The organism is Pseudomonas sp. 9.2(2024), from assembly GCF_039695385.1.
Lineage (GTDB): Bacteria > Pseudomonadota > Gammaproteobacteria > Pseudomonadales > Pseudomonadaceae > Aquipseudomonas > Aquipseudomonas paraglycinae.
This window is the reverse complement of sequence record NZ_CP155585.1, coordinates 5566428-5622872: the sequence shown is the minus strand read 5'-3', so window position 1 is coordinate 5622872 and position 56445 is coordinate 5566428. Positions and strand designations below refer to the sequence as shown.

Below are 56445 nucleotides of genomic sequence, written 5' to 3'. Positions count from 1 at the left end.
GCAGGCCATCGCCATTGACTGCCAGCGGAGGCAGCGCCCAATGTTCATGACCGGTGGGCGTGCGAGGGAACAAGGCTTTGCGCCGCTCGATGTCGTTGGCAAATCCGCCAGCGGCGAGCACCACGGCTTTGCGGGCATGGACATTGACCGGGCCTTTTGTGGTGTTCACGCGAGCGCCGGTGATGCGTGAATCGTCGCGCAACAGTTCCGTCACTGGCGCCGATTCCCACAGCAGTACGCCGAGGTCTTCGGCGGACTTCGCCAGCCGCGCCACCAGCGCCACGCCGTTGACCAGTTGCATCGCCCGGCCGTGCAGCGCCAGGTTCAACAGGTGGCGAGTGAAACGCCGGGTCACGTGCCAGGCCGCCGACAACGAGCGGGTCAGATTGAGAAACGCCGACAGGTCCGCACCGGCCATGATCGGCATGCCCATGAACGATGTTTCGCGCATGGTTGTGCGAAGACGCTTGAGCAGGCGCCCGACCTTTCGTCCGTCATAGGGGGCGGCAATCACCGAGCGTCCGCCGGTGCCGGCGCCCGGTGTTTCACCGTGGATGTCGGCGATGGCGTTGCCGTCGGCAAATTGCAGGGCGGTGTGTTGTTCGAAGAACGCCACCATGCGCGGGCCGGCTTCAAGGAAGGCGTCGATCATGGCCGGGTCGTAGTGCTCGCCGAGTTCGTGGCGCAGATAGGTGCGCGGCAGTTCCACGTCTTCCACGATCCCGGCGCGCCGGGCCAGCGGATTGCACGGCACCCACGCCCAGCCGCCGGACCACGCGGTGGCGCCGCCGAACACCTGATCCTTTTCCACCACGATGACCTTCAAGCCATGCCAGGCGGCGGTGACGGCGGCCGACAAACCAGCGGCGCCGGAGCCGACCACCAGAACGTCGCAGTCGATATCGGGAAGGGCAGACATCAGCAAGGGCTCCAGCAATCAGTTGTTTTTAGAATCATGTTCCAGAAAATAACCAGTGCGGGCGAAGCAGATCAACCGACTGACGCCGCAAAGTGGGCGGTTATCGGACGCCGGGTTCCAGATTTCGCATTCCTCGGGATGTCTTCTAGAATCGGCGAAATTTCACCGAGAGCGCATCATGGCCGGCAGTCAAATCGAACGGGTTTTCAGCGTGCTGGAAAGCCTCACCAGTGATCCGCGCGGGCTGCCGATGCAGACCCTGGCCGAGCAACTGGACATTCCGAAGAGCGCGACGCACCGCCTGCTCGCCGAGCTGATCCGCCTGGGTTACGTGCGGCAGAATCCGGAGACGTTGCGTTATCACCTGTCGACCAAACTGGTTGCGATGGGCTTTCAGTACCTGTCGAGCAGCGGGGCCGACATCGTGCAGCCGGTGCTGGATCGCCTGGCCCAGGAAACCGGTGAGCTGGTGCGCCTTGGGGTGATCGACGGCGAGCGCCAGACCTGGATCGCCAAGGCCCAGGGCGCCCGCACCGGTCTGCGTTACGACCCGGACATGGGCCGCGATGCGCCGCTGTTCTACACCGCATCGGGCCATGCGTGGCTGGCGTGCATGAGCGACGCCGAGGCGCTGTCGCTGGTCGAACGCCAAGGCGCGGAGGTGCCGGCGGATATCGGGCCCAACGCGCCGCGCTCCAATATTGAACTGCTCGAACGCCTGCGCGTGGCCCGTGAACAGGGTTATGCCTGTGTGGAAGAAAGCTCGGCGGTGGGCACTTCGGCGATTGCTGCCGTGGTGAAACATCCCGCCGATGGCCGGGTGATCGGCGTGCTCAGCATCGCCGGGCCGAGCGCACGAATGCCGGGGGCGCGATTGCATGAACTGGCGCCGCTGTTGCTGACGTTTACTGAGGAATTGTCGGCAGCCAGTCTGGCCTCGGAGTTATTCGTTTAAGCGAAGCTGTGCGCTGTTCGCCCACTTTTCAGTCGGACGGGTGTGAGAATATGGAACCGGGTTCTAAATTGTTGATGGAGTGAGTTTTCCCACAACAATCACAAGAGGATCGCACCTTGAACCCGCCCCTTCGAATCGCCCTGATCGGCGCCGGTAACATGGGCCAGCAACATTACCGGCACCTGAAAAATCTCACTGAGGCCACGTTATGCGCCGTGGCTGATCCCGGCCCTCAGGCACCGGCCCTGGCGGCGGAGTGGGGTGTGGCGTATTTCACCGATCACCGTCAGATGCTGGAGCAGAACCGGCCAGACGCCGTGATCGTCGCCAATCCGAATAATCAGCACGTCAGCACTGCGCTGGATTGCCTCGCCGCTGGTGTTCCGGTGTTGCTGGAAAAACCGGTGGGCGTAAACCTGGATGAGGCGCGGGAACTGGTGGCGGCGGTGAAACGCAGTGGCGTGCCGGTGCTGGTTGGCCATCATCGGCGGCACAATCCGTTGATCGTGCGGGCCCATGAACTGGTCAAGGGCGGAGCATTGGGGCGGCTGACTCTGGTGACTGCGTTGTTCCAACTGCGCAAGCCTGACCAGTATTTCGAAACCGCGTGGCGGCGCGAAGAGGGCGCGGGCATGCTGTTGACCAATCTGATTCACGACCTCGATCTGCTGCGTCATCTGTGCGGCGAAGTGCGTTCGGTGCAGGCGATCACCGACCGTGCGTTGCGTGGTTTTGCCAATGAAGACAGCGCGGCGATCCTGCTGCAGTTCGACGGCGGAGCGCTGGGTACGCTGACCGGTTCCGATGCGGTGGCGGCGCCGTGGAGCTGGGAGTTGAACTCCGGGGAAAACCCGGCCTATCCGCGCCAGGCCGATCAACCTTGCTACTTGCTGGCGGGAACGGCCGGAGCCTTGAGCATTCCGCAGCTCAAGCGCTGGCATTACCGCGCCGATCAGGTGGACGCCGGTTGGCACGAGCCGTTGCTGTCGGTCGATGAACCGTTCACGCCTGATGAAGCGCTGCGGTTGCAGTTGCAGCATTTCGTCCGCGTGGCGCGACGGGAGGTTGAACCGCTGGTGAGTGCCGCCGATGCCGCCCGCACTCTGGCGCTGGTCGAGGCCATCCGTGAAGCAGCGGCCAGCGGTCGCGCCACCGAACCTGCGCAGATCGAGGCCTGAACATGAATGAACGAATTCTGTCCCTCGCCAGCCTGACCGTGCTGGAGTTGTCGCCACCCGAGATGGTCGAGGTCGCGGCCCGTGCCGGTTACAGCCATGTCGGCCTGCGTCTGGAGCCGGCGACGCCCGAGGAATATCACTTTCCATTGGTAGCCGATGGCGATTTGCGGCGTCAGACACTGGCGCGTTTGCGTGACACCGGAATCGGCGTGCTCGACGTGGAAATCCTGCGTTTGAAACCGCAGACGGTGGTTGCGGATTTCGAACAACTGCTTAGCGTCGGCGCGGAGTTCGGTGCCAGTGAATTGCTGGTCGCCGGTAACGATCCTGACGAACAGCGGCTCACCGATAATTTCGCGGCACTCTGCGATCTGGCGGCGCCCTACGGTTTGCATCCGCATCTGGAGTTCATGCCATGGACCGATGCGCGCAATCTCGAACAGGCGTTGCGCATCGTCGACAAGGCCGGGCGCGAAAACGGGGCGGTACTGGTCGATGCGTTTCACTTCGACCGTTCCGGATCGCGGCTGGAGGATCTGGACGGTGTGCCGCCCTCGCGGCTGCGCTATGCACAGTTGTGCGATGTTGCCGGGCCGAGGCCGACGGACATGGCCGAGATCTTGCGTCAGGCCCGCAATGAACGACGGTTTCCCGGCGAGGGCGATTGTGACTTGATCGGTTTGTTGCGCAGTCTTCCGGCTAACCTTCCCCTGAGTCTGGAAATTCCCACGGTCAAATTGCTGGAGCAAGGCGTGAGTGGTTTACAGCGGGCGCAAATGGCGATCGACCGGACACGGGAATTGTTGGCCCGGCTATAAGTCTGCTTCAAGGGGCGAGGGCGCACGCGTCCTCGTCACCGTTTATTTTTCATTCAGAGAGAGCCCATGACCGTCAGCACTCCGCTTTCCGGCGTCAACCAACCCTTCAAGGGGATCTTGCTGATTGTCGTGGCAACCTTCCTGTTCTCCAGCCACGACGCGCTGTCGAAATACCTTTCGGGTTTTTATCCGATCGTGATGGTGGTGTGGGCGCGGTATCTGGTGCACACGCTGCTGATGGCGGGGATTTTCCTGCCGCAGTCCGGGCTGCGCGTGCTGCGCACCAAACGTCCGTTGTGGCAGTTGGCGCGGGCGTTGTGCCTGTTGGGCACCAGCCTGTTTTTCACCACAGCGTTGCTGTACATCCCGCTGGCCGAGGCCACGGCGGTCAACTTTCTTGCTCCGGTGCTGGTGACGGCGCTGTCGGTACCGCTGCTCAAGGAACGGGTGACGCGCGGTCAGTGGATCGCGGTGGTGTGCGGGTTCATCGGTGTGCTGATCATCGTCCATCCGGGCGGTGACTTGTTCACCCCGGCGATTCTGTTGCCGTTCTGCTCGGCGCTGTTTTTCTGCTTCTATCAGTTGCTCACCCGCAAGCTCGCGGAAATCGACAGCCCGACCACCAGCAACTTTTTCGCCGGGTTGTGCAACACGCTGGTGATGAGTGCGCTGGTGCCGTTCTTCTGGCAGGTGCCGAGTCTGGGGCATGCCTTGTTGATGCTGGCGCTGGGCAGTTGCGGAATGACCGCGCACCTGTTTCTGACCCAGGCGTTCCGCCATGCCGCGCCGGCGTTGCTGGCGCCGTTCGGTTATTGCCAGATTGTGTTTGCGGGGTTGTTGGGCTGGTTGCTGTTTGCTCACACGCCGACCCTGATGACGGTGATCGGGATTGCGGTGATCTGTTGCAGCGGGCTGGCGGCAGCGTGGCAGCAGAGCCGGCGCTGAAGACGTGACCGGCCTGAGATCAGGCCGGTCAGTGCAGGAAGGCTACTTAGTATTGAAGGGCTACTCGGTAACGGTAGGAATCTTGCGCGGTGCCATGAAGTACATCCAGGTCAGCGCGATGAAGTACATCGCCGGAATCAGGGTGAACAGCACGGTGTAGTTGTTATTGGTGACGGTCAGGATGTGGCCGACGATCTGGGTCATGAACATCCCGCCGATCGCCGCGCACATGCCGCCGAAACCGAACACCGTGCTCATCATGTGCTTGGGCGTGTAGTCCATCACCAGGCTCCAGATGTTGGCGGTCCAGGCCTGATGCGCGCCGATGGCCAGAGAGATGGCGGCAACCGCGATCCACAGGTTGGCGGAGCCGGCGGCCATCACCACGCCGATGATGCAGCAGGCGAACAGGAACATCGACAGCAGCCGCGCCTTGATCGAGTTCATGCCGCGACCGATCAGGAACGAAGACAGAATCCCGCCGCCCACGCTGCCGAAGTCGGCGGTGACGTAGATGATGATCAGCGGAATGCCCATCTGGGTAACGTTGATGCCCAGGTTGTATTGCTGATTGAGAAACGGCGGCAGCCAGTACAGGTAGAACCAGAACACCGGCGCGGTCAGCGAGTAGGCGAGGGCGAAGGCCCAGGTACCGCGCATGCGCAGGATCTTCGAGAACGGCACGCGGGCCTGTTCCGGTTCGACTTCTTTCTGGATGTATTCCAGCTCCGACTGCTTAACGTTTGGGTGATCTTCCGGGTTGAAATACTTCAGGCCCCAGAACAGCAGCCAGATCCCCCCCAGCGCCGACATGCACAGGAACGCAGCCTGCCAGCCCCACACGTGAAGGATCAGCGGCAGCAGCATCGGGGTGAACATCGCACCGACGTTGGTGCCGGCGTTGAAGATGCCGGTGGCCACGGCGCGCTCGCCGGCCGGGAACCACAGGCGTGTGGTCTTCACACAAGCCGGGTAGTTCGCCGCTTCAGTCAGGCCGAGGATGAACCGGCAGACCATGAAGCCCACCGCCGAGGTCGCCAGACCGTGGGCACCGGTGGCCAGGCTCCAGAGCAGCACCGCGCAGAAGAACACGCGCTTGACGCCGACCCGGTCGATCAGTCGTCCTTGCAGCACGAAGCCGATCGCGTAGCCGACCTGAAACCAGAAGTTGATGTTGGCGTAGTCCATCGCCGTCCAGCTCATTTCCTTGGCAAGGATCGGCTGCATGACGCCGAGGGCGGCACGGTCGATGTAATTGAGGGTGGTGGCGAAAAACACCAGCGCCAGCATGCCCCAACGGGTCTTGCCGACGGCCATGGCGCCGCGGATCTTGTCGCCGATGCCACCCGTGGCAGTGCTCATGGCCGGAGCCATGCGGGAAGTCTGTGAAGGAATCATGTGTTCCACCCGTTTTTGGATTTGTTATTTGGTGTGCTTTTCTTGTGCACGCTGCGACCGGTGGTTCAGTTCCGGACTCAAGGTGAGACGGATGTTGGGCAGTGGACGAAAAATCGTCAATTCGCCAAACCGGCATTCTGTTCGATAATCGCACGCAAAACTAACCGGGTAGTACAGTTTAAATTGCTCAATGAAAAACCGGGACCAATAATTCGCTCACCCTATAAAAGCGGCGCAATTTTCGTAGCCGACGTCTCCACCGGGAGTTGAAACATGCAGCGATCCATTGCCACCGTCTCCTTGAGCGGAACCCTGCCGGAAAAACTCGAAGCCATTGCCGCCGCCGGGTTCGACGGAGTGGAGATTTTCGAAAACGATCTTCTGTATTACGACGGCAGCCCCCGGGAAATCCGGCAGATGTGCGCCGACCTCGGAATCGCCATCACCCTGTTCCAGCCGTTCCGCGATTTCGAAGGCTGCCGCCGCGATCGTCTGGACCGCAACCTGGAGCGGGCCGAGCGCAAGTTCGACCTGATGCAGGAACTGGGCACCGACCTGGTGCTGGTCTGCAGCAACGCCTCCCCCGACAGTCTCGGCGATCAACAAATCCTCATCGACGACCTGCGCCTGCTGGCCGAGCGCGCCGGCGCCCGTGGCCTGCGTATCGGTTATGAAGCGCTGGCCTGGGGCCGTCACGTCAATACTTATCAACAGGTCTGGGACATCGTGCGTCAGGCCGATCACCCGGCCCTCGGCGTGTTGCTCGACAGCTTCCACACCTTGTCGCTCAAGGGCGATCCACGGGCGATTGCCGAGATTCCCGGCGACAAGATTTTCTTCGTGCAAATGGCCGACGCGCCGATCCTGGCGATGGACGTGCTGGAGTGGAGCCGGCATTTCCGCTGCTTCCCGGGGCAGGGCGAATTCGATCTGCCGGGTTTCCTCGCACCGATCATCCAGAGTGGTTACACCGGACCGCTGTCGCTGGAAATCTTCAACGACGGCTTCCGCGCCGCACCGCCTCGGGCCAATGCGGCCGACGGTCTGCGTTCGCTGCTGTACCTGGAGGAGAAAACCCGCCAGCGTCTGGAGCAGGACATCCGTCCTGTGGATAACCGCGAAATCCTCTTCGAAACGCCGAAGGCCAGCGAGTACAACGGCATCGAGTTTCTTGAGTTCGCCGTGGATGAAAGCCTCGGGGCCAAGCTGTCGAACTGGCTGGAGCGGCTGGGTTTTGTCAAGGCCGGTCAGCATCGTTCCAAGAGCGTCAGCCTGTTGCGTCAGGGCGATATCAACCTGATCCTCAACTCGGAACCCTATTCGTTCGGCCACAGCTTTTTCGAGGCCCACGGCCCGTCGCTGTGCGCCACCGCCGTGCGGGTCAAGGACAGCGCCAGCGCGCTGGCCCGGGCGGTCGCCTATAAAGGTCAGCCGTATCGCGGACTGGTCGGCCCCAACGAGCTGGAACTGGCGGCGGTGCGTGCGCCGGACGGCAGCCTGATTTATCTGGTGGATCAGGACGCGGATGTTTACGGCACCGACTTCAATCTGCTGCCGGATGCTGTTGCGCGGGGCGGCCTCAAGCGCATCGACCACATGGCCATGGCGCTGCCGGCAGACAGCCTCGACAGCTGGGTGCTGTTCTACAAGAGCCTGCTGGATTTCGAGGCCGATGACGAAGTGGTGCTGCCCGATCCGTATGGCTTGGTGAAGAGTCGCGCGCTGCGTAGCCGCGACAGTTCGATCCGTCTGCCGCTGAACATTTCCGAGAACCGCAACACCGCGATCTCACACGCGCTGTCGAGTTATCGCGGCTCCGGGGTGCATCACATCGCCTTCGATTGCGACGATATCTTCGCCGAAGTCAGCCGGGCGAAAGAGGCGGGCGTGCCGCTGCTGGATATCCCCCTCAACTATTACGACGACCTGGCGGCGCGCTTCGATTTCGATGACGAATTCCTCAGCGAACTGGCGTACTACAACGTGCTGTACGACCGCGATGCGCAGGGTGGCGAGTTGTTTCACGTCTATACCGAGCCGTTCGAAGGGCGTTTCTTCTTCGAGATCATCCAGCGCAAGAACGGTTACGCCGGTTATGGCGCGGCCAACGTCGCGGTGCGGCTGGCGGCGATGGCCAAATCACGCAGTGGCGCGATTCGCCAGGCGAAGTTGTAGGAAATTCGTAAACGCGGGATTAAACACGGGTCGCGCGGCTTCCTTCACTGGGGCGCGCGGCCCATAATCGCCAGCCTGTGCAGTGATGGCCGTGAGCCCGCAATGACGATGACTTCAGAACTTTCCGCAGCCTCCGATCTACCCGCGGTAGAGCCGCGCAAAAGTCGCAAGAACAACCCGGAAAAGACCCGCGAGAATATCCTGCAGGAGGCGATCGTCGAGTTCGTCCAGCAGGGTCTGTCCGGCGCTCGCGTCGACGCGATCGCCGAGCGCATCCACACCTCCAAGCGCATGATCTATTACTACTTCGGCAGCAAGGAGCAGTTGTACGTCGAGGTGCTGGAGAAGCTCTACGGCGATATCCGCAACACCGAGAACCGTCTGCACCTGGCCGAACTGCCGCCGGTGGAAGCGATCCGGCGTCTGGTGGAGTTCACTTTCGATCACCACGATCGCAACGTCGATTTCGTGCGGATCGTCAGCATCGAAAACATCCACAACGCCGAGTACGTGAAGCGTTCCGACGCGATCAAGGCGATGAACAACACCATCCTCGATTCCCTGGGCGAGATTCTGCGTCGCGGTGCTGAAGAGGGCGTGTTCCGCGCCGGGCTCGACGCGCTGGACGTGCATCTGCTGATCAGTTCGTTCTGCTTCTATCGCGTATCGAACCGCCACACGTTCGGTGAGATCTTTCAGATCGACCTGCCGGACGAAAGCATCAAGCAGCGTCATCGCGAGATGATTTGCGAGTCGGTGCTGCGCTACTTGCAGGCGTGACCGAAGTCGAGGGGGCGTCGCCCCCTCACGGTTTTATCCCTTCATGCTTTGAAAATGCGCGAGCATTCGCTGCGCATCCGGCACTCTGCCGCTGAACAGTTCAAACGCTTTCACCGCCTGAAACACCGCCATGTTGCCGCCGTCCAGGGTTCGGCAACCCAAGGCGCGGGCGTTGCGCAGCAGTTCGGTTTCCAGTGGGAAATACACGATCTCCGCTACCCACAACTCGGATCGCAGCAACGCCGCCGGCACGGGCATGCCCGGTAATTTGGCCATGCCCATCGGCGTGGTGTTTACCAGGCCATTCGCCTGACTCAGTGTGCTCGCCAGATCATGCCCGGCAACCGCCCGGCCAGCGCCGAAATGCTGGTTGAGGTTGTTGGCCAGGCTTTCGGCGCGCTCTACGTCCACATCAAAAATGCTCAGTTGCTGTACGCCTTCGCTCAATAAGGCGTGGGCCACCGCCGCGCCTGCACCACCGGCGCCCATCTGGACCACACGTTCGCGGGCAACGTCTGGCAGGCCGCGACGAAAACCCTCTGCGAAACCCAGGCAATCGGTGTTGTGGCCGACGCGTTTGCCGTCCTTCAGCACCACCGTGTTCACGGCACCGATGCCCCGGGCTTCCGGGGATAGTTCATCGAGCAGCGGAATGATTGCCTGCTTGCACGGGAAGGTGATGTTCAGCCCGGTGTAATTCATGCGTTCTGCGGCCAGCAGCAGATCGGGCAGGGCGTTGCTGTCCAGTTGCAGTTGATCGAGATCGATCAGCCGGTACAGATAGCGCAGGCCCTGTTCGTCACCTTCGTGTTCATGCAGCGCCGGGGTGCGGGAGGCCTGGATGCCGGCGCCGATCAGCCCGGCGAGTATCACGTTGTTGCGATTCATGCGGATCGCCCCTTCAGCCGCTGGCTGAAATGTTCCAGGGCCAGGCGATAACCGTGGCTGCCGAAGCCGCACATCACGGCCGTGGCGATGGCCGAGACGAACGAGTGATGACGGAACGGCTCGCGGGCATGGACGTTGGACAGGTGCACTTCGATCACCGGCAATTCGCTGGCGACCAGGGCGTCGCGGATCGCTACCGAAGTGTGAGTCCAGGCGGCCGGGTTGATGACGATGCCGGCGCAGCGCTGGCGGGCGCCGTGAATCCAGTCGAGCAATTCGCCTTCGTGGTTGGTCTGGCGAAACTCCACGGCCAGGCCGAACTCTTCGGCGGCGCGCCCGCACAGGGCTGAGATGTCGGCCAGGGTTTCGTGACCGTAGGTCGCCGGTTCACGGGTGCCGAGCAGGTTCAGGTTCGGGCCGTTGAGCACCAGAACGATAGGGGGCATGGGGGCAAACTCCACTTATTGTTTTTGGCTTGGGCCGAGGGTTTCGACCTGTGGAGTTAAATTGTACTAGATGGTTACTTTAATCAATTGCTCTGCATCGACAGCCCGGTTTTGTGTGCGGTGATCGCACACTGGTGCAATTCAGTGCGGCAACTGCTCGACCAGAAAATCGATGAAAGCCCTGACCCGCAGCGGCATGTGGCGATTCTGCGGGTACAGCAGCGTGAACGGCCGGGAGCGTCCGCTGTAGGGTTTGAGCACTTCTATCAGCGAGCCGTCGGCCAGTTCCTTTTCCACAATGAAGCGATAGGTCTGGAACAACCCGGCACCGTGCCTGGCCAGGGTCACGCCACCGAGCACATCGTCTGAACAGCAGAAATTGCCCTCGGCGAGGATTTCCCGTGGCGCGTCTTCGTCGTAAAACAGCCAGGTGATCCGCCGCCCACTGCTGGGTAATTCGTACTGAATGCACTCGTGCTGTTCGAGGTCTTCGAGTGTCTGCGGCGTGCCGGCGCGTTTGAGGTAATCGGGGCTGGCCACCATCACCAGCGCCGCATCTTCCAGATGGCGGGCGATCAGGCCGGAATCGGGAATCGCCCGCACGCGGATCGCCATGTCGTAGCCCTCGCCGACGAAGTCGATGTTGCGGTTGCTGATGTGCATGTCAACTTTCACCTGCGGGAAGCGCGCACGAAAGGCCGGCAGCAGCGGCAGGATCCGATGATGGGCGTAGGTCGTAGGAATACTGATACGCAAGGTGCCGGACGGTTCCTGCTGCTGGCCCATGACTTCCCGCTGCGCCTCGACCAGTTGCGCCAGCGCCTGACGGCATTCTTCGTAGTAGCGCCGGCCGCTGTCGGTCAGTTTCACGCTGCGGGTGGTGCGTGCAAACAGCCGCACGCCCAGGCGTTCTTCCATGCGTGATACCGAGCGGCTCACCGCTGCCGGCGTCACCGAAGCCGCCTGCGCCGCGCCGGTGAAACTGCCGCACTCGGCGGCCAGGCAAAACAACTCGATGCTGCCCAGCTGAAGATCGTCGAAGTGTCGCTGCATGATTGATTACACCGGGGAATGAGTCTTCGTATGTAGCAAATGCGCGGCGGCTGCGAAAGAACTGCTTACCATTTTGCCCGCGGCTTTTTCGGCTCCCGCACTAGGCTCGAAAGGTAACGGCCACAGCAGGCGTTGGCGCCGATGGTCGGATTTGCCAGGGAATGGCAAGTGTTGAAACGTTTAAACCTAACGGATGGGTTAGCATGAAGGTATGCAGTTACAAAGGACTGTCAGTGGTGATCATGTTGCGTGACGAACATTGTCCGCCCCACGCACATGTAGATGCAGGCGCCTGGAGCGCCCGCTTCAAATTCAGTTTCTGGCACAACGGCGTCGAACTGTGGGATGTGGTGCCGTTGTCGCATCGACCGCCGGTCAGTCTGCTTGAAGGGCTGCGCCAGTCGCTGCGCGAAACCGATCATCTGCGGCGGGCCCGCTGGATCTGGTGGACTCGATTGCGCACCGCTTGTCTCGACAATCAGTGGTGGGACGGACAGTCGAATCAGGTGGCGGTGCTGCGGGAGGTCACCAGCACGAGTTTCAGGATCGGATCTGCGTATTACGAGCCAGAGGTCAACAAAACCCTGTTGGCCCTGGTCGGCGCTCACGAAGGAGTGGAAATAGAACTATGAAAACAGTCAAAGCCGCCTTGCACGCGGATCGGCCCGTCACGGAAAAACGTCTGGACGAAGCCGTCGACCGTGGCGGCGTGCGCCGACGCAGCAGCCTGCAAGCCGTGTCGGTGGCCTTTCAGAAACCATGCCTGGTGATTCACTTCGAGGACAACAGCGGCGTGTTGCTGCCAGTGAATCTCTACCGGGAATTCGATGATTTCGAACCGAAAGACTTCAGCGGATTGAACGTCGGCTTTGCCGGCACCGCGCTGTGCCATGATGGCAAGGATCTGCAGGTTTCCATCGCCGGCATGATCTCGGCCAGTCAACCATTGATGGCCATGGCCGCCTCGGTGATCGCTTCGCGCAATGGCCGCCAGAGCAGCACCGCGAAAGCCGAAGCTGCCCGGGCCAACGGCAGGAAGGGCGGGCGCCCGCGCAAGATCGATCCCGTGCCATGAACAGGCACAAAAAAGCCGTCGGTGAGGACGGCTTTCTTGTTTCTGGCACTTGCGATCAACGTCGGGTCAGCAGCACGCCGGATTCCATGTGGTGAGTCCACGGGAACTGGTCGAACAGCGCACAGCGCGTGATGCGGTGCGTGTCGTGCAGCTGGGCGATGTTGGCCGCCAGGGTCTCGGGGTTGCAGGAGATGTACAGGATGTTGTCGAAGCGACGGGTCAGTTCGCAGGTGTCCGGGTCCATGCCGGCCCGTGGCGGGTCGACGAACACGCTGCCGAACTCGTAGCTTTTCAGGTCGATGCCGTGCAGGCGACGGAACGGGCGAACTTCGTTCAGGGCTTCGGTCAGCTCTTCGGCGGACAGGCGCACCAGAGTCACGTTATCCACAGCGTTTTCGGCCAGGTTGCTCAACGCGGCGTTGACCGAGGTCTTGCTGATTTCGGTGGCCAGCACTTTGCGCACGCGGGTCGCCAGCGGCAGGGTGAAGTTGCCATTGCCGCAGTACAGCTCCAGCAGATCGTCGCTGCGATCGCCCAGTGCTTCGTATGCCCAGTTGAGCATCTTCTGGTTCACGGTGCCGTTGGGTTGGGTGAACGCGCCTTCCGGTTGGCGATAGCTGAATGTGCGACCGCCAACGTCGAGTTTCTCGACCACGTAATCGAGGCCGAGCACTTCGCGCTTGCCCTTGGAGCGACCGATGATGCTGACGCCCAGATCCGCCGCCAGTTTGGTCGCCGCCGCATGCCAGTGCTCGTCCAGCGGACGGTGATAGCACAGGGTGATCATCGCGCCGCCGGCCAAGGTGGTCAGAAACTCCACCTGAAACAGCTTGTGGCTCAGCGCCGCGCTGGCCTGCCAGGCAGCCTTCAATTGCGGCATCAACTGGTTGATGCGCAGGCTGGCGATCGGGAATTCCTCGATCAGGATCGGCGTGCGCTTGTCGTCCTGAGAAAACATCGCGTAGTGCCGCTCACCGCCCTCGCGCCACAGGCGGAATTCGGCGCGCAGGCGGAAGTTCTGCAAAGGCGAGTCGAACACCGTTGGCTCCGGTGCATCGAACGGGGCCAGCAGGTCACGCAGGCGCGTGACTTTGTCTTCGAGTTGTGCGGCGTAGGCCTGGGAATCAAAAGTCATGCGTTGAACCAACCCAGCTTGATCACGAACAGAATCGACAGGATCACCAGCGCCGGGTTCAGCTCACGGGCGCGGCCGGACAGCAGTTTGATTGCAGTCCAGGCGATGAAGCCGAAGGCGATGCCGTTGGCGATGGAATAGGTGAAAGGCATCGCCAGGGCGGTGACCACGACCGGCGCGGCGACGGTGATGTCTTCCCAGTCTATTTCCGCCAGGCCCGAAGTCATCAGCACGGCGACGAACAGCAGCGCTGGTGCGGTGGCGAAGGCCGGTACGCTGGAGGCCAGTGGCGAGAAGAACAGCGCCAGCAGGAACAGGATTGCGACGACGATGGCGGTCAGGCCGGTGCGGCCGCCGGCACTCACGCCCGCAGCGGATTCGATGTAGCTGGTGGTGGTCGAGGTGCCCAGCAGCGAACCGGCCATCGCCGCCGTACTGTCGGCGATCAGTGCACGGCCCATTTTCGGCATGTGGCCGTCCTTGCCCATCAGGCCGGCGCGCTTGGCGACGCCGATCAGGGTGCCGGAGTTGTCGAACAGGTCAACGAACAGGAAGGCGAAGATCACGCTGACCAGGCCGATGTCCAGCGCGCCCTTGATGTCCAGTTGCAGGAAGGTCGGGGCCAGCGAAGGTGGCATCGAGGTCACGCCGCCGAACGGGGTGAAGCCCATCACGATGGAAACGATGGTCACCGCGAGAATGCCGATCAGCACTGCGCCACGCACTTTCAGGGCTTCAAGGGCAACGATCAGGGCGAAACCGAGAGTGGCGAGGATCGGGGCCGGTTGTTTCAGGTCGCCGAGGCCAACCATGGTCGCCGGGTTACTGACCACGATGCCGGCGTTGTGCAGGGCGATCAGCGCCAGGAACAGGCCGATACCGGCGGCAATTGCCGAGCGCAGCGGCAGCGGGATGCTGTTGATGATCCATTCACGGATGCGGAAGATCGACAGCAGGAAGAAGCACACGGCGGAAATGAACACCGCGCCCAGCGCCACTTGCCAGGTGTGGCCCATGTGCAGCACGACGGTGTAGGTAAAGAAGGCGTTCAGACCCATGCCCGGTGCGAGAGCGATCGGGTAGTTGGCGATCAGGCCCATGACCGTGGAGCCGATGGCGGCTGCCAGGCACGTGGCGACGAACACCGCGCCTTTGTCCATGCCGGTCTCGCCGAGGATGCTCGGGTTGACGAACAGAATGTAGGCCATGGCCAGGAAGGTCGTGACGCCCGCGAGAATCTCGGTCCGCACGTTGGTGTTGTGTGCCTTGAGTTGAAACAGCCTTTCCAGCATGTCTGCTCCCCGTGGCGCGCGTGGCGCCGTGAATGTATCGACCTCAACAGCAAAGCACAGACCGTCGCAAGCGCCTGGAAAATTGTGGTGGGCCGGAAAAAGCCGCGCATCATACCAGCAGCGTGAGGAAGATGGCGGATGTTGGTGTCGATCGTCGGCGAAGTTTTGCACCACGGCCAACTACGCCATACTGCGCGCTGTTTTTTCGGGGATGGATCGCATGAACAAGGGTTGGATGAAGACCGCTGGACTGATGGCCTTGTGGCTGGCCGGTACACCGATGGTACTCGCGGCGTCGGCACCGCCATTGAGCGAGGTGAAAGTCATCAAGGTTCAGTCGTCGTCCTGCGGGCTCGAAGACATTACCGATGGCCAGGTGCAGACCCGTTGCGATCACAGCGCGCCGGGCATCAAGGTCTATGTGCTGGAAATCGGCTACGGCCAGAGCCAGCCTCAGGCTGCACTGGACGGCTTTGAAGTGAACGGCACCCGGAGTCCGGTCTGTGCCTTCGATAACGGCAACCTGACCGAATGCACGCCGGGCGCGAAAACCGTCGGTTCGCTGTACACCTTCGATCTGGCGACTCGTCAGGAAGGCACCTTTACCTTCAGCAACACCTCGATCAACGCCCCGCGCAACACGATGTCGACCCAGCTTTACATCAAGTAACGGCTGTCGCCGAACAGGGCAGGGCAAAGCTGACTACGCTTTAAAGATCACCCAGCGGATGGCGCCCATGACCTTTAGAGCCCTGATTACCCTCGCCGAGGGCATCGATGATCTGCAATGCGTGACCCTGATCGACGTGCTGCGCCGCGCCGGCATCGAAGTGGTGGCGGCCAGCATCGAGGGCCGGCGCATGCTGACCTGCGCCCGAGGCACGCGACTGACCGCCGACGGCATGCTCATTGATGTGCTGGCCCAGACCTTCGACCTGATTGTCTTGCCCGGCGGTGCGGTCGGCGCACAACACCTTGCCGCGCACCAGCCTCTGCAACAACTGCTAAAGGATCAGGCCAGTGCCGGACGACTGTTCGCCGCCATCGCCGAAGCCCCGGCCGTCGCCCTGCAAAGCTTCGGTGTATTACGTCAACGCCGGATGACCTGCCTGCCCGTCAGCAGTCATAACCTTTCCGGTTGCACATTTGTTGATCAACCGGTGGTGGTCGACGGTAATTGCATCACCGCCCAGGGCTCCGGCGCCGCGCTTGCGTTTGCGCTGACACTGGTCGAGCAACTGGCGGGCAAGGCCGCCAGAGCAAAGGTGGCGGGGGAGTTGCTGGCCTGAGAAGGTCAGGCGTGAGCAGCGATTGGTCGAATGGCTGGCTGCTCACGGTGCTCGGCTTGCCAAAGGTCGTAATCGGTTTGAACGCCTAGCCACATGCGAGCCTTGCCAATCCCCGCGCGTTCCAGTCGCACGGCCAGATCCGGGCTGATCGGCGCATGTCCGTGCAAAACGCGAGATAGATGAGGACGAGCGAATCCCAGATGCCGAGCCAATTCGGTAACGCTGATGCCAAGTTCCGGCAATACGTCCATCAGCAGTGTTTCACCGGGGTGTGGCGGGTTGTGCATGGGCATGAGCCTGCCTCCTGTCAGTGGTAATCCAGATAGTCGATCAGTTCGATATCCGAACCTGCAAATCGAAAGATAACCCGCCAGTTCCCGGACACACTGAGTGACCAGTACTCGCAAAGCTCCCCTTTCAGTGGATGCAGACGCCAACCGGGAAGGTCCAGATCCCCGGGAGCCGCTGCGCGATCCATGAACTGCAGCATGCGCGACAGCCGTTTAGCGTGATCGGCACGAATCCCGCGAGTCGAACCGGTTTCATAGAAGCCGCGAAGGCCTTTGTGCTGAAAGGATTTGATCATGCGGCGAGTGTAAGGCGATACATTACACTCAATGCGGTATCTATGTACCGCATCTTTTCGAGCTATTTGTGCTTGGGGGATGGCCCCGCTGGTGGAGCCGGTGTAGCTAGGCCTTCACCTCTTCCACTGGCACATGCATCCGGTCGCGGTTGGCCAGGGTCGGGAACAGTTTGATCCAGGTCCCGGTCACCACCAGTGTGCCGATACCGCCCATCACCACCGCCGGCACGGTGCCGAACCAGTGCGCGGTCAGGCCGGATTCGAATTCGCCCAACTGGTTCGAGGCGCCGATGAACAGGCCGTTCACCGCGCTGACCCGCCCGCGCATTTCGTCCGGGGTTTCCAGTTGCACGAACGAGGCGCGGATCACCATGCTGATCATGTCCGCCGCGCCCAGCACGACAAGTACCGCCAGGGAGAACCAGAACGAGGTCGACAGACCGAAGGCGATTGTGGCCACGCCGAACACGCCGACGGCAGTAAACATCACCCGACCGACGTTTCGCTCAACGGCAAACCGCGCCAGGAACAGCGACATCATCAACGCCCCGACCGCCGGCGCCGAGCGCAGCAGCCCCAGCCCCCACGGCCCGGTCAGCAGGATGTCCTTGGCGAACACCGGCAACAGCGCCGTGGCGCCGCCGAGCAGCACGGCGAACAGATCCAGCGAAATCGCCCCGAGAATGTCCGGGCGGCTGCGAATGAAACGAATCCCCGCCAGCAACGAATCCAGCGTCGCCTTGCCTTTGTTCAGCGGAGTTTGTCGCGCGGGCAGGTTGAGCATCAGCGTGCAGGCGATGACATACAGAATGACCGTCGGCCCGTAGACCCACACGCTGCCGAAGGCATAGAGCAGACCGCCGAGCGCCGGTGCGACGATGGTGGCCGATTGCTGTGCAGATTGTGCGGCGGCGACGGCACGCGGGAACAGCGCACTGGGCACGATGCTCGGCAGCAGTGCCTGGGTGGTCGGCATTTCGAAGGAGCGCGCGGCGCCGAGCAGGAACGCCAGGATAAAGATCATTTCCCGGGTGACATGGTCGGTGGCGCTGCCGATGGCCAGTGCCAGGGCAATCAGGGCCTGCAACGACTGGCAGATCGCCGCGACCTTGCGCCGATCGTAGCGATCGGCAACGTGGCCGGTGTGCAGCATGAACAATACGCGTGGAGCGAATTCCACCAGTCCGACCAGACCCAGGTCGAGCACGTTGCCGGTCAGTTGATAGAGATTCCAGCCGATCGCCACGGTAAGCATCTGAAAACCGCTGGCGGTGAAGATCCGGGCCAACCAGAACGCAAGAAAGGGGCGGTGATGACGTAACAGCAAGGGCTCTTGGCTGGGCATTTGCGGGCCGGTCTTGATCGAGGTGAACCGCGAGATTATCACCAGTCTGTAACAGGAAGTTGCTATGACAGAAAATTTAGTTAGCCAGACATCGATTTTGCCGCGGCCGGACACCGAACTCGGCCAAGGATGTATTTCAGGGCGTTGCCAAGGCTGTGAGGCAACTTGTCACGCGGCAAAAGACCACGCGGTTCCCCGTCGGAAATGGGACTACTCTTTTAACGTTGATTGATCCAGATCAAGACCCATTGCGGAACTGATCCGTGACCCGTTGGCAGACTCCCTGCGTCGCGATGCCTGTAAAAAGAAGAACGAATCCGAGTTCGCCGCACTCCATACCCGTGGGGGCAGTGGTCCAAGGCCGCCAGTCTTGGAACCGTTATCTGATAGAGGAAAGCTTATGTTCGGTTTAGAGGCCCTGGATCTCGCCCGAATTCAGTTCGCGTTCACCATCTCGTTCCACATCCTGTTCCCGGCGATCACCATCGGTCTTGCGAGCTATCTCGCGGTGCTGGAAGGCCTGTGGCTGAAAACCGGCAACGACACCTACCGTGACCTCTACCATTTCTGGTCGAAGATCTTTGCCGTCAACTTCGGCATGGGCGTGGTCTCGGGACTGGTCATGGCCTACCAGTTCGGCACCAACTGGAGTCGCTTCTCGGACTTCGCCGGTTCCGTCACCGGCCCGTTGCTGACGTATGAAGTGCTTACGGCGTTCTTCCTCGAAGCCGGTTTCCTTGGCGTGATGCTGTTCGGCTGGAACAAGGTCGGGCGCAAGCTGCACTTTTTCTCCACGGTAATGGTGGCCATTGGCACGCTGATTTCGACCTTCTGGATTCTCGCCTCCAACAGCTGGATGCAGACGCCGCAGGGCTTTGAAATCGTCAACGGTCAGGTCATTCCAACCGACTGGCTGGCAATCATCTTCAACCCGTCGTTCCCGTATCGCCTGATGCACATGGCGACGGCGGCGTTCGTCGCGACGGCTTTCTTCGTCGGCTCGTCGGCGGCCTGGCACTTGCTGCGCGGCAAGGACAATCCGGCGATTCGCACCATGCTGTCGATGGCGATGTGGATGGCGCTGATCGTTGCGCCGATTCAGGCAGTCATCGGTGACTTCCACGGCCTCAACACCCTCAAGCATCAGCCGGCGAAAATCGCCGCGATCGAAGGCCACTGGGAAAACCATGGCAACGAAGCGACGCCGCTGATCCTGTTCGGCTGGCCGGACATGAAGGAAGAGAGAACCAAATATGCGGTCGAGATCCCGTACCTCGGCAGCCTGATCCTGACGCACTCGCTGGACAAGCAAGTCCCGGCACTCAAGGAATTTCCACCGGAAGACCGGCCGAATTCGACCATCGTGTTCTGGTCGTTCCGGATCATGGTCGGCCTCGGCTTTCTGATGATCTTCACCGGCCTCTGGAGCCTGTGGCTGCGCAAGCGCGACACGCTCTACACCTCGCGGCCGTTCCTGTACCTGGCGTTGTGGATGGGGCCATCCGGTCTGATCGCAATCCTGGCGGGCTGGTTCACCACTGAAATCGGTCGTCAGCCATGGGTGGTCTACGGGCTGATGCGCACGGCGGATGCGTCGTCCAACCACAGTTTCATGCAGATGAGCATCACGCTGATCATGTTCGTGGTGGTGTATTTCGCGCTGTTCGGTGCGGGTCTGGGCTACATGATGCGTCTGGTGCGCAAAGGGCCGAAGACCGACGAAGGCAAGGAAACCAACGACGGTGGTCCTGGCCAGAAACGCACGCCGGCCCGTCCGTTGTCCGCTGCCGACGACGATGGCGCCGAACACGACCGCAGCCTGACCAAGGAGATTTGAGTCATGGGTATTGATCTTCCGCTGATCTGGGCCGTGATCATCATCTTCGGGATCATGATGTACGTGGTCATGGACGGTTTCGACCTGGGGATCGGGATTCTCTTCCCGTTCATCCCAGGCAAAGTCGACCGTGACGTGATGATGAACACCGTCGCCCCGGTATGGGACGGCAATGAAACCTGGCTGGTACTGGGCGGCGCTGCGTTGTTCGGTGCGTTCCCGCTGGCCTATTCGGTGGTGCTGTCGGCGCTGTACCTGCCGTTGATCTTCATGCTGATCGGGCTGATTTTCCGCGGCGTGGCGTTCGAGTTCCGCTTCAAGGCCAAGGACGACAAGCGTCACCTGTGGGACAAGGCGTTCATTGGTGGTTCGGTGGCCGCGACGTTCTTCCAGGGTGTGGCACTTGGTGCGTTCATCGACGGCTTGCCCGTGGTCAACCGGCAATACGCCGGCGGCTCACTGGACTGGCTGACGCCGTTCACGCTGTTCTGCGGCGCCGCGCTGGTGGTGGCGTATGCCTTGCTCGGCTGTACCTGGCTGATCATGAAGACCGAAGGCAAGCTTCAGGAACAGATGCATGACCTGGCGCGTCCTCTGGCCTTCGTGCTGTTGGCGGTGATCGGTGTCGTCAGTCTGTGGACGCCGCTGGCCCATCCGGAAATTGCGACGCGCTGGTTCAGCATGCCGAATCTGTTCTGGTTCATGCCGGTGCCGATTCTGGTGCTGGTGACGATGTACGGTCTGATTCGCGCGGTGGCACGTAATGCCAACTACATGCCGTTCCTGCTGACCTTGGTGCTGATCTTCCTCGGCTACAGCGGTCTGGGCATCAGCCTGTGGCCGAACATCGTGCCGCCGTCGATCTCGATCTGGGACGCCGCCGCACCGCCGCAAAGCCAAGGCTTCATGCTGGTGGGCACGCTGTTCATCATCCCGTTCATCCTGGGTTACACCTTCTGGAGCTACTACGTGTTCCGCGGCAAGGTGACCCACGAAGACGGTTATCACTAAGCAAAAACCTGTGGGAGCGAGCTTGCTCGCGATGGCGTCGGGAGCGGCGCCATCCATCTTGAAGAGGTTTAAAGAAAATGACTGGCAAACATTCCCTGCACGACATTGAAGAAGCCGAAAAAAAGCCGCTGTGGCAGCGGCTCGGCTGGTTGGCCATGATCTGGGTCGGCAGCGTCGGTGCTTTGTTCATCGTCGCCAGCCTGATGCGCATGTTCATGAACGCCGCAGGTCTGACCACGCACTGAGACTTCCCATCCCGCTGCCTTGCGGCACGGATTTTTGACCCTCCGACCGGAGGGTTTTTTTTTGCCCGGATTATTTGCGCGCCTTGAGGATCACGAACTTCGGCGTAGCCGCGACTTGCTCGACACCGCGGAACAGTCGCGCCAGTTTGCTGTGATAGCCCAGGTGACGGTTGCCGACGATGTACAGCGCGCCACCTACCACCAGCGCTTCGCGGGCCTGCTGGAACATGCGCCAGGCAAGGAAATCGCCGACCACCTGTTGCTGGTGGAATGGCGGGTTGCACAAGACTACGTCCAGCGATTGCGCTTCCTGGCCGGCCAGACCGTCGCCGGCGCGCACGATCACTTCACGTTCACCCAGCGCCGCGCGCCAGTTTTCGGCCGCCGATTGCACGGCCATGAACGATTCATCCAACAGCGTGTAATGCGCGTCGGGGTTTTGCAGGGCGCTGGCGATGGCCAGTACGCCGTTGCCGCAGCCGAGGTCTGCGACTCGTGCCGAACCGAGGTTTTTCGGCAGGTGCGGAAGGAAGGCGCGGGTGCCGATGTCCAGCCCTTCACGGCAGAACACGTTCGCGTGGTTGAGCAGTTCGATGGCTGGCTCGTCGAGGCGATAGCGGGTCGGGTAGGGCGAGACGGCGGGTGTCTTGGCCTCGGGCGTGGCGATCAGCAATCGGGCCTTTTTCACAGCCAGCGAAGCCTGAACCGGGCCGATGTAGCGTTCCAGCAGGTCACCTGCGGCACGAGGCAAATGCTTGACCATCGCCGCTGCTACCACCTGAGCGCCGGGTGCCAATTGACCCTGCAAGCGAATCAGTTGTTCTTCCAGGAGTGCCAGGGTTTTCGGGATGCGGATCAGCACCCGGTCGAACGGCCCGGCCAAGGGCTCGCTGGCGGGAATACCGCGCAGCGCATCGAATGCCTGACCGTTACGCAGCAGGTTCTTTTCCAGCCCCTGAAACGCCAGGAACGAATCACCGCTGGTGCTGACCTGCACCTTGCCCGAGAGGCTGATGGCCAATGCGCCGAAACTGTCGTTGAGCACCAATACTCGGGTATTCGCCGGCAGATTCTGTTCGGCCAGATGATTGAGCAGGTATTCGTCGGCCGCATCGAAGGCTTGCAGCGGTTCGTTCTGCTGTTCGGGCTGGCGGATCAGATCAAGCTGGGCGAAGGGCGTATCGAGCAAAGGCATGGGGCGGGGACTCTGGGTAATCGACGGATGTCCCGCGGCCCAGGGTGTCGTGCGGCGGAACCGACCGAGTGGACAGCGGCGTGAATGCTCACGACATCACTCAGGAAGGCTGCAAATGGTACGTTTTTTTTGTTGGTAATACTCGTCTGATTTCAGTGCAGTGGAAGAGGGCGGCCTAGAGATATCCGGCCTTGGCGGCGGCGATGACGGCTGACATCTTGTTGCAGGCGTTGAATTTGGTGATCAGGTTCTTGGTGTGATAGTTCACGGTGCTTTCAGCGATACTCAGGATCCGGCCGATTTCCCAGGATGTTTTGCCAAGGGCGCACAGCCTTACGATTTCAAGCTCTCGAGTGGACAATCGCACAGGCGGAGGCTTGGCCAGCGTTGCCGGGCAGGCAATGAGGAACAACTCACACAAATGCTGCAAGACGTATTGCAATACGCCGTACTCGTTGTACAGCTCCAGGGCAAAAATTTCGCAGTGGGTTCGGGCCAGGCTGATTGTACAGCACAAGTCATTTTTCTCATCGTGATATGACTGCGACCAACCATGTTCCATCCCGTGATTTTGAAGCGCACTCCACATCAGCGGAGCCTTCGAGAAGGCTTTCCTGCTCCAGAGAAACGGCAGCATGGAGCGATCGCAATAGGCTGTTATCGGGTCGTCCTTTGCGTAAGTTTTTTCGTATTCGTCGTTCCACGCCGTTGTGAAGTTATTGATATGGAACGCGTTGAATGACGGGAAGCCAGGCCGGGAAACTTTAATGCCGCAAAACTGAAAGCCGAGGTTCCTGGCAAACGTGCTCAGAATCGGAAATGCATTCTCGATTTCCTTCGCGCGCGTGATCTGTTCTATCTGGTACTCCTTCCACCTTTCCATTTGAGTGTTCTCCAAAATAATAATCCGCGGGGGGCGCCGTATTGGATCCAATGTGGTGGCACGGATTCGAGTGTAGGACGCTTCCTACAAAAGTGTTTGGATTTTTTTGTTCTTGGTAAGTGCTCCTATTTGGAATATCTCTGAACAAGTCTTTATATGTGGGAGATCATTTAAATAATTCTGACTTCAGGTTGACTATTTTAGAGTTTTAAAACTAGTGGCACTTTGAGATTCCATCACAAACTATCGGTGTTTCATCGTGCAATTATGCGTAACAATCGAATTATTGTTGATGGAGTGAACCGATGACCGCCAGCAGCGAAAAATTCAGCCGCCAGACATTACTCGATGTGCAACCGCTGACCCCGAACCTGTTCACCCTGCGTACCACGCGGGATGCCGGTTTCCGCTTCCGCGCCGGGCAATTCGCGCGGATTGGCGTGACGCGCCCGGACGGCAGTACGGTGTGGCGCGCCTACTCGATGGTGTCTTCGCCGTTCGATGAGTTTCTCGAATTTTTTTCCATCGTAGTGCCGGGCGGTGAGTTCACCAGCGAACTGAGCCGGCTGAAAGCAGGGGATACCTTGCTGATCGAGCGTCAGGCCTTTGGTTATCTGACGCTGGACCGTTTTGTCGATGGTCGGGATCTCTGGCTGCTATCCACAGGTACGGGGGTGGCACCGTTTCTTTCGATCCTGCAGGACTTCGAGGTCTGGGAAAAGTTTGAGCGAATCATCCTGGTCTACAGCGTGCGGGAGGCTCGGGAACTGGCTTATCAACCGCTGATTGCCGAGCTGACTCAGCGTGACTACCTGGCTGAATATGCGCATAAATTCCAGTTCATTCCGGTGGTCACCCGCGAGCCTTATGCCGGCGCCCTCAACGGACGCATCACGACGCTGATCGAGAATGGCGAGCTGGAGAGGATGGCAGGCGTCGAGCTGACCCCGGAGCATTCGCGGGTCATGCTCTGCGGTAATCCGCAGATGATCGACGACACCCGGGCCTTGCTCAAGCAACGCGGCATGGCCTTGAGTCTGACCCGGCGCCCGGGACAGGTGGCGGTGGAAAACTACTGGTAAGAAAACGGCGCCCTCAGGCGCCGTTTCAATCTTCAAGGCCGGTTGTTCTGGGCCTTGAGCAGATCGCGGATCTCGCCCAGCAGTTCTTCTTCCTTGGTCGGTACCGGCGGCAAGGTAGGCGCCACGGCTTCTTCGCGCTTGAGGCGGTTGATGGCTTTGACGCCCATGAAAATCGCGAAGGCGACGATCACGAAGTCAAGAACGCTCTGGATGAATTTGCCGTAGGCCAGCACCACCGCAGGGGCAGTGCCCTCGGCAGCTTTCAGCGTGATGGCAAGGTCACTGAAGTCCACGCCGCCGATCAGAAGGCCGATGGGCGGCATGATCACGTCGCCGACAAACGACGAAACGATTTTGCCGAAGGCCGCGCCGATGATGATACCGACGGCCATGTCGACCACATTGCCTTTGACCGCGAAGGCCTTGAACTCGCTGAGCACGCCCATAGTTATTTCCTTGTTACAGATGAGTTTGGTGTACGCAGTGTAAATCAGCATAACGCGTCCTGCGCGTAACACCTTCTTACAAAGCCTGTTTTTATCGACACACCATTTCGCAATTAGTTTGCAAAGTGCCACTAATCGCGCGCGGAATACGCCTCAAGCCGCTGATTCCGAAGAAAAAATATTCAATCACGGCGTTGTGATCTTTCTATTTAGGTTTGGCGAATCGAGCTTCTAGCCTCTGTCTGGCGCACCTGGATGCGCCTCAAAAAAACAGAGGAACCTGAAATGAATTCCACACTTGGCTCAGGGATTACTCCCCGTCGCACCGTTGGTGTATTGGCCGCCAGCCTGTTGACCCTTTCCGTGAATGCCGCGCCGCTGACCCGTGACAACGGTGCGGCGGTCGGCGACAACCAGAACTCGCAAACCGCCGGCGCCAACGGCCCGGTACTGTTGCAGGACGTGCAACTGATCCAGAAGCTGCAACGCTTCGACCGCGAGCGCATTCCCGAACGCGTTGTGCATGCCCGAGGCACTGGTGCCCATGGTACGTTCACTGCGACCAACGATCTGAGCGATCTGAGCAAGGCCAAGGTGTTTACCACCGGCCAGGTCACGCCGGTGTTCGTGCGTTTCTCGGCGGTGGTTCACGGCAACCATTCCCCGGAAACCCTGCGTGACCCACGGGGTTTCGCGACCAAGTTCTACACCGCCGATGGCAACTGGGATCTGGTGGGCAATAACTTCCCGACGTTTTTCATCCGCGATGCGATCAAGTTCCCGGACATGGTGCATGCCTTCAAGCCCGATCCTCGCACCAACCTTGACGATGACTCGCGCCGCTTCGACTTCTTCTCTCATGTACCGGAAGCCACCCGTACTTTGACTGAGCTGTATTCCAACTCGGGAACCCCGGCCAGTTATCGGGAGATGGACGGCAATAGTGTGCACGCCTACAAGTTGGTCAATGCCAAAGGCGAAGTCCATTACGTGAAGTTTCACTGGAAAAGTTTGCAAGGCATCAAGAATCTCGATCCGCAACAAGTTGTGCAAGTTCAGGGCCGGGATTACAGTCACATGACTCACGATTTAGTAACAAATATTAACAAAGGTAACTTTCCCAAGTGGGACTTGTACATCCAGGTCTTGAATCCGCAAGATTTGTCCAAGTTTGATTTCGATCCTCTTGATGCAACCAAGATCTGGCCAGGTGTTCCGGAGCGAAAAGTTGGACAAATGGTCTTGAACCGCAATCCTGCTAATGTTTTCCAGGAAACCGAACAAGTGGCCATGGCTCCATCGAATGTGGTGCCAGGTATCGAGCCCTCGGAGGACCGTCTGCTGCAAGGCCGGATATTTGCCTATGCCGACACCCAGATGTATCGCCTTGGCGCCAACGCCCTGCAATTGCCGATCAATGCCGCCAAAACCGCCGTCAACAATGGCAATCAGGATGGCGCGATGAATGCCGGTGCGAGCACCTCGGGCATCAACTATGAGCCAAGCCGTCTGCAGCCGCGTGAAGAGACCCCGGCTGCGCGATACAGCCAGACCGCGCTGCAGGGCAGCACGCAACAGGCGAAGATCCAGCGCGAACAGAACTTCAAACAGGCCGGTGATCTGTATCGCTCGTTCAGCAAGAAGGAACGCCAGGATCTGATCGAAAGCTTTGGCGGTTCGCTGGCGGGCGCCGATGACGAGAGCAAGCACATCATGCTGTCCTTCCTTTATAAGGCGGATCCGGAGTACGGCGCCGGTGTGACCAAAGTGGCCAAGGGTGACCTGGATCGGGTCAAGGCCTTGGCCGCCAAACTGGTCGACTGACAGCGACCCTTTCAAGCCCCGGCAATTGCCGGGGACTGACCGGCAGCAGCGCCGTGCGTCTGGCCCGCGGAGAAATCCGTCCCGACGCGCCGCGCTGATCGACGATGGCTGCGTTATCATCGCGGTTTTTGCCGGGGGTTCAGATGGCCAAGGCCAAGCGCATGTATGGCTGCACCGAGTGCGGCGCAACCTTTCCCAAGTGGGCCGGGCAGTGCGGCGAATGCGGCGCCTGGAACACCCTGACCGAAACCATGGTCGAGAGCGGCGGTGCCGCCGCCCCGAGCGGGCGCACCGGCTGGGCCGGACAGCAGGCCCAGATCAAGACCCTGGCCGAAGTCAGCATCGAAGAGATTCCGCGTTTTTCCACAGCCTCCGGCGAGCTCGACCGAGTGCTCGGCGGTGGTCTGGTGGACGGCTCGGTGGTGCTGATCGGCGGCGATCCCGGCATCGGCAAATCGACGATCCTCTTGCAGACCCTGTGCAACCTCGCCAAGAGCATGCCGGCGCTGTACGTCACCGGCGAAGAGTCCCAGCAACAGGTCGCCATGCGCGCACGCCGCCTGGGCCTGCCGCAGGATCAACTGCGGGTCATGACCGAAACCTGCATCGAAACCATCATCGCCACCGCCCGTCAGGAAAAACCCAAGGTGATGGTGATCGACTCGATCCAGACGATCTTCACCGAGCAACTGCAGTCGGCACCGGGTGGCGTGTCCCAGGTGCGCGAGAGTGCGGCGTTGCTGGTGCGTTACGCCAAGCAAAGCGGTACGGCGATTTTTCTGGTCGGCCACGTGACCAAGGAAGGTGCGCTGGCAGGGCCTCGCGTGCTGGAGCACATGGTCGATACCGTGCTGTATTTCGAGGGCGAGTCCGACGGGCGATTGCGCCTGCTGCGGGCGGTGAAGAACCGTTTCGGCGCGGTCAACGAACTCGGCGTGTTCGGCATGACCGACAAGGGCCTGAAAGAAGTCTCCAACCCTTCGGCGATTTTTCTCACCCGCGCTCAGGAAGAAGTCCCGGGCAGCGTGGTGATGGCAACGTGGGAAGGCACCCGGCCGATGCTGGTGGAAGTCCAGGCGCTGGTGGATGACAGTCATCTGGCCAACCCGCGTCGGGTCACGCTGGGTCTGGATCAGAATCGTCTGGCGATGTTGCTGGCGGTGCTGCACCGTCACGGCGGCATTCCGACCCACGATCAGGACGTGTTCCTCAACGTGGTCGGCGGGGTGAAGGTGCTGGAAACTGCGTCCGACCTGGCGTTGATGGCGGCCGTCATGTCGAGCCTGCGTAACCGGCCGTTGCCCCATGACTTGTTGGTGTTCGGCGAAGTCGGCCTGTCCGGCGAAGTGCGCCCGGTGCCGAGCGGTCAGGAGCGATTGAAGGAAGCCGCCAAGCACGGCTTCAAGCGCGCGATCGTGCCCAAGGGCAATGCGCCGAAGGAAGCTCCGCCAGGGTTGCAGATCATTGCGGTGACACGACTGGAGCAGGCGCTGGACTCGTTGTTCGAGTGATCAGACGTCAATCAGCGCCGCGAGCTCGCGTTCCAGTTCGGTTTCGTCGGCCAGATTGAGTTCGATCAGGCGACGCAGGCGCTGAATCGACTCCAGGCTGATATGCCGACACACGAAACCGAGCTGGCCGTGATCTTCATGAGCCAGTTGCACATCCATCTCGATGTGTACGTCCTCGCTCAGATGAATATCGACGAAAAAATCCTGCTCGGAATTGCCCAGCCAGGGCTCGGGCCGCTCGATCAACAGCCCCTTGAGCGACAGATCGATCAGCTTCACCGGCCAGATGTACTCGCCCTGGCTCAATTCGGTTCGGGCATCGAACGCGATACGTTTGAAGCGGCGACGCTCGGACGGGTGCTCGCTCATGGCGCAATCCTCAGGAAGGTCAGCTGACTATAGACCCGACCGGCGGGGTGTTGCCAACGAATGGACTGTCTAGACCAATGTCGGGGTATGGCCTTTGCCGCCAACAGCGCTAAACTCGGGGTGGCTGTCTTTCTTGTCCACCCTGGCTGGAATAATAAAATGAAAAATAATAATAGCCTGCTACGCCACTTACCCTGGCTGCTGCTGGCAATCGTAGGAGCGTGCGCCCTTGGCGTAGTGGCATTGCGCCGAGGCGAGGCGATCAACGCCTTGTGGATTGTGGTCGCCGCCGTGGCCATCTATCTGGTTGCGTACCGTTACTACAGTCTGTTCATCGCTAACAATGTGATGCAGCTCGATCCGCGTCGGGCCACCCCCGCCGTACTCAACAACGACGGTCTGGACTACGTTCCAACCAACAAACACATACTCTTCGGTCACCACTTCGCGGCCATCGCTGGCGCGGGGCCGCTGGTCGGCCCGGTACTGGCGGCGCAGATGGGCTACCTGCCCGGTACGCTGTGGCTGATCGCCGGCGTGGTGCTGGCGGGCGCGGTGCAGGACTTCATGGTTCTGTTCATGTCGACCCGTCGCAACGGCCGTTCGCTGGGCGACATGGTGCGTGAAGAAATGGGCCGTATCCCCGGCACCATCGCGCTGTTCGGCTGCTTCCTGATCATGATCATCATCCTCGCGGTGCTGGCGCTGATCGTGGTCAAAGCCCTGGCTGAAAGCCCGTGGGGCATCTTCACCGTGATGGCGACCATCCCGATCGCGATGTTCATGGGCATCTACATGCGCTACATCCGTCCGGGCCGCATCGGCGAGATCTCGGTCGTCGGCGTGTTGCTGCTGCTCGGTTCGATCTGGCTGGGTGGGCAGATTGCCGCCGATCCGGTCTGGGCCAAGGCCTTCACCTTCACTGGCGTGCAGATTACCTGGATGCTGGTCGGCTACGGTTTCGTCGCCGCTTCGCTGCCGGTTTGGCTGATTCTGGCGCCGCGTGACTATCTCTCCACGTTCCTCAAGATCGGTACCATCGTCGCCCTGGCGATCGGCATCCTGGTGACCATGCCCGAGCTGAAAATGCCGGCCCTGACCCAGTTCGTCGACGGCACTGGTCCGGTGTGGAAGGGCGGTCTGTTCCCGTTCCTGTTCATCACCATTGCTTGCGGTGCGGTATCGGGTTTCCACGCGCTGATCTCTTCCGGGACCACGCCGAAACTGCTGGATAACGAAACCAACGCCCGTTACATCGGTTACGGCGGCATGCTGATGGAATCGTTCGTGGCCATTATGGCCATGGTCGCTGCCTCGGTGATCGAGCCAGGCGTGTACTTCGCCATGAACAGCCCGGCCGCCGTGGTCGGCGGTGATGTGGTGTCCGTGGCAACTGCGGTCAGCAACTGGGGCTTTGCAATTACCCCGGAAGCCCTGCAAGCCGTGGCGCATGACATCGGTGAAACCACCATCCTGGCCCGTGCCGGTGGTGCGCCGACCCTGGCGGTCGGTATCGCGCAGATCCTGCACAGTGTGCTGCCGGGTGAAAACACCATGGCGTTCTGGTACCACTTCGCGATCCTGTTCGAAGCGCTGTTCATCCTGACCGCAGTCGATGCCGGCACCCGTGCCGGTCGCTTCATGCTGCAGGACCTGCTCGGCTCCTTCGTACCGGCGCTGAAACGCACCGAATCCTGGTCCGCCAACCTGATCGCCACCGCCGGTTGTGTCGCGATGTGGGGCTGGTTGCTATATCAGGGCGTGGTCGATCCACTGGGCGGTATCAACACCTTGTGGCCGCTGTTCGGCATCTCCAACCAGATGCTTGCCGGTATCGCGCTGATGCTCGGCACCGTGGTCCTGATCAAGATGAAGCGCCAGCGCTACATCTGGGTCACCCTGCTGCCGGCCACCTGGCTGCTGATCTGCACCACGACCGCTGGCTTCATCAAGCTGTTCGACGCCAACCCGGCGATCGGCTTCCTGTCGCTGGCCAAGAAGTACAGCGATGCACTGGCCAATGGTCAGGTGCTGGCGCCGGCGAAAAGCGTCGAGCAGATGCAGCACGTGATCTTCAACGCCTACACCAACGCTACATTGACCGCGCTGTTCCTGTTCGTGGTATTCAGCATCCTGTTCTATGCGCTCAAGGTCGGCATCGCTGCCTGGGGCAAAAAAGAGCGTACGGATAAAGAATCGCCATTCCAGGCCCTGCCGGACGCGTAACCAGAGGATTGCAGCATGTTCAATGACCTGAGTCGCCTCGGTAAATACCTCGGTCAGGCCGCGCGCTTGATGGTCGGCATGCCCGACTACGACACCTACGTCGAGCATATGCAGACCAAACACCCGGACAAACCGGTGATGAGCTACGAGATGTTCTTTCGCGAACGTCAGGAAGCCCGTTACGGTGGCAAGGGTGGGCCGAAGTGCTGCTGAGCCGCTGATCGTGGTTCAGCAGAGATAGGTGGGAGCAGGTCTTTCGGCCTGCTCCCATTTTTATTTGTGCAATTGAAGGAGATCGAGTTTGTCTTCTCCCATCCCGGTCACGGTGCTCAGCGGTTTCCTCGGCGCCGGCAAGACCACCTTGCTGCGCCATCTGTTGAAAGCCGAGCACGGCCTGAAAATCGCCGTGATCGAAAACGAATTCAGCGACGCCGGCATCGACACCCAATTGCTGGGCGACGAGCCGGTGCAAGTCATGACCCTGGCCAACGGCTGCGTCTGCTGCACCATCCACACCGATTTGACCAAGGCCTTGTACCTGCTGCTTGAACGACTGGACAGCGGCGAAATCGCCTTCGATCGGCTGGTCATCGAATGCACCGGCCTGGCCGACCCGGCTCCGGTGGCGCAGACTTTTTTCATCGACGAAGAACTGCGCGAACGTTATCTGCTCGACGGAATCATCACCCTCGTCGACGCCGCTCACGCCGAACTGCACCTGACCCAGACCATCGCCCAGGCGCAGATCGGTTTTGCCGACCGCTTGCTGGTGAGCAAGACCGATCTGGTGGACGAGGCTGCGTTCACCGCGCTTAGCGAACGCCTGACTCGCATCAACCGCCGTGCACCGATCCGCGTGGTCGAGCACGGCAACATCGATCTGGCCGAATTGCTCGATGTGCGCGGTTTCAACCTGAATGCCGATCTCGGCGGCGGGGTGAGTCTGCGGCCGGTGAGCAAGGCGCCATCCATCGACCGGATTTCCAGTCTGGTGCTGCGTACCGATCAGCCGCTGGATATCGATCAGCTCAGCGAATTCATGAATGAACTGTTGGAAGAGCACGGCAAGCAATTGCTGCGCTACAAAGGTGTGTTGAACATTGCGGGTGAAGATCGGCGGCTGGTGTTCCAGGGCGTGCTGAAACTCTACGGCTTCGACTGGGATACCGAGTGGGCCGAGGGCGAGGCGCGGGAAAGCGTGATCGTGTTTATCGCCGACGATTTGCCGGAAGAGAAAATCCGGGCGGGGTTTGCCAGGGTGGCGGCGAACTGAGTCCGCCGCGCTTTCAGTGAGTGGAGCCGCTGAGAATCGTCTGCTCCAGGTGATCCAGATGACGGTTCATCAGCGACACCGCCTCGGCAGCGTCATCACGCTCGATCGCCTCGACGATCCGGGCGTGATCCTGCCAGCCGCAACAGCTGTGCGTGGTTTCTGTGCATCGCGCAATCGCCAGTGAGGTCAGCGGCACCAACGTGCCGAGAAAATGCGCCAACGGTGCATTCCGCGCCATTTTCGCTACCTGCAAATGAAACTCCCCGGACAAGCGAATCGCCGCCCCGCGCCGATCTTTATCCACAGCCTGACGCTCCCGTTCGATCAACGCTCGCAGGCGCTTCAGATCTTCAGCCTGCGCATGCTGACAAGCCAATCGCACCAGCGTGTTCTCGGCCAGACGCCGGGCGTGCAGGGCCTGACGTGTCTGCTCGGCATCCGGCGCAGCCACTCGTGGTCGATGGTTGGCCCGCAGTACGATGATCTGTTCGTGGGACAGTTGGGTCAGCACCCGACGCACATCGGCGCGGCTGACGCCGAACATCTGCTTGAGACTTTCTTCGGTGAAACGGCTGGCGGCATCGATACGCTGTTCGAGGATAGCGTCGAACAGGCGCGGATACAGGTCGTCCACCGGCGCATGCAGGCGGGAGAAGGGCAGGGCCGTCGAGGTCGGGCGAGGGTGCGACGGCGTGGCAAGACTGTTCATGGCCGGTCTCCAGTGTGAGGCGTTTCAGTGGCTCAGGTTGTCATCCGGAATATTCAGCTCGATACCCATCCGCTGGCCCTCACGCAAAATGTGCCGGCGCATTTCGGCGCTGGCCTGGGCGCTGTTCTTGCTGCGGATCGCGCGTACCACGGCTTCGTTTTCCTCGAGGCGTTCGGCCAGATGCTCCGGTGAATTGCGCAGCACTTCGGCGCTTTGCTTGAGGGCGTTGCTGGTCTGTTGCACCACGCTCTGGAAAATCGGGTTCGAGGTCAGGGTGAACAGCTCCTCGTGGAACGCGATGTAGGCGCTGACCCCGGCCTCGCTGTCACCCGCTTCGAGGGCTTCGCGCATGTCCATCAGGGTCAGGCGCAACTGCCCGACTTCCTTGCTGCTGATCGACTGCGCTACCAGACCGACAATGAACGGTTCGAGGGTGTAGCGCAGTTGCAGTACGTCTTCGAGGCTTGCGCCGGCCACTGCGCTGTCGTGGCTTTGGCTGTCACTGGCCTGCGCGTCGAGCACCACCACGCCTTTGCCCGGCATCGAGCGCACCAGACCGAGGGTTTCCAGCACGATCACCGCTTCACGCAGGCTCGGGCGGCTGATGCCCAGTTGTTCGGCCAGCTCACGCTGACCTGGCAGCATCTCGCCGGAGCGCCACTGACCACGGGCCAGCGCGGCCCGAAGTTTTTCCACCACTGAGTTGACGACGGTTGATGTAGTAATCACGTGTTCGCTCCATGAGCCGTGCCTGCATTGGCGCAGGCACGGCGCTCATTCAGAATTCTTTGGCCGCCGCTTGAGCGACCGTTTTTCTAGGCTGAAAGTTATAGCCCTGCTCGCCGTTGAGCACCTTGTTCGCCCGCTGCACGTCGATGTCCTTTTCCCAGCGGGCGATGGCCACGGTGGCGACGCAGTTGCCGATCAGGTTGGTCAGCGCGCGACCGATGCCCATGAACCAGTCCACCGCCAGCACCAGCACCAGGCCGACCACCGGAATCGCCGGGATGGCCGTCAGCGTGGCCGCCAGAATCACCAGCGCCGAACCCGGAATGCCGTGGGCGCCTTTGGAGGTAATCAGCGACACCAGCAAAATAGTCAGTAGATCGGTCATGGCCAGCGGCGTACCGGTAGCGTTGGCAATGAATACGATGGCCAGGGTCAGGTAGATCGAAAAACCGTCGAGGTTGAACGAGTAACCGGTGGGAATCACCAGCCCGACGGTCGAGCTGCCGATACCCAGATGCTCAAGCTTGCGCATGATCTGCGGCAGCACGGCGTCGGAGGACGCGGTGCCCATGACGATCAGCAACTCTTCACGCAGGTACTTGAGCAACGGCCACATGCGCAGGCCGGAGGCACGCATCACCAGACCCAGAATCACGCTGACGAAAGCGATGCAGGTCAGGTAGAACAAACCGACCAGACTGCCCAGGTGTTGCAGCGAATCCAGGCCATATTTGCTGGTGGTGAAGGCGATGGCGCCGAACACGCCGATCGGTGCCAGACGCACGATCATGCCCATGATCCGGAAGATCACGTGGCTGAGCTCGTTGATCAGCCGCGAGATCCCGGAAGCCGCTTCGCCCACCAGATTCAACGCGCTGCCGAACAGCACCGAGAACAGCAGCACTTGCAGAATGTTGTTGTCGGCAAAGGCGCCGAGTACCGAGGTCGGGATCAGGTCCATCAGGAACTGGGTGGTGGTGTGCATGTGCTGGCCGCGTTCGGCGATGTCGCCCATGTCGGCGGCGGACAGCTGCTCCAGATGGATGTTGGCGCCGCTGCCGATCCCGGTGGTGAAGGCGAACACCAGACCGATCACCAGGGCGATGGTGGTCAGCACTTCGAAGTAGATCACCGACTTGAGGCCGATGCGCCCGACCTTCTTCAGGTCGCCGGCGCCGCTGATGCCGCTGACCACCACGCAGAACACGATCAGGCCGATGAGCATCTTGATCAGTTTGATGAAACCGTCGCCGAGCGGTTTGAGCTGGGCCGAGTATTCAGGAAGGGTCAGCCCGCAGACGATGCCGAGCACCAGTCCGAGAACCACTTGGAGGAAGATTGAACGCGAGCACCATCTGAGCATGGGAGGAATCCTGGTCGGTGTCCTGGCTGCCGTGCGCGGGGCGCATCAGATTCAGGACTTAATTATTGTGGTCTTACCGGTATGTCCAGTGCGGGTGCAGTCTAGGCGCTGTTTTTTACGGATCGCAAGTGAAAAATGACGAATTGGCATGACCGGTCTGACCAGTTGGGCGGCAAGTCCCATTCTTGAGCGATTCAAGCGTTTGAAAAAATCCGGGCGAAAAAAAACCGGCCAATCACTTGGCCGGTTTTTCATGCTGCGGGTTTAACGTCGCAATTAAGCGCCGTATACCGGCAGTTTCTTGCAGATGGCTTTGACTTTCTCACGAACGGCGTCGATCACCGCTTCGTTGTTCAGGTCAGCCAGGATGTCGCAGATCCAGCCAGCCAGCTCTTTGCACTCTGCTTCCTTGAAGCCGCGAGTGGTCACAGCCGGAGTACCGAAGCGCAGACCGGAGGTGACGAACGGGGAGCGTGGGTCGTTTGGCACGGAGTTCTTGTTTACGGTGATGAACGCTTTGCCCAGAGCGGCGTCGGCGTCTTTACCGGAGATTTCCTGCTTGATCAGCGACAGCAGGAACAGGTGGTTTTCAGTACCGCCGGAAACCACGTCGAAACCGCGCTCGATGAACACGCCGGCCATGGCCTGGGCGTTTTTCACCACTTGTTGCTGGTAAGCCTTGAACTCCGGCTGCAGTGCTTCCTTGAAGCAGATCGCTTTGGCGGCGATCACGTGCTCCAGCGGGCCACCCTGGGCGCCCGGGAATACGGCGGAGTTCAGCTTCTTCTCGATGTCGGCGTTGGCTTTGGCCAGGATCAGGCCACCACGTGGACCGCGCAGGGTCTTGTGGGTGGTGGTGGTCACGACGTCAGCGAACGGAACCGGGTTCGGGTAGACGCCAGCGGCGACCAGACCGGCTACGTGAGCCATGTCGACGAACAGGTAGGCGCCAACCTTGTCGGCGATGGCGCGGAAGCGCGGGAAGTCGAGGATCTGCGAGTAGGCAGAGAAACCGGCCACGATCATTTTCGGCTTGTGTTCAACCGCCAGACGCTCGACTTCGTCGTAGTCGATCAGGCCGTTGGCGTCGATGCCGTACTGGATGGCGTTGTACAGCTTGCCGGAGGAGGAAACGCTGGCGCCGTGGGTCAGGTGACCGCCGTGAGCCAGGCTCATGCCCAGGATGGTGTCACCGGCCGACAGCAGGGCCAGGTAGACAGCGGCGTTGGCTTGGGAACCTGCGTGCGGCTGAACGTTGGCGTAGTCGGCGCCGAACAGTTCCTTGGCGCGGTCGATGGCCAGTTGCTCAACGACGTCGACGTACTCGCAACCACCGTAGTAGCGCTTGCCCGGGTAGCCTTCGGCGTACTTGTTGGTCAGTACCGAGCCTTGAGCTTCCATCACCGCTGGGCTGGTGTAGTTCTCCGAAGCGATCAGCTCGATGTGTTCTTCCTGGCGCTGGGCTTCTTGCTCCATGGCGGCAAAAAGATCGGCGTCGTACTTGGCAATAGTCAAATCACGGCTGAACATGGCGGTCCTCAAGGATCGGGGGCAGAAAAGGGGGGCATTCTAACCCATCGGGTTTTGGATGGCATATGAAACGACATCATGTCGCAGACAAGTGGCGTTCATGCGTGGATATACGGTGATTGTGCCGGCCAAATCGCCAGCAGGCTGGCTCCCACAGTAATCGCGATAGCCTGCAAATTCCCTGATCGGCATCAATCCTTGTGGGAGCCAGCCTGCTGGCGATGGCTTCCCCACAAAGTCTCAGTCGAACATGAACAGCGCATCATTGCTGAACTGCGCCTCGAACCGTCCCGCCGGCATCGGCCGCCCGAACAGATAACCCTGAACCTCGTCGCAACCATGCTCGCGCAGGAAGTCCAGTTGTTCATGGGTTTCCACGCCCTCGGCGATCACCGCCAGATTCAGGCTGTGGGCCATGGCGATGATTGCCCGGGCGATCTGCGCGTCCTGCTCGCCGGACGGCAGGCCGTCGACGAAGGTGCGGTCGATCTTCAGCACGTCGATCGGGAATTGCTTGAGGTAGTTCAGCGACGAGTAACCGGTGCCGAAGTCGTCGACCGCGATGCTCAGGCCGAGGTTCTTCAGGCCGGCAAGGATCTGCATCGCCTCGCTGACTTCGCGCATCAGAATACTTTCGGTCAGCTCCAGCTCCAGGCACGCCGGCGGCAGGCCGGTTTCCTTGAGGATGGTGGCGATCCGCGTGCCGAGCTGGCCATCGGAGAACTGCCGGGCGGAAATGTTCACCGAGACCTTCGGCACGCGCACGCGACTCTGGTGCCAGGTCTTCAGCTGACGGCAGGCCTCGCTGATCACCCAGTCGCCGACGTCCACCACTAGCCCGAGTTCTTCGAGCACCGGGATGAAATCCCCCGGCGGCACCAGTCCGCGACGCGGATGACGCCAGCGCAGCAGGGCTTCGGCACCGGTCAGGCGTTTGCCGTCGCCGCTGAACTGCGGCTGGTAGTACAGCACGAATTCGTTCTGCTCCAGCGCGTGGCGCAGGTCGCTTTCCAGTTCCAGACGCTCCAGCGCACTGGCGTTCATGTCGGCCTGATAGAACTGGAAGTTGTTCTTGCCGCGCTCCTTGGCGTGGTACATCGCGGTGTCGGCGTTCTTCATCAGCTGGCTGAGTTCGTTGCCGTCCTGCGGGCTCAGGGCGATGCCGATGCTGGCGGTGACGAAGAATTCGCGACCCTCCAGCACGAACGGCCGTACAAGGCTGGCGAGAATCTGCTCGGCCACGTGGATCGCCCGGTTCAGCGCCATCTCGCGGCTGGAGCGGTGTTGCAGCAACAGGGTGAATTCGTCGCCGCCCATCCGCGCCACGGTGTCGTCATCGTCGACGCAGGCCAGCAACCGCGTGGCCATGTCCTTGAGCATGCGGTCGCCGGCGGCGTGACCTAGGGAGTCGTTGATCGGTTTGAATCGGTCGAGGTCGAGGAACATCAGCACCACCCACGACTTCTGCCGTTCGGCCGATTGCAGCGCGGTGTGCAGACGATCCTGGAACAGCGTGCGGTTCGGCAGGTGAGTCAGGGCGTCGTAGTAGGCGAGGCGGTGGATCCGCTGCTCGCTGGCCTTGCGCTCGCTGATGTCACTGAAGAAGCACACGTAACTGGCGAGGTCGCCCTCGTCGTCGAGCACGGCGGTGATGCCGACCCACGCCGGGTAGTGCTCGCCATTGCGGCGCTTGAGCCAGACTTCGCCTTCCCAGGTGCTGTGCTGATGCAACTGCTTGAGCACGTAGCGCAGGTGCGCGTCCTGCTGTTCGTCGACGGTCAGCATGTTCGGCAACTGGTCGAGCACTTCGCTCACCGCGTAACCGCTGACCCGGCTGAACGCCTCGTTGGCCTGGACAATGTAACCGGCCGGGTCGGTGATCAGGATTGCCGAAGTCGAGTGCTCGAATACCGTGGCCGCCATGCGCAGGTCTTTCTCCGCACGGCGCTGCTGGCTGATATCGCGACCGACCCCGAGCACGCCTTCGAAGGCGCCATGTTCGTCCCATACCAGCACCAAGCGCAGTTCGATCGGGATCTTGCGACCGTCGGCGCGCAGGCAGTCGAACAGGAACAACTGGGTCTGCACCTGGCTGCGCAAAATCACCAGTTGCTCGGGTTTGCCCAAGGCTTTGCTGACCCGATCCATCAGGTGATAGATGCCGCTCAGTTGCTGCGGGTTGGCGATGGTCGATTGCCAGCCGTTCTGGAAAATCCACTCGGCGTCGTAACCCAGCACGGCTTGCACCGACGGGCTGACGTAGTTCAGCGACAGCTTGCTGTCGGTGGAGAAGATCACGTCGCTGATGCTTTCGGCGAGCATCCGGTAGCGTTGTTCGCTGTCGCGCAACGATTCGCTGGCTTCGATCTGCTCGGTGATGTCCTTGGCCACGCCGATGATCCGCGTGACCTGATCGTGCTTGTCCCGGGCCAGCGCCTGTTCGCGAATGTCGAAGCGCCGCCACTTGCCGTCGCGATGACGGAAGCGCAGCTGGCATTGCAACAACTGGCTGTAACCGGCGTGACGCTGCATCTGCCGCGAGCGATGGTAATAGTCGGCGTCTTCCGGGTGCAGGAGGATTTCCCAGAAGTACTCGCCCATCTGATGCAGCTCGGTGCGGTTGTAACCGAGGGTCTGGCCGAGGTGGTGGTTGCTGAAGATCATCCGCTGGCTGATCACGTCCTGCACATACAGGTGATCCGGCACGGTACGCACCACGTCCGACCAGAAACCTTCGCGCTCAAGCAGCGACAGTTCGATCAGCTTGCGGCTGGTGATGTCGTTGATGCTCAGGATCACGGCCTTGTAGTCGTGCTGTTCCTGCGGCAGGCGCAGCACCAGCCACAGGTGCTGGTCGCGGCCATTGATGTCCGGGAGTTTGATTTCCAGTTCCAGCTGCTTTTGCTGCTGGAGCACGGCGTCGAGCACCTGATTGCCGATGGCGCACTGACTGTGCGGCTGACCGTCGATCAATAGTTGCCAGGCGTGATCGCAGGAATTGACATTGAGCAGTTGCAGCGCGACCTGGTTGACCTCGGTGACCCGCAGTTCGTGGAGCAATTGCTGGCGCTGCGCCGGCTGGTCGAGCCAGGCCTTGAGCTGGTCGCTGGTCTGGATCTGGGCTTTCTCGAAAATCAGCTTGAGCCCCGAAAGATCAAGCACGCACAACGCCACGCCGGTGCCTTCGAAAATATCCTGATAACGCCGACGCCCTTCATGCACCTGACGCTGACGGCGGCGCATATTGAGCAGCGCGATGAACGGCAGCAGCGAGAGCGCCAGGCCCAACAGGCATTTGCCGATGAACGCCGGCAGCAGTTGTTCGAGCACATGTTGACGGTCGAACAGGCCACGCAGTTGCCAGTCGCTGCTGCTCAGCGGCACGGTCAGCACGCTGTTGGCCAGATCGTCCGGGGTCAGGACGCTGGTGCTGCCGATGGGCATCGCTTCGTCGCGGCTGATGATCTGATGGTTGATGCGATTTTCCACCAGCCACAGGGGACGGATACCGGTTTCGCCTTGTTTGGTCAGTGCTTTAAAGAAGGTGGGTGTCAGCCGCAGTGCCCAGTAACCGCGAGTGCTGCCACTGGCCTGATGCAACAGCAGATGCACCACCGAGCCGTCGTCGTCATTGCTGAAATAATGCGCCTGAGCGCGGCTGCGGCGTACCAGATCGCTGAGGTAATCGGCGTCTTGGCTGTCAGTCGCGCTGTCGCTGAGGATTTTTCCGGAGGGGCTGAGCAGGGCCAGGCTGCGCAGGTCGGGCAGCGACTTCTGAAGTTTGCGCAGCAGCGCCTGCTGTTCGTCGGCCGACTGCGGTTGTTCGACGATCGGTAGCAGGTTGAGGGCGATCTGCGCGTTCAACGCCATGTTCAGGCTGACCTGCGCGGCGAGGTCGGCGGTGTAGTCGATGGTGTACTGACGCTGGTTTTTCTGGGTTTCACGCAGTTGATCGAGCAGCTGCCAGAACAGCAGCGCCAGCAGCAAAAGCACCAGCGTCGCCAGCGCGCCTTTCAATGTTCCGCGCAGGGACGAGCCGGGCGCCGGTTGGGTGCTGCTCACAGAGGCTGGCGGAGTGACGTTGGACAAGCTGTAATCCTGCGGTCTGGCTGGACTGGCGCGACGTGCACTATAAGCCGGACGCCCAAGGGCGGCTAGCATGCCTTGAGTTGTGGCGAAGTGCCAGCCCCACTCGGCTGGACTGCCATCGGTCATTCAGGTAGCTTTGCCGGTTACGCGGGAGCGTTCCAGCTCCTAGACTCAGACTTTTTCAGCGCGCACGCATTGATGACCATCAAGTGAACGACGCGCATCGGTCTGGCCGGGCATCGCCTGCGCTCCAATCATTCATCTGTCACTGACCCAAGGTTCTCCATGGCTCAATACGTCTTCACCATGCATCGGCTGGGCAAAGTTGTTCCGCCGAAGCGGGAAATCCTGAAAAACATTTCGCTGTCTTTCTTCCCCGGCGCCAAGATCGGCGTACTCGGCCTCAACGGTTCGGGTAAATCCACGCTGCTGAAAATCATGGCCGGCGTCGACACCGAGTTCGAAGGCGAAGCGCGCCCGATGCCGGAACTGAACATCGGTTACCTGCCGCAAGAGCCGCAACTGGATCCGACCAAGACCGTGCGTGAAGTGGTCGAGGAAGCGGTCAGCGTGATCAAGGATGCGCAAGCGCGTCTGGACGAGGTCTACGCCGCTTACGCCGACCCGGATGCCGACTTCGACAAGCTGGCCGCCGAACAGGCCAAGCTCGAAGCGATCCTGCAGGCCAGCGACGGTCACAACCTGGAGCGCCAGCTGGAAGTCGCCGCCGATGCGCTGCGTCTGCCGGCCTGGGACGCCAAGGTCGAGCACCTGTCCGGTGGTGAAAAACGTCGTGTGGCCCTGTGCCGTCTGCTGCTGTCCGCCCCGGACATGCTGCTGCTCGACGAACCGACCAACCACCTGGACGCCGACTCCGTTGCGTGGCTCGAACACTTCCTGCACGACTTCCCGGGCACTGTGGTAGCGATCACGCACGACCGTTACTTCCTGGACAACGTCGCCGGCTGGATTCTGGAACTCGACCGCGGCGCGGGCATTCCTTACGAGGGCAACTACTCGGGTTGGCTGGAAGCCAAGTCCGATCGTCTGGCCCAGGAATCCAAGCAGCAATCGGCTCACGAAAAAGCCATGAAGGAAGAACTGGAGTGGGTGCGCAAAGGCGCCAAGGCCCGCCAGTCGAAATCCAAGGCACGTCTGCAACGCTTCGAAGAAATGCAGTCGCAGGAATTCCAGAAGCGTTCGGAAACCAACGAGATCTACATCCCGGCCGGTCCGCGCCTGGGCGACAAGGTCATCGAGTTCAAGAACGTCACCAAGGGTTACGGCGATCGCGTGCTGATCGACAACCTGTCGTTCTCCATGCCGAAAGGCGCCATCGTCGGCGTGATCGGCGGTAACGGTGCCGGTAAGTCGACCCTGTTCCGCATGCTGATGGGCAAGGAAACCCCGGACTCCGGCAGCATCGAAATCGGCGAAACCGTACAACTGGCCTGCGTGGATCAGAGCCGCGAAGATCTGGACGGCAGCAAGACCGTGTTCCAGCAGATCTCCGACGGTTCCGACCAGATCCGCATCGGCAACTACGAGATCCCGTCGCGTACCTACGTCGGTCGCTTCAACTTCAAGGGCGGCGATCAGCAGAAGTTCGTCAAGGACCTGTCCGGTGGTGAGCGCGGTCGTCTGCACCTGGCGCTGACCCTGAAGGAGGGCGGCAACGTCCTGCTGCTCGACGAACCGTCCAACGACCTCGACGTTGAAACCCTGCGTTCCCTGGAAGAAGCCCTGCTGGACTTCCCGGGCGCCGCCATTGTGATCTCTCACGATCGGTGGTTCCTTGACCGCGTCGCAACTCACATCCTGGCGTACGAAGACGACTCGCAAGCGGTGTTCTTCGAAGGCAACTACACCGAGTACGAAGCCGATCGCAAAAAGCGCCTCGGCGAAGCAGCGGCCCAGCCACACCGGGTACGCCACAAGAAACTGGCCTGATTACGGGTTGGTTGCATGAAAAAGCGGAGCCTTCGGGCTCCGCTTTTTTTTGCCTGCAATGCAGACTGTTTTATACCTTGTGTACTATTTGTTTTCATAAATGCGACATTTTTGTCTGTTGCTGTGTACATGTCGTTTGTTACAGTCCGGCTCAATCGCTTCCAACGACAACAAATCTGCCGAGAATTTTCCCATGATCGAATCCGTCGAATCCTTCCTCGCCCGTCTGAAAAAACGCGATCCGGATCAACCCGAATTCCACCAGGCCGTCGAAGAAGTCCTGCGCAGCCTGTGGCCGTTTCTCGAAGCCAATCCGCACTATCTGACCTCGGGAATTCTGGAGCGCATCTGCGAGCCGGAGCGGGCGGTGGTGTTCCGCGTGTCGTGGGTCGACGATCAGGGCAAGGTCCAGGTCAATCGCGGTTTCCGCATCCAGATGAACAGCGCTATCGGCCCATACAAGGGCGGTTTGCGCTTCCATCCTTCGGTGAACTTGGGCGTGCTGAAATTCCTCGCCTTCGAACAGACCTTCAAGAACTCCCTCACCTCATTGCCCATGGGCGGCGGCAAGGGTGGCTCGGACTTCGATCCGAAGGGCAAGAGCGACGCCGAAGTCATGCGTTTCTGCCAGGCGTTCATGAGCGAGCTGTACCGCCACATCGGTGCCGACGTGGACGTGCCGGCCGGTGATATCGGTGTCGGCGCACGAGAGATCGGTTTCCTGTTCGGCCAGTACAAACGCCTGAACAACCAGTTCACCAGCGTGCTGACCGGAAAAGGCATGACCTATGGCGGCAGCCTGATCCGCCCGGAAGCCACCGGTTTCGGTTGCGTGTACTTCGCCGAGGAAATGCTCAAGCGCCGCGAACAGACCGTCGAAGGCAAGCGCGTGGCGATCTCCGGTTCCGGCAACGTCGCGCAATACGCGGCTCGCAAAGTGATGGACCTGGGCGGCAAGGTGATTTCCCTGTCCGACTCCGAAGGCACGCTCTATTGCGAGGTGGGCCTGAGCGAAGAACAGTGGCTGGCGCTGCTGGAACTGAAGAACGTCAAGCGCGGACGGATCAGCGAATTGGCGGCGGCATTCGGCCTGGAGTTCCGCGCCGGTCAATTGCCATGGTCGTTGCCGTGCGACATCGCGCTGCCATGCGCGACCCAGAACGAACTCGACGCGGAATCCGCCCGCACCTTGCTGCGCAACGGCTGCATCTGCGTGGCCGAAGGCGCGAACATGCCGACCACCCTCGAGGCTGTGGATCTCTTTATCGAAGCCGGCATTCTGTTCGCGCCGGGCAAGGCATCGAATGCCGGCGGCGTGGCGGTGAGCGGTCTGGAAATGTCGCAGAACGCCATGCGCCTGCTGTGGACCGGCGGCGAGGTGGACAGCAAGCTGCACGGAATCATGCAGTCGATCCACCACGCCTGCGTGCATTACGGTGAGGAAAACGGCCGGATCAACTACGTCAAAGGCGCGAACATCGCGGGCTTCGTCAAAGTCGCCGACGCGATGCTGGCGCAAGGCGTGGTTTAAGCAACGGTGCTCAAGAGCGCTCGATGCGGATCACTTCAATCAGTTGATCACCGGCCGGGCGCTGCCAAAGCACTTCATCGTTGAGCCGCGCGCCAAGCAGCGCGCGGCCCAGCGGTGAAGCCCAGTTGATCAGCCCGTTGGCCGCATCAGCCTGATCCTCGCCGACCAGTTGCACCCGACGCTCGGTGTCGTGTTCGTCGGCGTAGGTCACCCAACTGCCGATCTGCACCTTGTCGTTCGACGTTGGGGCCGGCGCGACCTGAGCGCTGCCGACCCGTTGATTGAAATAACGCAAATCCCGTTCGAGATCGGCCAGCCGCTGCTTGTCGGCCTGTTCGCCCTTGGCGGATTGTTCGGCGTGCAGGCTTTGCAGCTCGGCGACTTTCGCCTGCAACTGGGCAAGGCCTTGCGGCGTGACGTAATTGGGCAGCGTGCTGACCTGCCGTTCGACCGGCTGATCGGCTTGCGCAGCGGCGTTGTCTTCGTTGACGAAAGCGCGACTCATGGTGGGCTCCTGTTATAGCCGTTGGGCCATGGTCGCAGGCAAAAGGTTTCGCTGGATGTCTGGAAGCGACCTACTGTGAACGATAGGCCCGCGCTGCGCCCTGATCCTTTTCCTGCTGCCAGGCGCGCTCGCGTTCGTCCCAGTGCTCGTTGCGATACTGTTCGCGATCCTTGTTTTCCAGCATCGCCTGACACTGACGGAAGCCGTCGCTCCAGCCCTCGGCGTATTGCTTGTCCTTGAGATAACGCGGCACGTTCTTGCGAAACTCGCCGCTGATCGAGCCGGCCGCCTGGCGACCGCTGATGCACCCGTCATCGAAACCGTCGGCGAACGCCGGTGGATAACCCTTGGCAATCAGATCTTCGTGGGTGCTCTGACAGCCGCCCAGCAACAGCAACACGCCCGCAAAAACCGCACACCGCCACATCACACTCTCCCCGGCCGTCAAACGGCTGATAGGGAAAGTCTAGAAGCGGATTCGTCGATGGAGCGTGAAAGAAAGATCAAAACCTCAGTAGTGATACCACTTCACTTCCAGCATCACCTCGGTCTCCGGCGTTGCCAGGTGGCTGAACTCGCGCTGGGCACTCAGGCGCAGGCCGAGGTTGCGCGACAATTCCCACTGCTGGTTCAGACTCAGGCTACGGCGCACTTCACCATTGAAGAAGTAATCGCCTTTGGCCTCCAGGCTGAGATTGCCCAGCGGGTTTTTCCACAACAGGCCGGTATTGAAACCGCCGGCGGGGGAAACGAACTCGGCGAAATCATTATTGTGTTCAACGCGCACCGTGCCGAGGGCAAAACCCAGCACATCGTCACCCAACGCCCAGGTTCCGCCGCCGCCACCGTTGACGTGGCTGACCAGCGTCTCGTCATCATGCTTGCCCGGTACACGCTCAAGACCACCGGTGACCTGCCACGACAGCGGCTGCAACAGCGCGTTGCGCGGCGTCAGCGAGCGGATGGTCGCCAGATCCAGTTGCTGGAACTGCCAGTGATTGCCTTCGTACTGGCGCAGCTTCATCTGAAGGATTTCGATCTGCGCACCGAGGGGGAAACTCTCGGCGTTGTCGTTGAGGTCGTGATAGGCCATGCGCAAGCCGTACTCGCCGAATGCGCGGTCACCCCGAGTGCCGAGACCGGCCTGCCAGGTGCGCGATTCATGGCCGTCCTCGGGCAGACCCGGTTGTGGAATTTGCAGCTCCGGCGCCGGGTTCTTGTTGATCGCCCGCAGCAGTTCGAAACTGCGCTGCGCCCGCTGTGGATCACGCTCCTGGCCATTGGCGCGGTAGCGCTCCAGCCGATACGCCGCGTCAACAATCAGCGCCTGGCGATCCCGGGGCAGGGCCTGGAAGGCTGGATCCTGCAATTGCTGCTGGTCGGCGCTGACTTTCAGCACCCAGTCCTGTTCTTCGCCGCTCAAGGGCTCGGCACGGCTGAGCAGTTCGCGCTCGCGGGACGGACGATATTCGATGTGCTCGACCAGCCCGGCTTCCTTCACCGCTTTGACGGTGTCGGTGGGGATCGCCGTCAGCGGGAATTGCTCGGTCAGGCGCAGGCTCGGGCGCGCCACCTGCAACAGTTCCAGCAGGCGATAGGAGCAGTTTTCATCGAAGAAGAAGTAATCGAACTGGATCTGCTTCAGCTCCCACACATGCTCGACCATTCGCGCGGTTTCGGCTTGCGTCAGATTGAGCCGGTATTCCCACAGATCGCGGTTTTCCAGGCTGCGGTATTCCGAGAGTTTTTCCTGATAGGGCACCAGCGCGAACAGCCCCGGATACCCGCCCATCAGGCCTTTCCAGGCGTACAGGATGCTGTTGTCCGAACCTTCAATGTAGGCACCGAAGTTGATCGCGTAACTGAGCAACGAAGTCTTGTCGCTTTGTACGTCAGCCTGGTCGATGCGTAGCAGGGTGTGGCCGAACATCGACGACGGGCTGTTGAGGTAGGCCGCCGGGAAAATCATCACCGCGCTGTGGGGCGAGACGTCCTTGAACCATTTCTTGAATTCGGCGCAGTCCGGCGTCGGCAGGTCGGTCAGGTTGAGTTGATCTTTCAACCAGCGGGTGCGTGCCGGGTAAACGCACTGGGCGTGTTGCTCACCGAGACTGGCCGGGGCGTACAGCGCTTGCACGGTGGCGGCCAGTTCGTGGTCGGGGTGTTCGTTGCCATCGGGGGCAAGAAAGAATTTTTTGTCGCTGACGTAGCTGCGCCAGCCACCGAGCTTGGCGGTTTCGTAATGACCTAGGGAAATCCAGAAGCGGTCGTTGGCCAGTTGCTGCAAACGTTGAGGGTCGATGTGAGGCGCGGCGGACAGCGGGGCGCAGACACACAGCGCCAACCAGGCAAGGCGTTTGAGCATAAATGGCAACTTAAGTCGAAAGAAACAAAGACCCAAGGAGGGCGGGCCGAAAAAATAAAACCCGCTTCCCGAAAGAAGCGGGTGGGTCGAGCTTAAGCCTGAGTCGCGTACTTGGCCAGACGTGGGTCTGCCTTCAGAACGGCCAGGGTGTTGGTATGCACGTCTTCAGCGGTCACGTCAGCCTTGCTGAAGATCTGCTGGAAGTGCTCGTGAGTGACGGCGGCGAAGTGCGCACGGTCTTCCGGCGCCACGCCCAGTACCACGGCATAGGTCGTCAGCGCTTCGCCGTTGCCTTTTGCCATGTCTTCGGACAGCTCGTTCATCATGCCATTCATGGCAAACCAGGATTTGCCGCCATAGGTCAGCGAAGCGTTGGTGGAGCAACCGTTGGTGCCGGACGTCATGCCGAACGTGGCGTTGCCGGAGGTGCCGTTGGTGGTGGATGCCAGGAAGTGAGCCGGAGTGCCACGCTGACCTTCGAACAGCATGTTGCCCCAACCGCAATCCGGGCCGCCTGGAGCTTGCGCCATTGCGTTGATGGATACAGCGGTGAAGAGAGTACCGAGAAGAATCCGTTTCATAGCTTTGTTCTCTTTATGTGCATACCAATGGACAGGGTTCTGGCCCCCCAAGCTCTGTACGAAACAGATCAAAACGAAGCCAGTGGGCCGGTATTAGTTCCAGCCGCGCAGTTTGGAGTTTAGGCACGTTCCCGGGGTTCCGTGATTTTTTACAAAAGATTTGGTGATAACCCCGGTTTCACTGGGGCTGGGTCATGGTTGGCCGGATGTCTATGCTTTGTCGTGTGGCGCGCCTTGCCAGTGGGGCTCGGGCAGCGCCAGAATGCCGCTATCTGCCCCGCCTGATTGTTAAGGAAGCCCGATGCCTGATCCTGTTGCTGCCAGCTTGCGTCTAGCGCCCGAAGCGCTGACCCGTCCGTTTTCCGCTGAACAGTTCAGCTTCACTACCACCAATGATCTGGAGCCCTTTCGCGGTGTGCTCGGCCAGGAACGTGCGGTCGAAGCCTTGCAGTTCGGTGTGGCCATGCCACGCCCCGGTTACAACGTATTCGTCATGGGCGAGCCCGGCACCGGCCGTTTCTCGTTCGTCAAACGCTACCTGAAGGCCGAAGGCAAACGCCTGCAGACCCCGGCGGACTGGGTCTACGTCAACAATTTCGATGAGCCGCGCGAGCCCCGCGCCCTGGAATTGCCGTCGGGCAGCGCGGGTGCCTTCATCGGCGATATCAACGGCCTGATCGATAACCTGCTGGCGACCTTTCCTGCGGTGTTCGAACACCCGTCCTACCAGCAGAAGAAGAGCGCCATCGACCGCGCCTTCAACCAGCGCTACGACAAGGCGCTGGACGTCATCGAACGTCTGGCCCTGGAAAAAGACGTCGCCCTGTACCGCGACAGCAGCAACATCGCCTTCACCCCGATGCTTGAAGGCAAGGCGCTGGACGAAGCCGAATTCGCCCAGTTGCCGGAAGCCGAGCGCGAACGCTTTCACGACGATATTTCCGGCCTCGAAGAACGCCTGAACGAAGAACTCGCCAGCCTGCCGCAGTGGAAGCGCGAGTCGAGCAACCAACTGCGTCAGCTCAACGAAGAAACCATCACCCTGGCCTTGCAGCCCTTGCTCGCACCGCTGTCGGAGAAGTACGCGGAAAACGCTGCCGTCTGCGGTTACCTGCAAGCGATGCAGGTCTATCTGCTGAAAACCGTGGTCGAGCAACTGGTCGATGACAGCAAGACCGACGCCGTCGCCCGCAAGCTGCTGGAAGAGCAATACGCCCCGAGTCTGGTGGTTGGTCATCCGGCCAGCGGCGGTGCGCCGGTGGTGTTCGAGCCGCATCCGACCTACGAAAACCTGTTCGGCCGTATCGAGTACACCACCGATCAAGGCGCGCTCTACACCACCTATCGCCAGTTGCGTCCGGGTGCACTGCACCGCGCCAACGGCGGTTTCCTGATTCTTGAAGCGGAAAAAATGCTCGGCGAGCCGTTCGTGTGGGATGCGCTCAAGCGCGCCCTGCAATCGCGCAAGCTGAAGATGGAATCGCCGCTGGGCGAGATGGGCCGTTTCGCCACCGTGACGCTCAACCCGCAGCACATTCCGTTGCAGGTCAAAGTGATCATCATCGGCGCCCGTCAGCTGTATTACACGTTGCAGGACCTCGATCCGGACTTCCAGGAGATGTTCCGCGTTCTGGTGGACTTCGACGAAGACATCCCGATGGTCGACGAAAGCCTGGAGCAGTTCGCCCAGTTGCTGAAAACCCGTACTTCGGAAGAAGGCATGGCGCCGCTGACCGCCGACGCGGTGGCGCGTCTGGCGACTTACAGTGCGCGTCTGGCCGAACACCAGGGGCGTTTGTCGGCGCGGATCGGCGATTTGTTCCAGCTGGTCAGCGAGGCGGATTTCATCCGGCATCTGGCCAACGATGAAATGACCGACGCCGGCCACATCGAGCGTGCCCTGAAGGCCAAGGCTACTCGTACCGGTCGGGTGTCGGCGCGGATTCTCGATGACATGCTGGCGGGGATCATTCTGATCGACACCGACGGCGCCGCAGTCGGCAAGTGCAACGGGCTGACCGTGCTCGAAGTCGGCGACTCGGCGTTTGGTGTGCCGGCGCGGATTTCCGCCACGGTGTACCCGGGCGGCAGCGGCATCGTCGACATCGAGCGCGAGGTCAACCTTGGCCAGCCGATTCACTCCAAGGGCGTGATGATCCTCACCGGGTATCTGGGCAGCCGTTACGCCCAGGAATTCCCGCTGGCGATTTCCGCGAGCATCGCGCTCGAGCAATCCTACGGCTACGTCGATGGCGACAGTGCGTCGCTGGGCGAGGCGTGCACGCTGATTTCGGCGTTGTCGAAAACCCCGCTCAAGCAGTGCTTCGCGATCACCGGCTCGATCAACCAGTTCGGTGAAGTGCAGGCGGTGGGCGGGGTCAACGAGAAGATCGAAGGCTTCTTCCGTCTCTGCGAAGCACGCGGGCTGACGGGCGAGCAAGGCGCGATCATTCCGCAGGCCAACGTCGCAACGTTGATGCTCGATGAGAAAGTACTGGCGGCGGTGCGTGCCGGGCAGTTCCACGTTTACGCGGTGCGTCAGGCCGACGAAGCGTTGAGCCTGCTGGTGGGCGAGCCGGCCGGTGAGCCGAACGAAGAGGGCGAATTCCCGGAGGGCAGCGTCAACGCGCGGGTGGTGGAGCGCCTGCGGGTGATTGCCGAGATGATCAGCGAAGAGGATCTGAAAGAGGCCGAGAAGGAACTGGCGCAGGAGGCGCTGGCGGAGGCCAAGCCGGCCTGAGTCAGCGGCAGTCAAAAAACGGGAGCCTTGGCTCCCGTTTTTGTTTTGTCGCGAACGTCGGCAAAAGTGCCATCACTCTGGCGTCAATATTCACACAATGACCATTCGGCGCCTTCTGGTTCTGTGCGGCTTGCGCGCCGGACTTTTCTTCTATTCTCTGCTCAAGGACATCGACAGTATCACTGGATCGAAACAGCTCTTCAGCAAGGGCTGAACACCGGCTTTACCGAGGGTCGCCGCCATGTCGCGCAACCTCTGTCTTACCCGTCAATGCCTGGGTCTCGTGACCCGTATCGAATGCGCCATCAAGCCGTTGGCCGGCGATAACGGCATGTGGACGTTGCTCTTCGCCGCCGGCATGGCCGGTGAACAACCTTCCGCCATCAAGGCCCAGGGCCCGTTTCACGGGCCGATCGCCGCCGAGTCGATTCTCGACACCATCGTTGAAAGCCTGACGATGCATGGCTATGAGCTGGCCAATGATCCACAGATCTGGTCGTTGCATCTGCAGGCGCAGTTGCGGCAGATCAACGGTGGACGCGGACGCAGCATCGGCACTTTCGATCACTAGAGTGCCGATCATCAGTGTCGATCAGGGTGCAGCGCCCTGGGTCTGCGCTTTGTCGAGTTTGACCTCAAAGCCGTATTGCACGGTGGCGAGGTCGGTTCGCTGGTAGGTTTCCACGCGCGTCGGACGGCCGTAGAAATAATGCACGCCGAATAACGCCGGCCCTTCGGCGCTCGCGTCGTGGCTGACCGACAGAATCTGCTTCAGGTAATGACCGCTGTCGTCCTTGACGAAGAATCGCCATTCGTTGGCCGGGTATCGCTTCAAATCCACCACCAACGCGTTGTTCCTGATTTCCAGACCCTTGGGCAGGGCCTTGGCTTCATAAACCTGTTTGTCCACCGTGGCCAGGAACAAGGGCATCGAGCCGACGGCAATCGCCGGGGTTTCCGGGAACAGGTTCAGGTCGTATGTGATGGTCGCCTGTAGTGGATCGACCTGATACGCCTCGGGCGGCAGTTCGATCGGCTCGTCGAGTTTGCCGTTGTGCTTTTCCGTGAAGAACGTCACCGGGCTTTCGCCGGGGCTGAAGTCGTCGCCGAGCATTTCATCGTTGAAGGTTTTGCGGTGGTCGAATTCGATGCGCGCGGCGCTCGGCTCTTCAACCGACTGGCGGATATGAACGCCGCTTTTCAGCTGTTCTTCAGTCAGGGACGCGCCTTTGAGCCATTCGGGCGCCTGATCGTCGTAGACAGTGATCGGCAGGTCGAGCGGCTGAACGGTTTTTTCCGTGGTGTGCGGATCGAATTCGCGCACGGGCAGATCCAGAGCTTTGCGGGTGACGGTCGCTTCGGAAAAATCCAGCAGGCTGACTTCGAGGCTGTCGATCGGGCCGTTGAAGTACACCTTGTTGTAGTGGCGCGGATGCTGCTGTTCAAAGGCCTGTTGTTCATCGTCCAGCTTCTTTTCGAGCGTATCGCTCCAGGCTTTTTGCTGTTGCAGGTACGCCAGCTGTTTTTGATAGAACGCCACCTGCTCGGGATTTTCGTTGATGGCGCCGGCACGCACCAGATACTGGCCCGTCGAGTCGCGGGCCTGGACGATCAACGGATTGAGTCGGATGTTGGCGACTTCCGGGGCGAGCGGCAGCTGGTTGCTGAACTCGAGTTCGGCGTAGTGCGTGTCCAGTTTCAGCAGGGTTACGCTGAGATTGCCGTCGGAGCGGGTCTGGCCGACGTCCTTTTTATCCAGATTGAAACTGTGCAGGCGTTTCGGGGCGATGACTTCCACCTGGCCTTGCAGGCTGACCGGACGCGGCAGGTTCTTCTTGTCGACATTCAGCCCTTCGATGAACGGGTAGGTGACGGTCAGGTCATCGGGGTTGGTGACGTTGGAGCTGGACGGACTCAACTGAATGCCCGGATCGGTTTCCGACCATTCCGGCTGATAGGCGATCACCCGTTTGTTGCTCAGGGTGACCGAGTGCCACTCCACGCCATGGGGGAACAGAAAGCCGCCGGGGATGTTGAGCACGAAGGGGAACACCGGTTGCAGATCGGTGAGGTAATCGGAGCTGGAATCCTTGTGCAGCACGAACAGGCCATTGATGAACGTGTCGACCAGCGCCTGGGGTGTCGGGTAATGCCGGAGTACGCCGAGGGCGTCTTCGCCGTATTCGGTGCGGGGCGGTTTGTTGTCGAGCTTCTGTTGCGCGCGTTCGAGCAACAACAGCGAGCCGCCGAGTTCGGTTACGGCGTCCTTGAGTTTGGGGTCGGTGATGGCGTCCAGCGACTGCTCGAACTGCGCAGTCTTTTCTTCGAGACTGACGGCGGGTTTTTCATCGCCGGGCGAACAACCGCCAAGCAACAGGGCGAAACAAATTCCGGCAGTCGATATCGGCAATCGCACATCCATTTCCAGTCTTCCTGTGCACTGTCGCTGGGCTGTCAATGGTTTGGACACTAGCAGAAAAACTTTGACACACACACGCAGGTGGCGGATTTCCGGGCGGTTTCTGGCTGTCATGGGCGGCTGGTATACTCGCCGCCGATTTCAACCCTTCTTGTGTGAGAGTCAATGGAACGCTTTATCGAAAATGCAATGTACGCCACGCGCTGGCTGCTGGCGCCGATCTACATCGGGCTGTCCCTCGGGCTGCTGGCGCTGGCATTGAAATTCTTCCAGGAAGTGTTTCATGTCATTCCCAACGTCTTCTCCATGGCCGAGTCCGAGCTGATTCTGGTGTTGCTGTCGCTGATCGACATGGCGCTGGTTGGCGGCTTGCTGGTGATGGTGATGATTTCCGGCTACGAAAACTTCGTGTCCGAGCTGAACATCGATGAAGGCAAAGAGAAGCTCAGCTGGCTGGGCACCATGGACTCCTCGTCGCTGAAGATGAAAGTGGCGGCGTCGATCGTGGCGATCTCCTCGATCCACCTGCTGCGGATCTTCATGGATGCCAAGAACGTCGATCCCGAGCACCTGATGTGGTACGTGATCATCCACATGACCTTCGTGATCTCGGCGTTTGCCATGGGTTATCTGGACAAGCTCACCAAGCACTGATGAGCTGACGATTGCTGTAACAAAACCGCCCGTCTGTTGCGAAACAGACGGGCGGTGTCGTTTGTGGCTTGTGCTTTGATCGGCCAAGGCCTATCCCTGTAGGTCTCAAGGCTCGCCACCGCGTGAGGTGCGTTTATGAACCTGCAAGAGTTGAATGCGTTTGCCGTCGCCAGAAAGGTCGACGAACTGAACCTGATCTCCATGGAAGGCGGGATCTATCTGCTGGAGGCCCGGATGCATGGTGCGGCGTATCCGCTGAGCGATCCGCAGGGGAAAATGCTGACGCTGCGTTCGGTTGAACATGCCCGGGATGTGCTGCATAACTTGCCGGTACTGCCGTTCAACCTGGTGCACACCTCGGTGCACGATGAAATGTGCGGTCTTGGTGCCAGTGGCGAAGAAAGCCTGAAGGTGCCGCTGGCCTGGCGATCCGCGCTGTAGGCCCCCGGGGCCTGATCAATGCCGGAACATCTGTGCTAGTCTGCTCGCCCTTTTGGTTCCGGGCGCGCCGGGACGCGCTGTGTACGCACGGCATGTCCTGAGGCCGTCCGCACAGCGGAGCAGTGTCATGTCCGAAGTAAATCTGTCCACCGACGAAACCCGCGTCAGCTACGGTATCGGCCGTCAGCTGGGTGACCAGCTGCGCGACAACCCGCCACCGGGTGTCAGCCTGGACGCCATCCTGGCCGGCCTGACCGACGCCTTCGCCGGTAAGGAAAGCCGTGTAAGCCAGGAAGCCATGTCCGCCAGCTTCAAGGTGATCCGCGAGATCATGCAAGCCGAAGCCGCTGCCAAGGCTGAAGCCGCCGCTGGCGAAGGCCTGGCATTTTTGGCTGAAAACGCCAAGAAAGAAGGCATCACCACGCTGGCTTCCGGCCTGCAGTTCGAAGTGCTGACTCAAGGTGAAGGCGCCAAGCCATCCCGTGAAGACACCGTGCGTACTCACTACCACGGCACGCTGATCGACGGCACTGTGTTCGACAGCTCCTATGAGCGTGGCCAGCCGGCTGAATTCCCGGTCGGTGGCGTTATCGCTGGCTGGACCGAAGCCCTGCAACTGATGAATGCCGGCAGCAAATGGCGTCTGTACGTGCCGAGCGAACTGGCTTACGGCGCTCAAGGCGTTGGCAGCATCCCGCCGCACAGCGTTCTGGTGTTCGACGTCGAGCTGCTCGACGTTCTGTAATCCCGTTACCCTGCACAAGCGTGGCTTGTGCAGGGTTTCTCCGCCGATCTCATACTTCGATCTTGTTGTGCAGTTCACTGGTCGGGCGCAAGGCCCGGGCATAGCAGAACAGGAACAGATTGCGCACCAGCTCCTTGAGCACCAAGGGCTCGCTGGAACTCAGGCCGCTGACGTCCAGATCCCCTTGATCCTGCAACTCGTGCAGGGCTTCTTCTTCCAGTACGGCGCAGACTTCACCGGTTTCCCGATGCAGGATCCTGAGGTACGGGTGCGGGCGATCCAGCCAGGCGTCGATCAAATAAGTCATGGGTCTCATCTCCATTGAAAGGGTTTCAATGAGAATAATTCTTATTCGTCAAATAGCAAGCGCCTATTGGCGGTTTGTGATTTTTTGCGGGTAAAGATTGCGTAAGGTCAAAACGGCTGGCGTTTGGCTATCGCGAGGATTTGATGGGGATTGCGGGGGAGGGCGAAGCTCCATCCCACGGCGGGCGCGGGATGGAAGACAGCAGAATCAGACTTTTCTGACGAATTCGGATTTGAGTTTCATCGGGCCGATGCCGTCGATCTTGCAGTCGATGTCGTGGTCGCCATCGCACAGGCGGATGTTCTTGACCTTGGTGCCGACCTTGACCACCAGCGAGGTGCCCTTGACCTTCAGGTCCTTGATCACGGTGATGGTGTCGCCGTCCTGCAGGACGTTACCGACCGAATCTTTTTTCACGGCATCGTCGGATGCCACTTCGGCTTCACCGCCGGCAGACCACTCGTGGGCGCACTCCGGGCACACCAGTTGGGTGCCGTCTTCATAGGTGTATTCGGAATTGCATTTCGGGCAGGGTGGCAACGTGCTCACTAAGGCTCCTTGGAGAGGGGATCGCTAAAAGTCGCACATTGTATAGGGTTTTAGCCGCTGATGGCAGGCAACAAAAAACCGCAGGCTCCAACGGAGGCTGCGGTTTTTTATGATGCGGCGTTGATCAGTGCGTGCGGGCGACCGCGAATTCGCTCAGCTCAACCAGTGCATCGCGGTATTCGCTGGCTGGCAGTGCGTCGAGGCATTTGATCGCACGGGCCACGTAGTCACGGGCCAGTTGCGCGGTGTATTCCAGCGAACCGGACGCTTCCACGGCAATGCGGATGCTTTCCAGGTCTTCGATCCCGCCTTTCTGGATCGCCTGGCGTACCAGTGCGGCTTGTTCTGGCGTGCCTTCGCGCATGGTATAGATCAGCGGCAGGGTCGGCTTGCCTTCGGCCAGATCGTCACCGACGTTCTTGCCCAGGGTTTCGGCGTCGCCTTTGTAGTCGAGCAGGTCGTCGACCAGTTGGAACGCCACGCCCAGGTGGTCACCGAAGGTGCGCAGGGCTTCGCTCTGCTCGGCGGTGGCACCGGCCAGCGCAGCGGCGCTGTGGGTCGAAGCCTCGAACAGCATCGCGGTCTTGCCGCGGATCACTTCCATGTAGGTTTCTTCGGTGGTGCTGGCGTCGCGAACCTTGGACAGCTGCAGCACTTCGCCTTCGGCGATGATGCGCGTGGCCTGGGACAGGATCTTCATTACCGGCATCGAGCCCAGTTCGACCATCATCTCGAACGAGCGCGAGTACAGGAAGTCGCCGACCAGTACGCTCGGGGCGTTGCCCCACATGGCGTTGGCGGTCGAACGGCCACGGCGCATGCCGGACATGTCGACCACGTCGTCATGCAGCAGGGTGGCGGTGTGCAGGAATTCGATGGTGGCGGCCAGCAGGCGCATGTCGTCGCCTTCGCGACCCAGGGCCTTGCCACACAGCAGCACCAGTAAAGGACGCAGGCGTTTGCCGCCGGCCGACGTGATGTAATCGCCGATTTTCGATACCAGCGGCACTCGGGAAGTCAGCTGCTTCTTGATGATGCCGTCGACGGCGCTAAAATCGT

At 60.6% G+C, this 56445-nt stretch carries 53 protein-coding genes (2 of these 53 running past the window's edge); 26 read left to right on the top strand and 27 right to left on the bottom strand.

The genetic code is table 11. The features are described from left to right. On the bottom strand, positions 1-919 hold the 5' portion of the coding sequence (locus ABFB52_RS25390) for an FAD-dependent oxidoreductase (protein WP_178082620.1). It extends 818 nt beyond the left edge of the window; 919 of the gene's 1737 nt are visible here — the first part of the coding sequence; it begins with the start codon at positions 917-919; its stop codon lies beyond the left edge, outside the window. Between the two features lie 178 nt (positions 920-1097). Between ABFB52_RS25390 and ABFB52_RS25385 the strand changes: the two genes are divergently transcribed. The 4 genes from ABFB52_RS25385 to ABFB52_RS25370 all read left to right on the top strand — a co-directional run bounded on the left by ABFB52_RS25385 (position 1098) and on the right by ABFB52_RS25370 (position 4815). Then, positions 1098-1874, top strand: coding sequence for an IclR family transcriptional regulator (locus ABFB52_RS25385; protein ID WP_011336050.1), 777 nt, complete (start codon positions 1098-1100; stop codon positions 1872-1874). 116 nt (positions 1875-1990) lie between these two features. Then, positions 1991-3052, top strand: a complete 1062-nt coding sequence (locus ABFB52_RS25380) for a Gfo/Idh/MocA family oxidoreductase (RefSeq protein WP_102716634.1) — start codon at positions 1991-1993, stop codon at positions 3050-3052. Between the two features lie 2 nt (positions 3053-3054). After that, on the top strand, positions 3055-3870 hold the full coding sequence (locus tag ABFB52_RS25375; protein WP_102686340.1) for a sugar phosphate isomerase/epimerase: 816 nt from the start codon (positions 3055-3057) through the stop codon (positions 3868-3870). Between the two features lie 66 nt (positions 3871-3936). After that, the gene (locus tag ABFB52_RS25370) at positions 3937-4815 is read left to right on the top strand and encodes a DMT family transporter (protein ID WP_007958785.1); all 879 of its coding nucleotides are present in this window, start codon (positions 3937-3939) and stop codon (positions 4813-4815) included. Positions 4816-4875: 60 nt separating this feature from the next. On the opposite strand, the gene ABFB52_RS25365 is transcribed toward ABFB52_RS25370, so the two are convergent. After that, positions 4876-6213 (bottom strand): MFS transporter, encoded by a 1338-nt coding sequence (locus ABFB52_RS25365; RefSeq protein ID WP_064599596.1) that lies wholly within the window; start codon positions 6211-6213, stop codon positions 4876-4878. Positions 6214-6486: 273 nt separating this feature from the next. Between ABFB52_RS25365 and quiC the strand changes: the two genes are divergently transcribed. Both quiC and ABFB52_RS25355 read left to right on the top strand, forming a co-directional pair. Continuing rightward, complete coding sequence (quiC, locus tag ABFB52_RS25360) at positions 6487-8388, top strand: 3-dehydroshikimate dehydratase QuiC (RefSeq protein WP_129972798.1); 1902 nt, start codon at positions 6487-6489, stop codon at positions 8386-8388. 102 nt (positions 8389-8490) lie between these two features. Then, a complete protein-coding gene (locus ABFB52_RS25355) occupies positions 8491-9168 on the top strand; it encodes a TetR/AcrR family transcriptional regulator (protein WP_085747685.1) in 678 nt (225 codons plus the stop codon). 33 nt (positions 9169-9201) lie between these two features. Here ABFB52_RS25355 and ABFB52_RS25350 read toward each other — a convergent pair whose 3' ends face one another. From ABFB52_RS25350 to ABFB52_RS25340, 3 genes are all read right to left on the bottom strand, one after another. Then, entirely contained in the window at positions 9202-10056 is an 855-nt protein-coding gene (locus tag ABFB52_RS25350; protein WP_129972799.1) for a shikimate dehydrogenase, read from the bottom strand. Continuing rightward, the gene (aroQ, locus tag ABFB52_RS25345) at positions 10053-10502 is read right to left on the bottom strand and encodes a type II 3-dehydroquinate dehydratase (protein WP_064382130.1); all 450 of its coding nucleotides are present in this window, start codon (positions 10500-10502) and stop codon (positions 10053-10055) included. Before aroQ ends, ABFB52_RS25350 begins: the two co-directional genes overlap by 4 nt. Positions 10503-10643: 141 nt before the next feature. Continuing rightward, a complete protein-coding gene (locus tag ABFB52_RS25340; RefSeq protein WP_129972800.1) occupies positions 10644-11555 on the bottom strand; it encodes a LysR family transcriptional regulator in 912 nt (303 codons plus the stop codon). Between the two features lie 203 nt (positions 11556-11758). Here ABFB52_RS25340 and ABFB52_RS25335 point away from each other — a divergent pair, with 203 nt between their 5' ends. Further along, on the top strand, positions 11759-12187 hold the full coding sequence (locus tag ABFB52_RS25335; protein ID WP_085747688.1) for a DUF4160 domain-containing protein: 429 nt from the start codon (positions 11759-11761) through the stop codon (positions 12185-12187). Then, the gene (locus ABFB52_RS25330; RefSeq protein ID WP_129972801.1) at positions 12184-12630 is read left to right on the top strand and encodes a hypothetical protein; all 447 of its coding nucleotides are present in this window, start codon (positions 12184-12186) and stop codon (positions 12628-12630) included. The genes ABFB52_RS25335 and ABFB52_RS25330 overlap by 4 nt, the downstream gene beginning before the upstream one ends. Positions 12631-12685: 55 nt before the next feature. Here ABFB52_RS25330 and trmA read toward each other — a convergent pair whose 3' ends face one another. Further along, positions 12686-13765 carry a tRNA (uridine(54)-C5)-methyltransferase TrmA gene (gene trmA / locus ABFB52_RS25325; protein ID WP_129972802.1) on the bottom strand — a complete coding sequence of 360 codons (1080 nt, stop codon included), beginning with the start codon at positions 13763-13765 and terminating at the stop codon, positions 12686-12688. Continuing rightward, entirely contained in the window at positions 13762-15057 is a 1296-nt protein-coding gene (locus tag ABFB52_RS25320; protein WP_011336038.1) for an NCS2 family permease, read from the bottom strand. The genes trmA and ABFB52_RS25320 overlap by 4 nt, the downstream gene beginning before the upstream one ends. Before the next feature lie 220 nt (positions 15058-15277). Between ABFB52_RS25320 and ABFB52_RS25315 the strand changes: the two genes are divergently transcribed. Next, entirely contained in the window at positions 15278-15727 is a 450-nt protein-coding gene (locus ABFB52_RS25315) for a DUF4879 domain-containing protein (RefSeq protein WP_085747691.1), read from the top strand. A 67-nt stretch (positions 15728-15794) separates the two neighbouring features. Next, positions 15795-16346: a DJ-1 family glyoxalase III gene (locus ABFB52_RS25310; protein ID WP_085747765.1), complete on the top strand. Its 552-nt coding sequence runs from the start codon at positions 15795-15797 to the stop codon at positions 16344-16346. A gap of 5 nt (positions 16347-16351) precedes the next feature. Here ABFB52_RS25310 and ABFB52_RS25305 read toward each other — a convergent pair whose 3' ends face one another. From ABFB52_RS25305 to ABFB52_RS25295, 3 genes are all read right to left on the bottom strand, one after another. Beyond that, a complete protein-coding gene (locus ABFB52_RS25305; RefSeq protein ID WP_085747692.1) occupies positions 16352-16639 on the bottom strand; it encodes a HigA family addiction module antitoxin in 288 nt (95 codons plus the stop codon). Between the two features lie 14 nt (positions 16640-16653). After that, positions 16654-16932, bottom strand: coding sequence for a type II toxin-antitoxin system RelE/ParE family toxin (locus tag ABFB52_RS25300; RefSeq protein ID WP_085747693.1), 279 nt, complete (start codon positions 16930-16932; stop codon positions 16654-16656). 106 nt (positions 16933-17038) lie between these two features. Continuing rightward, positions 17039-18277 (bottom strand): MFS transporter, encoded by a 1239-nt coding sequence (locus ABFB52_RS25295; RefSeq protein ID WP_102686334.1) that lies wholly within the window; start codon positions 18275-18277, stop codon positions 17039-17041. A gap of 400 nt (positions 18278-18677) precedes the next feature. Here ABFB52_RS25295 and ABFB52_RS25290 point away from each other — a divergent pair, with 400 nt between their 5' ends. From ABFB52_RS25290 to ABFB52_RS25280, 3 genes are all read left to right on the top strand, one after another. Continuing rightward, positions 18678-20114: a cytochrome ubiquinol oxidase subunit I gene (locus ABFB52_RS25290; protein WP_007950994.1), complete on the top strand. Its 1437-nt coding sequence runs from the start codon at positions 18678-18680 to the stop codon at positions 20112-20114. A gap of 3 nt (positions 20115-20117) precedes the next feature. Then, a complete protein-coding gene (gene cydB / locus ABFB52_RS25285) occupies positions 20118-21125 on the top strand; it encodes a cytochrome d ubiquinol oxidase subunit II (protein WP_085747696.1) in 1008 nt (335 codons plus the stop codon). Positions 21126-21202: 77 nt separating this feature from the next. After that, positions 21203-21370 carry a DUF2474 domain-containing protein gene (locus tag ABFB52_RS25280; RefSeq protein WP_007950992.1) on the top strand — a complete coding sequence of 56 codons (168 nt, stop codon included), beginning with the start codon at positions 21203-21205 and terminating at the stop codon, positions 21368-21370. Between the two features lie 70 nt (positions 21371-21440). On the opposite strand, the gene ABFB52_RS25275 is transcribed toward ABFB52_RS25280, so the two are convergent. After that, positions 21441-22565: a class I SAM-dependent methyltransferase gene (locus ABFB52_RS25275; protein ID WP_129972803.1), complete on the bottom strand. Its 1125-nt coding sequence runs from the start codon at positions 22563-22565 to the stop codon at positions 21441-21443. A gap of 175 nt (positions 22566-22740) precedes the next feature. Beyond that, entirely contained in the window at positions 22741-23448 is a 708-nt protein-coding gene (locus tag ABFB52_RS25270) for an autoinducer binding domain-containing protein (protein ID WP_085747698.1), read from the bottom strand. A gap of 305 nt (positions 23449-23753) precedes the next feature. Between ABFB52_RS25270 and ABFB52_RS25265 the strand changes: the two genes are divergently transcribed. Further along, positions 23754-24530 carry a ferredoxin--NADP reductase gene (locus tag ABFB52_RS25265; protein ID WP_085747699.1) on the top strand — a complete coding sequence of 259 codons (777 nt, stop codon included), beginning with the start codon at positions 23754-23756 and terminating at the stop codon, positions 24528-24530. A 32-nt stretch (positions 24531-24562) separates the two neighbouring features. On the opposite strand, the gene mscL is transcribed toward ABFB52_RS25265, so the two are convergent. Further along, complete coding sequence (mscL, locus tag ABFB52_RS25260) at positions 24563-24976, bottom strand: large-conductance mechanosensitive channel protein MscL (protein WP_085608712.1); 414 nt, start codon at positions 24974-24976, stop codon at positions 24563-24565. Between the two features lie 285 nt (positions 24977-25261). On the opposite strand from mscL, the gene katB reads away from it, so the two are divergent. Then, the gene (katB, locus tag ABFB52_RS25255; RefSeq protein ID WP_085747700.1) at positions 25262-26800 is read left to right on the top strand and encodes a catalase KatB; all 1539 of its coding nucleotides are present in this window, start codon (positions 25262-25264) and stop codon (positions 26798-26800) included. Between the two features lie 143 nt (positions 26801-26943). Further along, positions 26944-28311: a DNA repair protein RadA gene (gene radA, locus ABFB52_RS25250; protein ID WP_007950985.1), complete on the top strand. Its 1368-nt coding sequence runs from the start codon at positions 26944-26946 to the stop codon at positions 28309-28311. Here the strand turns inward: radA and ABFB52_RS25245 are convergent, their stop codons facing one another. Next, positions 28312-28680, bottom strand: a complete 369-nt coding sequence (locus tag ABFB52_RS25245) for a PilZ domain-containing protein (RefSeq protein ID WP_085608710.1) — start codon at positions 28678-28680, stop codon at positions 28312-28314. Between the two features lie 159 nt (positions 28681-28839). Between ABFB52_RS25245 and ABFB52_RS25240 the strand changes: the two genes are divergently transcribed. The 3 genes from ABFB52_RS25240 to yjiA all read left to right on the top strand — a co-directional run bounded on the left by ABFB52_RS25240 (position 28840) and on the right by yjiA (position 32179). Further along, complete coding sequence (locus ABFB52_RS25240) at positions 28840-30906, top strand: carbon starvation CstA family protein (protein WP_007950983.1); 2067 nt, start codon at positions 28840-28842, stop codon at positions 30904-30906. 15 nt (positions 30907-30921) lie between these two features. Beyond that, positions 30922-31119, top strand: coding sequence for a YbdD/YjiX family protein (locus tag ABFB52_RS25235; protein WP_003228401.1), 198 nt, complete (start codon positions 30922-30924; stop codon positions 31117-31119). Between the two features lie 88 nt (positions 31120-31207). Continuing rightward, on the top strand, positions 31208-32179 hold the full coding sequence (yjiA, locus tag ABFB52_RS25230) for a GTPase (protein WP_085747701.1): 972 nt from the start codon (positions 31208-31210) through the stop codon (positions 32177-32179). A gap of 13 nt (positions 32180-32192) precedes the next feature. Here the strand turns inward: yjiA and ABFB52_RS25225 are convergent, their stop codons facing one another. From ABFB52_RS25225 to ABFB52_RS25205, 5 genes are all read right to left on the bottom strand, one after another. Beyond that, the gene (locus ABFB52_RS25225; protein ID WP_129972804.1) at positions 32193-32888 is read right to left on the bottom strand and encodes a GntR family transcriptional regulator; all 696 of its coding nucleotides are present in this window, start codon (positions 32886-32888) and stop codon (positions 32193-32195) included. Between the two features lie 24 nt (positions 32889-32912). Next, complete coding sequence (locus ABFB52_RS25220; RefSeq protein ID WP_007950980.1) at positions 32913-33617, bottom strand: FadR/GntR family transcriptional regulator; 705 nt, start codon at positions 33615-33617, stop codon at positions 32913-32915. Between the two features lie 49 nt (positions 33618-33666). Then, positions 33667-34980, bottom strand: a complete 1314-nt coding sequence (locus ABFB52_RS25215) for a C4-dicarboxylate transporter DctA (protein WP_085747703.1) — start codon at positions 34978-34980, stop codon at positions 33667-33669. A 276-nt stretch (positions 34981-35256) separates the two neighbouring features. Next, entirely contained in the window at positions 35257-36510 is a 1254-nt protein-coding gene (glyA, locus tag ABFB52_RS25210) for a serine hydroxymethyltransferase (protein WP_007950978.1), read from the bottom strand. Positions 36511-36750: 240 nt separating this feature from the next. After that, positions 36751-40599, bottom strand: coding sequence for a bifunctional diguanylate cyclase/phosphodiesterase (locus ABFB52_RS25205; protein ID WP_102686327.1), 3849 nt, complete (start codon positions 40597-40599; stop codon positions 36751-36753). Positions 40600-40884: 285 nt separating this feature from the next. Here ABFB52_RS25205 and ettA point away from each other — a divergent pair, with 285 nt between their 5' ends. Together ettA and gdhA are read left to right on the top strand one after the other, a co-directional pair. Further along, positions 40885-42549: an energy-dependent translational throttle protein EttA gene (ettA, locus tag ABFB52_RS25200; protein ID WP_007950976.1), complete on the top strand. Its 1665-nt coding sequence runs from the start codon at positions 40885-40887 to the stop codon at positions 42547-42549. Between the two features lie 193 nt (positions 42550-42742). Continuing rightward, positions 42743-44080, top strand: a complete 1338-nt coding sequence (gene gdhA / locus ABFB52_RS25195) for an NADP-specific glutamate dehydrogenase (protein ID WP_129972805.1) — start codon at positions 42743-42745, stop codon at positions 44078-44080. A 10-nt stretch (positions 44081-44090) separates the two neighbouring features. Here the strand turns inward: gdhA and ABFB52_RS25190 are convergent, their stop codons facing one another. The 4 genes from ABFB52_RS25190 to ABFB52_RS25175 form a co-directional block, all read right to left on the bottom strand. Continuing rightward, a complete protein-coding gene (locus ABFB52_RS25190; protein ID WP_085747706.1) occupies positions 44091-44585 on the bottom strand; it encodes a GreA/GreB family elongation factor in 495 nt (164 codons plus the stop codon). A 70-nt stretch (positions 44586-44655) separates the two neighbouring features. Next, entirely contained in the window at positions 44656-45012 is a 357-nt protein-coding gene (locus tag ABFB52_RS25185) for a hypothetical protein (RefSeq protein ID WP_007950973.1), read from the bottom strand. Positions 45013-45096: 84 nt separating this feature from the next. Beyond that, a complete protein-coding gene (locus tag ABFB52_RS25180; RefSeq protein WP_129972806.1) occupies positions 45097-46950 on the bottom strand; it encodes a DUF4105 domain-containing protein in 1854 nt (617 codons plus the stop codon). A 92-nt stretch (positions 46951-47042) separates the two neighbouring features. Continuing rightward, complete coding sequence (locus ABFB52_RS25175) at positions 47043-47531, bottom strand: DUF3015 domain-containing protein (protein WP_007950971.1); 489 nt, start codon at positions 47529-47531, stop codon at positions 47043-47045. Between the two features lie 301 nt (positions 47532-47832). Here ABFB52_RS25175 and ABFB52_RS25170 point away from each other — a divergent pair, with 301 nt between their 5' ends. Continuing rightward, entirely contained in the window at positions 47833-50271 is a 2439-nt protein-coding gene (locus ABFB52_RS25170) for an ATP-binding protein (RefSeq protein WP_085747708.1), read from the top strand. A gap of 241 nt (positions 50272-50512) precedes the next feature. Continuing rightward, entirely contained in the window at positions 50513-50842 is a 330-nt protein-coding gene (locus ABFB52_RS25165; protein WP_007950969.1) for a hypothetical protein, read from the top strand. A 21-nt stretch (positions 50843-50863) separates the two neighbouring features. On the opposite strand, the gene ABFB52_RS25160 is transcribed toward ABFB52_RS25165, so the two are convergent. Further along, entirely contained in the window at positions 50864-52693 is a 1830-nt protein-coding gene (locus tag ABFB52_RS25160; protein WP_129972807.1) for a hypothetical protein, read from the bottom strand. A 162-nt stretch (positions 52694-52855) separates the two neighbouring features. On the opposite strand from ABFB52_RS25160, the gene ABFB52_RS25155 reads away from it, so the two are divergent. The 3 genes from ABFB52_RS25155 (at position 52856) to ABFB52_RS25145 (ending at position 54530) form a co-directional block, all read left to right on the top strand. Beyond that, positions 52856-53344: a TIGR00645 family protein gene (locus ABFB52_RS25155; RefSeq protein ID WP_007950967.1), complete on the top strand. Its 489-nt coding sequence runs from the start codon at positions 52856-52858 to the stop codon at positions 53342-53344. A 135-nt stretch (positions 53345-53479) separates the two neighbouring features. Continuing rightward, positions 53480-53785 carry a DUF6482 family protein gene (locus ABFB52_RS25150; protein ID WP_074691490.1) on the top strand — a complete coding sequence of 102 codons (306 nt, stop codon included), beginning with the start codon at positions 53480-53482 and terminating at the stop codon, positions 53783-53785. A 127-nt stretch (positions 53786-53912) separates the two neighbouring features. Further along, entirely contained in the window at positions 53913-54530 is a 618-nt protein-coding gene (locus tag ABFB52_RS25145) for an FKBP-type peptidyl-prolyl cis-trans isomerase (protein WP_007950965.1), read from the top strand. 49 nt (positions 54531-54579) lie between these two features. On the opposite strand, the gene ABFB52_RS25140 is transcribed toward ABFB52_RS25145, so the two are convergent. The 3 genes from ABFB52_RS25140 to ABFB52_RS25130 all read right to left on the bottom strand — a co-directional run. Next, the gene (locus ABFB52_RS25140; protein ID WP_007950964.1) at positions 54580-54837 is read right to left on the bottom strand and encodes a hypothetical protein; all 258 of its coding nucleotides are present in this window, start codon (positions 54835-54837) and stop codon (positions 54580-54582) included. Positions 54838-55044: 207 nt separating this feature from the next. Next, complete coding sequence (locus tag ABFB52_RS25135) at positions 55045-55386, bottom strand: zinc ribbon domain-containing protein YjdM (protein WP_007950963.1); 342 nt, start codon at positions 55384-55386, stop codon at positions 55045-55047. 124 nt (positions 55387-55510) lie between these two features. After that, positions 55511-56445, bottom strand: the 3' portion of a protein-coding gene (locus ABFB52_RS25130; protein ID WP_007950962.1) for a polyprenyl synthetase family protein. It continues 34 nt past the right edge of the window; 935 of the gene's 969 nt are visible here — the last part of the coding sequence; the start codon falls outside the window, past its right edge — the gene reads right to left on this strand; the stop codon is at positions 55511-55513.

Coding starts and splice junctions, on each gene's coding strand:
- ABFB52_RS25385 (WP_011336050.1), top strand. CDS start 1,098: ATGGCCGGCAGTCAAATCGAACGGGTTTTCAGCGTGCTGGAAAGCCTC.
- ABFB52_RS25375 (WP_102686340.1), top strand. CDS start 3,055: ATGAATGAACGAATTCTGTCCCTCGCCAGCCTGACCGTGCTGGAGTTG.
- ABFB52_RS25370 (WP_007958785.1), top strand. CDS start 3,937: ATGACCGTCAGCACTCCGCTTTCCGGCGTCAACCAACCCTTCAAGGGG.
- ABFB52_RS25365 (WP_064599596.1), bottom strand. CDS start 6,213: ATGATTCCTTCACAGACTTCCCGCATGGCTCCGGCCATGAGCACTGCC.
- quiC (WP_129972798.1), top strand. CDS start 6,487: ATGCAGCGATCCATTGCCACCGTCTCCTTGAGCGGAACCCTGCCGGAA.
- ABFB52_RS25355 (WP_085747685.1), top strand. CDS start 8,491: ATGACGATGACTTCAGAACTTTCCGCAGCCTCCGATCTACCCGCGGTA.
- ABFB52_RS25350 (WP_129972799.1), bottom strand. CDS start 10,056: ATGAATCGCAACAACGTGATACTCGCCGGGCTGATCGGCGCCGGCATC.
- aroQ (WP_064382130.1), bottom strand. CDS start 10,502: ATGCCCCCTATCGTTCTGGTGCTCAACGGCCCGAACCTGAACCTGCTC.
- ABFB52_RS25340 (WP_129972800.1), bottom strand. CDS start 11,555: ATGCAGCGACACTTCGACGATCTTCAGCTGGGCAGCATCGAGTTGTTT.
- ABFB52_RS25335 (WP_085747688.1), top strand. CDS start 11,759: ATGAAGGTATGCAGTTACAAAGGACTGTCAGTGGTGATCATGTTGCGT.
- ABFB52_RS25330 (WP_129972801.1), top strand. CDS start 12,184: ATGAAAACAGTCAAAGCCGCCTTGCACGCGGATCGGCCCGTCACGGAA.
- trmA (WP_129972802.1), bottom strand. CDS start 13,765: ATGACTTTTGATTCCCAGGCCTACGCCGCACAACTCGAAGACAAAGTC.
- ABFB52_RS25320 (WP_011336038.1), bottom strand. CDS start 15,057: ATGCTGGAAAGGCTGTTTCAACTCAAGGCACACAACACCAACGTGCGG.
- ABFB52_RS25315 (WP_085747691.1), top strand. CDS start 15,278: ATGAACAAGGGTTGGATGAAGACCGCTGGACTGATGGCCTTGTGGCTG.
- ABFB52_RS25310 (WP_085747765.1), top strand. CDS start 15,795: ATGACCTTTAGAGCCCTGATTACCCTCGCCGAGGGCATCGATGATCTG.
- ABFB52_RS25305 (WP_085747692.1), bottom strand. CDS start 16,639: ATGCCCATGCACAACCCGCCACACCCCGGTGAAACACTGCTGATGGAC.
- ABFB52_RS25300 (WP_085747693.1), bottom strand. CDS start 16,932: ATGATCAAATCCTTTCAGCACAAAGGCCTTCGCGGCTTCTATGAAACC.
- ABFB52_RS25295 (WP_102686334.1), bottom strand. CDS start 18,277: ATGCCCAGCCAAGAGCCCTTGCTGTTACGTCATCACCGCCCCTTTCTT.
- ABFB52_RS25290 (WP_007950994.1), top strand. CDS start 18,678: ATGTTCGGTTTAGAGGCCCTGGATCTCGCCCGAATTCAGTTCGCGTTC.
- cydB (WP_085747696.1), top strand. CDS start 20,118: ATGGGTATTGATCTTCCGCTGATCTGGGCCGTGATCATCATCTTCGGG.
- ABFB52_RS25280 (WP_007950992.1), top strand. CDS start 21,203: ATGACTGGCAAACATTCCCTGCACGACATTGAAGAAGCCGAAAAAAAG.
- ABFB52_RS25275 (WP_129972803.1), bottom strand. CDS start 22,565: ATGCCTTTGCTCGATACGCCCTTCGCCCAGCTTGATCTGATCCGCCAG.
- ABFB52_RS25270 (WP_085747698.1), bottom strand. CDS start 23,448: ATGGAAAGGTGGAAGGAGTACCAGATAGAACAGATCACGCGCGCGAAG.
- ABFB52_RS25265 (WP_085747699.1), top strand. CDS start 23,754: ATGACCGCCAGCAGCGAAAAATTCAGCCGCCAGACATTACTCGATGTG.
- mscL (WP_085608712.1), bottom strand. CDS start 24,976: ATGGGCGTGCTCAGCGAGTTCAAGGCCTTCGCGGTCAAAGGCAATGTG.
- katB (WP_085747700.1), top strand. CDS start 25,262: ATGAATTCCACACTTGGCTCAGGGATTACTCCCCGTCGCACCGTTGGT.
- radA (WP_007950985.1), top strand. CDS start 26,944: ATGGCCAAGGCCAAGCGCATGTATGGCTGCACCGAGTGCGGCGCAACC.
- ABFB52_RS25245 (WP_085608710.1), bottom strand. CDS start 28,680: ATGAGCGAGCACCCGTCCGAGCGTCGCCGCTTCAAACGTATCGCGTTC.
- ABFB52_RS25240 (WP_007950983.1), top strand. CDS start 28,840: ATGAAAAATAATAATAGCCTGCTACGCCACTTACCCTGGCTGCTGCTG.
- ABFB52_RS25235 (WP_003228401.1), top strand. CDS start 30,922: ATGTTCAATGACCTGAGTCGCCTCGGTAAATACCTCGGTCAGGCCGCG.
- ABFB52_RS25225 (WP_129972804.1), bottom strand. CDS start 32,888: ATGAACAGTCTTGCCACGCCGTCGCACCCTCGCCCGACCTCGACGGCC.
- ABFB52_RS25215 (WP_085747703.1), bottom strand. CDS start 34,980: ATGCTCAGATGGTGCTCGCGTTCAATCTTCCTCCAAGTGGTTCTCGGA.
- glyA (WP_007950978.1), bottom strand. CDS start 36,510: ATGTTCAGCCGTGATTTGACTATTGCCAAGTACGACGCCGATCTTTTT.
- ettA (WP_007950976.1), top strand. CDS start 40,885: ATGGCTCAATACGTCTTCACCATGCATCGGCTGGGCAAAGTTGTTCCG.
- gdhA (WP_129972805.1), top strand. CDS start 42,743: ATGATCGAATCCGTCGAATCCTTCCTCGCCCGTCTGAAAAAACGCGAT.
- ABFB52_RS25190 (WP_085747706.1), bottom strand. CDS start 44,585: ATGAGTCGCGCTTTCGTCAACGAAGACAACGCCGCTGCGCAAGCCGAT.
- ABFB52_RS25185 (WP_007950973.1), bottom strand. CDS start 45,012: ATGTGGCGGTGTGCGGTTTTTGCGGGCGTGTTGCTGTTGCTGGGCGGC.
- ABFB52_RS25180 (WP_129972806.1), bottom strand. CDS start 46,950: ATGCTCAAACGCCTTGCCTGGTTGGCGCTGTGTGTCTGCGCCCCGCTG.
- ABFB52_RS25175 (WP_007950971.1), bottom strand. CDS start 47,531: ATGAAACGGATTCTTCTCGGTACTCTCTTCACCGCTGTATCCATCAAC.
- ABFB52_RS25170 (WP_085747708.1), top strand. CDS start 47,833: ATGCCTGATCCTGTTGCTGCCAGCTTGCGTCTAGCGCCCGAAGCGCTG.
- ABFB52_RS25165 (WP_007950969.1), top strand. CDS start 50,513: ATGTCGCGCAACCTCTGTCTTACCCGTCAATGCCTGGGTCTCGTGACC.
- ABFB52_RS25160 (WP_129972807.1), bottom strand. CDS start 52,693: ATGGATGTGCGATTGCCGATATCGACTGCCGGAATTTGTTTCGCCCTG.
- ABFB52_RS25155 (WP_007950967.1), top strand. CDS start 52,856: ATGGAACGCTTTATCGAAAATGCAATGTACGCCACGCGCTGGCTGCTG.
- ABFB52_RS25150 (WP_074691490.1), top strand. CDS start 53,480: ATGAACCTGCAAGAGTTGAATGCGTTTGCCGTCGCCAGAAAGGTCGAC.
- ABFB52_RS25145 (WP_007950965.1), top strand. CDS start 53,913: ATGTCCGAAGTAAATCTGTCCACCGACGAAACCCGCGTCAGCTACGGT.
- ABFB52_RS25140 (WP_007950964.1), bottom strand. CDS start 54,837: ATGACTTATTTGATCGACGCCTGGCTGGATCGCCCGCACCCGTACCTC.